Raw genomic sequence first — 57,671 nt, forward strand, 5'->3', positions numbered from 1 at the left:
AATTTATTGATTATTTTAAAGGTTTGAGTAATATTGTTGTTGATAAAAAAAGTTAGATCAGGGAAAGTTATTGGATTTATATAAAACATCTGAATTGATATTTTGTGATTTTGATAAAAATATTGTATAAAGGCAAATTATTCTTAGCGGACGCACATTAAACAATTGTGGTAGCAATGAGGGTTTCCAGTCAGAATTATTTTGGAGAAATTTTTATAATGTATATTAGGTTGACTTTTAATGTGTCTGGAGACTTTTTGGATGCTATTCAAGCTTTAAAAAATATTTCTAGTGATAAGATTTATTTTGCTTTTGATGAAGAATACCCCAATTATATTCAGTTTAACTCTAATAAAGATTTTTCTAATGAATATTATGATGAAGAATATGATTCTATATTTTATGAGTTCATTTCTAAAAATATTGAAAATTTTATAAAAATGGAGCTGATGGTTTTATTTTATTTATGGAGGTATATATTTCAGAAGATGAGCAATGTAATTTTGAGGTTTTAAATGCTGAATTCTTATCTTTAATCGGGAAATATAAAATTTCTATACCATTGAGTGTTTATAAAGTCACGGACTAAATGAGAGCGACGGAGGAAGCCGAGTTTTCCTGTATTGATACATAAGCATTTGACTTGTACAATTTAAAAGTTTGAGATAGTAGGTAAGATCTATAAAAATTTGTGTTTTATGGGAGGTTAAATGGTTGATGAATTAAAGAATATTATCAAAAATTTAAAAAAATATACTAATGAGGAAAGATGCTTTTGGTTGTTGAATAACTATCCTTTAAATAGTGAGGATTATTATTTGGCATTCCAATTAATCCCTCATTTTTCATGGGGAAAAAAGGAAAGAAAATATTAATGAATTATTATTTACATAAGTTACCATTTTCATCAGAAAGGCCATATTTAGTATTTTTGAAGATTTCACCGTTGTCAGAGTTTATGAAAATTTTGGAAGAAATTGTAACTGATAAAAATAATGAAGATTTAACTCTATTGAGTTATCATCTGAATAGAATATTTCAATATGAAATAAAGAAAGATGTATATAATAAACATAAGGTTGATATAGAAAGGCTTTTAAATAAATTGAAGTAGAAATTCTACTATCACTAATTAATTTTCATCCCTTCCCAGAAAGCACCAATTTCAAATCAATAGCTATGGATAAAACATGAATTCAATAAATCGCAGTAGTAAGTTCTTTCTTGCAGTTTTTCTGATGATGAGTCTTTCAAATACATATGCAGCAAAGACACAGGTTGAAGAGGTTGATGCAATGGAAGCTGCTGGAGCAGAAGTGGCTGAAGCGGGTAGAGCGGATGTTAGTGGAATGAACGGTCAATGTCGTGCTGATGAAGCTTGTGATGCGGTAACTTCTGTAGCTCCCGTTTCTGATGATGAAAGGTACGGTGGTATTGAACAGGAATATGTTGTAAAAGGCTGTAAAGTAACGGTCTACAAGGATGGGCCAGTGAAAATGGTCGATGTAAAGACAGATCAACCATGTGATGCTCCACTTCCTAAAGGTCACAAATTCTCTAAAAAGAACCATTAATTATTTTGTGTAGCATCTTTAAATGGGTGCTATTAAAATGAATTTACCAAGCCTCAAGCCAACTGAGAGTAAAAAGCTTATTTTTCTCATCTATTCTGATTAGGTACTATAAGAATTAGCCCAATCTTTCTTATTGCCGAACTCAATTATTTAAAAAAATCTATAAAAATAACAACATCTGTTTTTTACCCGTAGATTTTGTAGTACATCTTAAAACCCACTGATTTATCAAATACTTTGTCTGTTTTATTTTAAAACTGTTGTCACTTTTTGTGCTTGACGATAAATAGAGTGACTATTATCCTTTGCGTGCTGGCCTACATTGCCAGTCGGTTTTAGCAGACCGCATCAAACGTACATTAAAAGTTTCATACTTTTAGTGTTGAGCCCTCGTGCCCCCTCTGCGGCGGAACGGGAGGGGGACACCTTCGGGTGTGCTGGCCACGTTTGACCAGTCTGCTAACCCCTTTTCGTTCTGCCACCATAATTTTAATGTCTGGCAGAACTCCCAATAAAAAGGAGTCGGCTTTGCACATCCATTATTTCTTGGCAGCTTTTGCCAAAAGCTATAACAACACAACTTAGTTTGTTAACAAGTTTGATCGCCATTAGGTTTATCAAGCTTTAAATCATCACGACCAAAAACTTAGCAACTATAAAACTCAAGACGTGCCAAGCACAGTCTTTATGGGTTTTGCTTTGCCTTTTTTTCTCCTAAAAAGGGCACAGACTTTTTTTAACTCATTTATATACAACAAAAATTTATTTTATAACGGTAAAACTATGCCAAATTTAATTCTCCCAACACGTGCTTTAGAAGTTGTAAAAAAAGGAATAAATCTGTTTCACCACGGTGGGTTTCACACTGTGGGCGTCGACAAAATTGTGAAAGAAACTGAAGTGAACAAAATGACGTTTTATAATTATTTTCACTCAAAAGAGCGCTTCATTGATATTTGTCTAGTCGTACAAAAAGAACGGCTCCAAGACCAAGTGGTTGCACTGGTGGAGTATGAGCATGATACAAATGCCATAGATAAACTCAAGAAACTGCATGTTCTACATACCGACTTAGAGGGACCATATTACTTATTATTTAAGGCTATTTTTGAAACTAAAAATAGCTATCCAAATGCTTACCAAACCGCAGTAAGGTACAGAACATGGCTGACCAATGAAATTTATAGCGTACTTAGAACACTTAAGGCCGATGCATCATTTAATGAAGCGAAACTCTTTTTATATATGATTGAGGGTGCAATTATTCAGTATTTAGATAAGAACGATGCGTATGAAGGAAATAAGGCATTAGATTACTTTTTATTAAGGGTAGGGCTGGTTTAGATAAATATCCCAAAGTACATTGCAAGGTACTTTGGGATATACAGGTTTTAAATTTTACTTATAGTAAGTTTGGATTTGGGCAACAAGAAAGTCATAACTCGCTTTATTGTATAAAGCGAACTCTCCTTTTGTTTGATAGTTAGTGGTCCACATAGTTGCTGGTTCACCGTATGTCTCAGATGTGACATTACCTTTAACTTGCCATTCGGCATCATAAATTTTGCCATTCATTTCAACGGCTGGGTCTTTTCCGCCAGAATAAATTTGGTTTCCTGCACTGTCTACAGAGTAAGTCACATTGTAGCCAGCCACAGTATCAAATTTATATTTAGCCTTTGGATAAAGGGCTTGTTGCCACTCAGCTACAGTTTTGAACTTAGTGCTATTGTTGTCAGAGAAATAAAACTCTGTATTGTTATAAATAACAGACTTCGGTACATAAATAAAAGAACCGCTTGGGAAAGTCGCATTACTATTCAATAAGCTCGTAAAAGCCGTTTGATTATTTTTAAGTATTAGAGTTAATCGATCACTCATATATAAGTAGTCTATATTTTCTGGTCGACTGGTTAAAATATTTGATGGGAAAATATCAGATATTTTTTTACCCGAAACATCTATTTTTTCGTAGTCGTAACTAATGTTATATGAATTTAAACTACAAGTATCATTAAATTGAGCAGTCGTAATTTGTGAGCCTTGGGATGCAACGACATAACCTAAAGGCCAACCATTATTTTGCTTTTGGTATGTCTTTTTAGTGAAAAGACCGAAAGAGTTAAGGTCATAACTTTGGACGATATCTTCAGCCAAACTACTCTCAATTTCATCAGCAGTTATATTGTAAAGTGCTTTTGGATAAGCATATAACATTTGATCATTTCTTTTAATTTCATATGCATAAAGTTGTGGAATTGAAGTTGGAGGATTTCCTGAAGAAATTTCCTTAAATCTATAATTTAAAGAATATAGCGTTTCATCAAAAATTGTATTTGTTGAAAGTGTAGAGTTTAAGAGAATACCTCTATCACACTTTAGACTATTTACATTTTGACTAGATTGTCCTTGAGCTTGCGATGATACATTTTCAGTATTATTAGAGCTTGAACTGCCTCCACCGCACCCCGTTAACATAATAAATGAAATAGAAACTGCTAAAGTTGAAATTTTTTTCATGAATAAACCTTAAGTATTTATGTTTACTTTGCGGGGTGATTATATATTTTTTATTTATTAAAAACAGACTGTTAAATAATATTTGTTAAGTATTAAATATATTTAAATATACTCGATAGTCATTTTTATCTAAAAAGCCACAATGAAGCCTAAATTTTGTAAATTTCTATTATGAAGTTTTTTTAAATAAAAGGACTTGTTATTTATAAATAATCTATATTCTTATATCTATATATAAATATTTTTAACTACTGCTGATTCTTTTCTCAAGCATCTCCATAAAGGTTTTTAAAATATTATTGTGGTTCTTACCCTTATGCGTAATTAAACATATAGGGGTGCTGTAATGCATCTTCTCTTTTAAAACAGGTTGCATCACACCATCTTCAACCCATTTTTTTGCATAGTGGTCGGGCAAAAAACCTAAAAATTTTCCGGTTAAAATCAGAAAGGCAATCCCTTCACGGTCACTTGCTGTCGCTTTACAGTCTAAAAGCTGATGTAACTTTGCGGCTTCTGAGGTAATGGCATAATTAGGAAGAATAGCTTGCCATTTTTTTAATTCATTTAAATTAATGTTGCTACATTGGTTAAATAAAGGATGGTTTTTGCCACAGTATAAAAATGAACTTTCGCTATATAAGTCGAAATAGTCTAAACCAGATAAAGGTGTAACAAGGGGTATAACACCTGCATGCAATCGGTTATCGAGTACACGACACTCAATATCTGAAAGGGTGCTCATACTAATATTAATAATAACCTCGGCATGTTCCTCGGCAAGTTGTGTCAAGGTGTTGGTGATATAACCTCTTGGCATAGTCACAAGGTTGTTAATAATGCCGATATTAAACTCCCCCTTAAGGCGGTTATGCATTTGGTTGACTTTAGAGCGGAAGTCTTCAATCGCTGCTGTGAGCACTTCAATATATTCTAAAATTTCCCGCCCTTCATCGGTGAGGGCAAATCCAGCACGGCCACGTTGGCATAGCCGAATGCCTAAACGATTTTCTAAATCACTCATATGCAAACTAATTGCAGAGCGGCTAATACCTAAAATACTTTCGGCAGATGTAAAGCTGTGACAGTCGCAAACCGTTTTAAATATTTTGAGAAGTTTTATATCAAAATCAGTGACTTGATTTAATTTTTTAGGTTTCATTTAGTTTTGTTTTTTTAAATCTAAACTCAAGATAATTTGAATTTATCAAACTTATCTCGCTATGTACACTCAAACCATAATTTGAAAATAAACAGGAATGGTTATGTTTGATACGGATAAATTCAGCGACTCTGAGCATACTTTGGATGCGGTTCAAACTAATAATAATATGCACATAAACTATCAGGCACACTGGATGCCTTTTTCTGCAAATCGAAACTTTGCTAAAGATCCGCGCATGATTGTGGGTGCAAAAGGGTCGTACCTAATTGATGATTCTGGCCGTGAAATTTATGACTCACTTTCAGGCTTATGGACGTGTGGTGCAGGCCATACCTTACCTGAAATTCAACAAGCGGTAAGCGCCCAATTAGGTCAGCTCGACTACTCACCAGCTTTTCAGTTTGGTCATCCGCTTTCTTTTAAGCTGGCAGATAAAATTGTTCAGCATATGCCTGAAAAATTACAACACGTTTTCTTTACCAACTCAGGTTCAGAGTCGGCAGATACGTCTATCAAAATGGCGCGTGCTTATTGGCGCATTAAAGGTAAATCAAGCAAAACCAAATTGATTGGTCGTGCCCGTGGCTACCATGGCGTAAACGTTGCGGGAACAAGTCTAGGTGGGATTGGCGGCAACCGTAAAATGTTTGGTCAGCTTATGGATGTAGACCATTTACCACATACTTTACAGCCGAATTTAACTTTTACCAAAGGCTGTGCAGAAACAGGCGGGGTAGAACTTGCCAATGAAATGCTTAAATTAATTGAGCTACATGATGCTTCAAATATTGCAGCCGTCATTGTGGAGCCTATTTCCGGTTCAGCAGGTTGTATTGTACCGCCAACAGGCTATTTACAACGTTTAAGAGAGATCTGTGATCAGCATGACATCTTGTTAATTTTTGATGAGGTGATTACAGGTTTTGGGCGTTTAGGAACATGGACTGCGGCGGAATATTTCGGAGTTACGCCAGATATTTTGAACTTTGCTAAACAAGTCACCAATGGTGCCATTCCTTTAGGTGGTGTGGTGGCAAGCCATGAAATTTACTCTGCGTTTATGCAGCAAGACTTACCAGAACACGCCATTGAATTTACCCACGGCTATACCTATTCGGCACATCCGGTTGCTTGCGCTGCCGCTTTAGCTGCACTTGAAGTTTTAGAAAAGAAAAACTTGTTAGCTCAATCAGCGGCGTTGGCACCAAGTTTTGAAAAAATGCTGCATGGTTTAAAAGGCGCACCGCACATTTTAGATATTCGCAACTGTGGCTTGATTGGTGCGTTGCAGTTAGCTCCGCGTGATGGCGATGCCACCATTCGAGGCTTTGAACTCGGTATGAAACTCTGGAAAGAAGGTTTCTATGTCCGCTTTGGAGGTGACACGCTTCAGTTCGGTCCAATGTTCAACAGTACGGAAGCAGATATTGACCGCTTATTGAATGCCGTGGGCGATGCACTTTATCAAGTGAAATAAGCCTTATAGATATTTATGAGCATCGGGGTTGTCTCTAGGTGCTCTTTAAAAACCAAATGAAAAAGCAGTTTGATCTGAAAACTAATTGTAGTAAGGAGTAACAACAATGACAAATGGCCTAGAAGATTTTAGCTATGACGAAGTTTCAACTGAAAATAGTACGCATAGTGAACAAGCCAAAAAAGTGCTAGGGCATTTCATTCAAGGACGAATTGTATCTAAAACGGCAAGAAAACAGCCAGTTTACAATCCTGCGACGGGTGAAATTAGTAAAGAAGTCGAAATTGCAGATGCTCAAACGGTAAATGAAGCAGTTCAGGCGGCCGAGCAAGCATTTCCTGCATGGCGTGATACACCAGTTATTAAACGTGCACGTGTCATGTTCAAGTTCAAACAATTATTAGAGCAAAATGCCGAAAAGATTTGCGCTTTGATTGGGCAAGAGCACGGCAAAATTTCTCATGATGCTCAAGGCGAATTGCAACGCGGTATTGAAAACGTTGAATATGCTTGCGGCGCACCAGAGCTTTTAAAAGGGGAGTTTTCAAAAAATGTCGGTCCAGATATCGACTCATGGAGCGAGTTCCAACCGCTAGGGGTTGTCGCTGGTATTACACCGTTTAACTTTCCGGCCATGGTCGCTTTATGGATGTTCCCAATGGCACTAGTCTGCGGTAACTGTTTTATTTTAAAACCTTCTGAAAAAGCACCTTCTGTGGTTTTATACCTTGCTGAACTTTTAAAACAGGCTGGTTTACCTGACGGCGTGTTTAATGTGGTGAATGGTGACAAAGAAGCGGTAGATGCCTTATTGCATCATCCACGTATTCAGGCAGTCAGCTTTGTGGGTTCGACGCCAATTGCTGAATATATTTACCGTACAGCGACTTCAACAGGTAAACGTTGCCAAGCATTAGGCGGTGCAAAAAATCATGCCATCATTATGCCGGATGCCGATATTGATAACGTGGTGACTTCATTATTAGGCGCTGCTTTTGGCTCTTCGGGCGAACGTTGTATGGCACTGTCGGTTGCGGTTGCTATTGGCGATGAAGTTGCCGATGTCGTGATTGATAAGCTCACTCAAGAAATGAAAAAATTGAAGTTCGGTAACTATGCAGATGCAAGTAACGACTTTGGGCCGCTTATTACCCAAGCGCATAAAGACAAAGTGCAGGCTTATATTCAAAGTGCAGAACAGCAAGGCGCAAAAATTGTGGTCGATGGCCGTGATGCAAAACCTGCAGGCTATGAAAAAGGTTTCTTTGTTGGACCAACTTTAATTGATCAAGTCACACCGAATATGACCAGCTACCAGCAAGAAATTTTTGGTCCTGTGTTGCAAGTTATGCGTGTGAATAGCATGCAAGAAGCGATGCAGCTCATTAATGACCATGAATATGGCAACGGTACTTGTATCTATACCCGTGATGGGGAAGCAGCACGCTATTTTAGCAGCCACATTCAAGTGGGTATGGTCGGTATTAACGTGCCTTTACCAGTACCTGTGGCTTACCACAGCTTTGGTGGCTGGAAACGTTCACTGTTTGGTGATTTACATGCGTATGGTCCAGATGGCGTCCGTTTTTACACACGCCGTAAAACCATTACACAGCGCTGGCCTTCGGCTCAAGTCCGTGAAGCAAAACAGTTCTCAATGCCAACTTTAAATTAATGTCTGCAACAAAGGGAAAACATCAGGTTTTCCCTTTTTCATTAGCAAAGGATTTTTAAACATGTAATAGATTGTTTTATGGATATATTTTTAAGGAATGAAATATGAATAATGATAGAACAAAAAAATTAGGCGAAGGACTTTCAAATCGCCATATCACAATGATTAGTATTGGCGGTGTTATTGGTGCAGGTTTATTTGTCGGTTCATCTTCTGCAATTGCCAAAGCAGGCCCAGCGGTCATTCTTGCATATCTCACTACCAGTATTATGGTCTTTCTGGTCATGCGAATGTTGGGTGAAATGGCTGTTTTAGAGCCGGACACCGGTTCATTTTCTACATATGCCCGTAAAGCGATTGGCCCGTGGGCAGGCTTCACTATTGGCTGGTTATATTGGTGGTTTTGGGTGCTTGCTATTCCAGTAGAAGCGATTGCTGGCGCAGAAATTTTACATTCGTGGTTTCCGAGCGTTTCGGTTTCTATCTATGCATTTTGCTTTATTGTGTTCTTAAGCCTGGCCAACTTTTTTAGTACCAAAAGTTTTGGTGAGTTTGAGTTCTGGTTTTCTTTAGTCAAAGTAGTCGCCATTATTGGATTTATCATAATTGGTATTTTGGCAATTTCGGGTATTTGGCCTTTAGCAAAAAATGTTAGCGGTGTTGCCAATTTATATAACAACGCTGGCTTTATGCCGCATGGTATGGGAGGTATTTTATCTGCCATTTTAATTACGGCGTTTTCATTTTTTGGGGTAGAAATTGTCTCGATTGCCGCGGCAGAGTCATCCAACCCTAAACAGAAAATTAGACGTGCTACCAATTTGGTGCTGTACCGTATTATTCTTTTCTTTGTGGTTTCAATGTTTATTGCTGTTTCGCTTGTCGATTGGCGTTCACCAGACTTACAAAAGTACGGGACATTCCAATACGTTTTAATGAGCTTAAATGTACCGGGTACTAAACTTATTATTGATACGGTTGTGTTTATCGCCGTGGCAAGCTGTATGAATGCCGCAATTTATACGTCTTCTCGTATGTTATTCCGCTTAGGAACACGCAATGAAGCACCGCAGGCAGTCACTAAAGTGAATTATGCGGGGGTACCGGCAATTGCGGTGTTTTCCTCAACTTTTATTGGTTTAGTGTGCTGTGTCATTAACTATGTATTCCCTGGGAAAGTGTTTGCCTTATTGCTTTCAAGCACAGGTTCGATTGCTTTGCTGGTGTATTTGGTTATTGCGTTTTCACAGTTACGATTAAGACATAAGTTAGAAGCAGCTGGAGCAGAAATTCCCTTTAAAATGTGGTTGTTTCCATGGCTGACTTGGTTTGTGATTATCATTATTTTAAGTGTATTGGCTTATATGTTCTTCTCACCAGCCTATAGTTATGAAACGACTCTATCTTTAGGGGTAACGTTAGGTGTGGTGGTGTGCGGTTTATTTGTAACCCGAAAGCGTAAAGCAACCCGTTCGGTTGCAATAAATCAGAGTAATTTATAAAAATATTGAATTAAAATTTTTATGATAGAAATAAAAAGCTCCTTAATAAAAAGGAGCTTTTTACTTTTTTAATTCTCGTTATTTTATTTTAATTGTTGTTTATATTTTTAAATAAGATGCACAGTTATAAACTAACTGTGCAAAGAAATTTAAATGGCTTGCCAATTTTCTTTAACTTCTTGAGAGTTTTTATTTAAGATGACTTGATCATCTTTTACTTCACCAATCCAAGAAGTAGGGATAAGGTGATGTTGATCATTTTCGTCTTTAGTAAGTTTTAACTGATTTTCACCTTCAAGGTGATCAACAGTTCCTACTTTGGTACCACAAGAAGCAATAACGTCTGCATGTTTTTTAATATCATTAATATTTAAAGTACTCATTTTTGACCTCTTCTTTGGAAATAGAAAAATCGTAGAAACTAAATTACTGGATAAAATCGGAGAAATCTTTCTTTTTTAATAAACCTTACATGATTATTTTATATTTTCACTTAAGCGATATAGTTAAATAACAATGAAATAAAACGAAATATTCATTTAATAAAGTTATAGAAAATATCTTTTTATTACATTTTATATCTTTAATTAAACAGAATTATTTCGATATGTTTAAGTTAATACTTTTGAATAATTATTTGTAATGAATATTAAAATATCTATAAATATGAAAATCTTGAGTATGTTGAATGAATTCGAACATGCTGAAGCTGAAAACAAAAGTCAGCTACGCCAAGACTTGCTTCAAGAATTAGTAAGTTTAGCTAAAAATTTACCCTATCCAGCATCAGGTCAAACCTACCAAAGGTGGCAAATGTTCGCTCAAATTGCAGGGAGTGACTTAAGTCTAGCTAAATTATTTGAGTCACATTGTGATGCTTTAAGTATTTTAAAAGAACTGGGTTATCAAGCTGAAATAGATGAGCAAACGTGGGCGGTATGGACAGCAGAGGGTGGGCCTGCACCTCTACAAGTCGAGAACAATCATTGTAGCGGTATCAAAACTTGGTGCTCTGGCGCTGAGTTTATTCACAAGGCTTTAATGAGCTATAAGGACAAGCAAGGCCAAGCACAGCTTTGTATTGTTGAATTAAGTGATCCTTCGGTTCATGTTGACCTAAATCATTGGCAAGCCGTTGGTATGCAAGGCACTCAAACAGCCCAAGTACATTTTGACAATACTCCCGTTACGGTTATAGGTCAGCCAAATCGCTATTTAGAGCGTCCCGGATTTTGGCATGGTGCGGCTGGTGTTGCCGCTTGTTGGTATGGTGCAGCGGTACGTTTAGTTAGCTTCCTACATGAAAGTTGCAAACTCAGCCCAAACGCATTTAAAAAAATGTATTTAGGGGAATTAGCTCAACAGCTTTCTGTAACAAAACAGTATTTTCAATATACTGCCAAGCTTATTGATGAAGAACCTATGCTCAGTCATGAGCGAGAAATCCGTATATTGCGTGCTCAAACAGAACAATGCTGCCAGAGTGTTATTCAACTTGTTGGTAAAGCTTTAGGCGCGCGTCCTTATTGTGAAGAAGCTATATTTTCACAGCTCATTGCTGATTTGCCTGTCTTTATTCGTCAGAGCCATGCGGCTTTTGATTATGAGTCTATTGCAGAGCTCTGTTTGCCGGAGAAAAGCTTATGGGAACTTTAACTCATCCCTTAGTCGAAGATCGCGTAATTTCAGGTGAAGGAACACCGAAGTTTAAGTGGCTAGAGGCATTTAAAACGCATCCTTTAGATGGGCTGAATTTACAATTGTTTCGTTCGAAAAGAGTGGTGATTGTCGCTCCGCATCCTGATGACGAAGTGCTTGGCTGTGGTGGTTTAATGCAGCAGCTAGTCAAAGAAAATTGTCATCTTGTTATTGTGGCGGTCAGTAATGGCACGCAAAGCCATCCCCATTCAACAAAATACAGCCCAGACCAATTAAACGAATTACGTCCGCAAGAGACTTTTGCTGCTTTGAATAGTTTAGGTGTCTCAGATCATTCTGAACGAATTGCTTTAAACCTTACGGATGGTCAGATTCACTCACAGGCTCATCTATTAAATCAAGCGCTCAGCCAAATCGTTCAACCTGAAGATATTTTAATTTGTAGTTATGCATTTGATGGGCATCCAGATCATGAGGCCGTCGGGAAAACAGTGCAGGCCTTTGCAACAGTGCATCAATTAGTATGTGTGCATGTACTGATTTGGGCATGGCATTGGGCAGAGCCTTTAGACCCACGTATTGATTGGTCCAAAGCACAAGCTTATGCCTTAACTGAAAACCAATTAAATAAAAAAGTTCAAGCAGTTATGCAATTTAAAACACAAATTGAAGCCGATGAAAGTACAGGCAATTCCGCCGTTTTGTCTTCTAGTGCCATTAGCCGTCTTTTAATGCCTTATGAGGTATATCTGAGTGACTCATTCTCGTATGTATTTTGAGGAGTTGTATCGTAGTAATAATGATCCATGGGGCTATGATTATCACTGGTACGAAGCCCGTAAAAGACAAATCTGCCTTGCATTATTAACACGACCTCATTATGAAAAAGTTTTAGAAATTGGCTGTTCAAATGGGCATTTAAGCGTTTATCTAGCTCAGCGTGCTGCGCGTCTATTGTGTATAGATGTCTCTGAGCAGGCCGTTCAACTCGCATCCCAAATGTTAGAAGCATTTGAACATGTGACTGTTGAAAATAGAAAAATACCTGAAGATTTTTATGAACAAAAATTTGACCTAATTGTGATTAGCGAAGTGGCGTATTACCTCACATGTGATGAGTTAGATGAGTTTATTGAAAAATTAAAGCAGGCTTTAAACCCGGAAGGGGAAATTTTGTGTTGCCATTGGCGACATGATATTCAGGATTTTGAATTGAATGCCAAGCAAGTACACCAAAGCTTTCAACAATATTTTCCATTTCATCACTATTTAAGTCTAAACGATCCGGACTTTATGGTTGATGTTTGGACTGTTAATTCTTCGTCAATAGCTCAGCGGGAACAATTACGATGAAAATAGGTGTTGTGATTCCAGCGCATAATGAAGAACAGCATTTGCCAGCCTGTTTGCAGTCAATTCAAGATGCGATAGAAAAAGTACCGGATGAACAGGTTGAGGTTATGGTTGTGCTCGATAGCTGTACAGACCAGTCGCGCTCAATTGTACAAAGTTATGGAGTAAGCTGGATTGAATGTAATTATGCGTGTGTTGGAAAGGCCCGAGACTTAGGTATTCGTCAAGTTATTCAAAATGGAGCAACTTGGCTTGCCTGTACCGATGCCGATAGTATCGTCAGTCCAGACTGGTTGCGTTGCCAAATTTTGCATCAGCCTACAGATGCAATTTGCGGTATTGTGACTTTAGATGACTTGAGCCGATTATCTGTTATAAAACAAAAAAAGTATTTGTCACATTATCAAGACTGTATGGATCATCATCATATTCATGGTGCAAATTTAAGTTTTAGTGCTGCTGTTTATATGCAAGTTGGTGGTTTTGAACCAGTTCCCTGTCATGAAGATGTTTCCCTCATTAATAAATTGATAAGACAGTGTTGTAATATTACATGGAGCAATTTAGTTCGAGTAACCACCAGTAGTCGATTAGAAGGAAGGGCACCAGAAGGTTTATCTAAATTTTTAGAAAATCTTTAATTAATATTTTTTTCTTAAGTTTATTTTAATAATTAATATCTATTCTAGACTTATATCCTCTGTTACACGCTATTTTTTTGGTTCAGTAAGCTACATCTTTTTGCCACATCACCCGATGTGGTTTTTTTTATTTTAATGATTAAAAAAAGAGCCAGTCTAAAAGCTTCTCCAACAATAATATTGTACATCTGACATGATGACACAAAAAATCACAAAAGCTAAAACTCACAGTTTTAAGAAATTGTTTAGATAACTATGAATAAAAGAATAGGAGAAATTTTAATGAAAAAAATAGTGTTAACCACAATTACCAGTCTGGTTTTATTCGGTAGCAGTGCAACCTTTGCAAGAACTGATCCGGCTATACTCAAACAAGCCGCAAAAAATGTAGTCACTGTTTCAAAAGCAAAAACATTAGCTGATGAAACAGGTGTAACCCTCACAGGAACTATCGTAAAGCATATTGCTGGCGACCATTATGAGCTTAAAGATAAAACGGGTTCCATCGTGATTGATGTTGATGATGACTTAGCAAACGGTTGGCAATTAAAAGTGGGAGATAAAGTACGTATTGTAGGTGAAGTTGACACACATCGTATTAAGCCCACCGAAATTGAAGTTTTACAAATTGAACGTGTTAAATAATGTAGTTATAAACGTCATGGCCCGAACTAGTTTCGGGCTTTTTTATTAAAATTAGGAAAGGTTACGATTTTTTTATAATAATGAAATGTAAAGTATTTCTGTTAAAGGTGTGTTAAGTTGAAAATTCCATTAATAATGAAATTTTATATTTCACGGAAGTCTTATGAACGTTCGACTGTGTTATGCCAGCCAACGAAATGAAAATAATGAAGATTTGCTACAAGATTTGCGTGATATCCTAACAGAAGCTCGTGATTTCAATGATTTGAACGAGATTTGTGGAGTACTTTATTATGCCGATAATGCATTTTTTCAATGTTTAGAAGGCGAAAAAGAGGTAGTAGAAAGATTATTTGAGAAAATTCAAAAAGATCAAAGGCACCACAATGTTAAATGGTTATGCACATATTCCATTGAAGAAAACTCTTTTCAACGTTGGTCAATGAAATATGTGCAACGCAATACAAATATCGAGGCTTTCTTTCTCAAGATGGGAGAAAGTACTTTTAACCCAATTTTGCTTAATCAGCAAAATCTCAAATTTTTCTTAAATGAACTATTAATTGCAGAGCAAACTAAAGTTGATACGGTTAGGAAAGTTGGAATGGTTAATCGGGGAGTAAATCCATTCTAACTATTTGACGTTATACCGATATGGATGTGCTTGAGTTTAGGTACAATTTTAGTCATCACTAAATATACAATCAGTGAAACCGAAAGCATCCATATCACTTCTAAACTTTGACTAATCACGAACATTGCCCAGTAAAAAAAACTAAATAGAGCAATACATAGTCCACTACCTTTATAGTACCACGTAATAAATATTCCAAAGAGTGCCGAAGAAATTAAGAGATTAGTCGTCTCATTCATTCCTAGGTAATTAAAAAAAATAATCATTAAGCATAGAGCTAACATTGATAGTAAATATACAAATATATTTTTTGCGATAAACATTTTCTATACCCTATCTGAAGATTATAAAAAGGTATCTTTCCTCTGTTTCCAGAGGAAAGATAGTACATATTAATTTTTTGAGATTCTTTTTCTATTATTAAGATTTTTTATATTAATAAAGATGACTTTATCATTTTCTCCAGATCTCTTTATTAATATTCAGCTTTCTATTTAATAGTAAAGAGTGCTTATATGTACTGAAATTAATTATAGAAAAAACAAACATTTGTGTTGTAAGCTTTAGCTTACATGATTGTGAGATATTGCCTACAATTGTTCAAATAATATACATATTTTACAATGAATAATAAATTAAAATTATTATGTTTCAAATATTTGAGTGAACCCCCTGTTGAGTTGAGCTTTACACAAATAACAAAAAGTAACATCGACTTTAGGTAGATAATCTTAAAAGTCAAAAATATTATTTAAATAAATTGGATGTGTTTTAAGAAAAATTTAACGTTTGATAAAATTTTTTATTTTAAAAATGGTTTTGTGATAAATAAAATTTATGTTTTTATGACTAAATTAATATATTGGTTAACTATAAAGTGGCAATTTTTTATTATCTTTGTGTTTTATAAAATCGTACTTATAACGTGTGATAAGCAATTACATGCATATGGATTAATCAAATAAAAAGCTTTTGCATAGTTTGAATTTTAAGCAGCGTAGAACTGGCTACGCTGGCTTTCGTGTTTTTAAAAGTATTAGTCTGAACGGGTCGCTAACCAATTACTTATTTCAGGCCAAACAAAACTAGGAGCTTGGCTACCTGAAACCACCCCCATATGGCCGCCTGGTACGGTTTTGAATGTTTTATCTTTACTATCAATTAAGGTCATAAGGGGTTTAACGGCATCGGCGGTCACAATAATGTCTGTATCGCCACCCACGGCTAACACTGAACAATCAATATCTTTTAGATGAGCTGTAAGTTCGCCAAACTTAACGACACCTGTTGATAGCTCATTATCAATCCAGAACCGTAAAATAATGTCACGCATAACGCCGCCTGGATAAGCCAGCATATTGTCTATAAATGAACTAGAGGTGGCGTGGTCAACAATAAATTCTCGGTTATCAAGATTTTTTAAAAGCTGCCAATAGGTTTTTAAATTGCCAATTGGGTCCGTTAATTTAAAACCGAGTGTGTTTTGCCAACCATGAATATGAAACACTTCACTTGGTACATGTTGGCGAATACGAAAAGGGGTGTGCTTACGAACCCACTGTGCAGGTTTGGTCAAGCTTCCATAAAGTTTACCCATATAACCCGCTTTATGGGTGTCGATAGGTGAAGCAAGAATAATCAAATTTTTAATATCTTTATCTTTAAATAACGCGGTATAGCAGAGTGAAAGAGCACCACCTAAACTCCAGCCATGTAAAGAGAGCTGTTGTTGACCACTATGTATACGAACCTGTTTTAACATTTCAGGCATAAAGACTTTAATGTAGGTGCCAAAATTGTATTTTGCCTGATGTCGAGTTGGCACGCCCCAGTCAATTAAATAGACATCAAACCCTTGTGCCAAAAAGAAGCGTACAAAACTGCGAGTAGGGAACAAATCGTAAATAAGCATGTTCACTGCCAATGGCGGAACAATCACTAACGGTACGCGGTGTTTATGTGTAGGAGCTTCAGTCTCATTTCTATAGTGACGTAAGCTCATAATCTCATGCTTATAAATCACATCAAAAGGCGTTTTTCCTGACAAGGCAATTTGAGGGCCTCTAAAAAACAGATCTGATGCATTGGTCAGCATGTGAGGTATTTTCTGACCAGCACGCTTTTTAAGTGACGTTTTAATCGACTTCACTTGTGGAACATTCTGTCGAACTTTAAGCAATAAACTCATTGAATATAAAACCTGTAAATATTTTGCCCAGAGCAAATAACGAGCTGGTCTTTTGCGGATATTAAATGGAATAAAAGGTGAGTTCAGTGACTTAAAAGACAGGATTTCGTTTTAAAAATACCAAAAGGAATTTCTTATAAACATGTTTGCGAACTAATTATCTTAATTTAATAAAATAGTTATTTAATATTAAAAATATAAAATTTTTAAAAAATAGATCTAAATTTGATTTTAAGTAAATTTAAAAAAAATAAAAAATATGTCGCTAAATGGTAATTTTTGTCGCCAAAAGAGGTTCTTCTATTAAGTGAAATTAAATAGTATTTCCTCTATCAATAACAAAAATAAGGAAACCTCAATGGTAACTTATGGCAATGATCAAAATGGTTTATGGCTAAAGTTCGATAATTTTACTTCAAATGATATTAGGCAAATTGAATACATAAATAGTGTTTTATACGTCACTAATTATTCAGGAACTTATTATTCACTAAATTTTAACTCTCTTGCTAAAGCCCGTATGATTTTTAGTGACGGGGTAGAAAAGCAGGTTTTATTTACCAGTGCTGGAAATGGTTTAAATATTTCTACGGCGAATAGTGAGTGGATTGTTGGTACAAACTCAGCTGATCAAATCAGTAGTGGTGCTGGGAATGACCGTCTCTTTGGTGGAGTAGGAGACGATATTTATCAATTCAGTAAAGGGGATGGTATAGACAAGGTCACGGACTATAGTGGAAATAACACGATCCAATTCACGACCAGTAATTTGGCCGATATTTCTATACAAGGCAGTGGAAGTAATTTACAGGTCAAATATTCGGATAGTGATGCTGTATTAATTGAAGGGAATGTAAGTAGCTTTAAATTTTTAGATGGTACAACTGCCACACTCGATCAATTACTCACAAATAAAACCATTACACTCACTGGCACCAAAGGCAATGAAACGGTTAATGGCTTTGCATCGAATGACATTATTAATGGACTTGAAGGTAATGATACCTTAAATGGTAATGCTGGGGATGATACGTTAAATGGTGGTGCAGGTGATGATAAGTTATATGGCGGAACAGGTAATGACTTGACCATAGGTGGTACTGGGAATGATTGGTTAGCCTCGGGTAGTGGGGACGATACTTATCAATTTAGTAAGGGAGATGGTAACGATACCATTAACGATTATTCGGGTAAAAACACCATCCAAATTACTGATGTTTCTTCAAAAGACATTACATTCACAACTAATGCTAATAATGAGTTAGTTATTAATTATTCAGCAACGGATAGCATCACTTTAAAAGCCTATATTAACAACTACATTCTTTCAGATGGTGTAGTCCAAACCTATCAACAGTTTCTAACAGGAAAAACTGCAACATGGAATGGGACAGATAATGCCGATAACTTTTCGGGTACTCTTCCAAATGATGTGATTACTGGAGGCAAAGGTAATGACACGTTAAATGGGCGCGAAGGTGACGATACTTATCGTTTTTCTTTAGGTGATGGAATAGACACAATTAATGGAGATTATTCCGGTAACAACACGATTGTGTTTACAGACGTTAAATCTACCGATGTTCAATACAGTTTTGATAAAACCACTTTGAATATTCAATACAGCGATAGTGATGTTGTTAAGCTAACTGGCTATCTCGCTAACAACAATAAAAACTTTAGTATTCAATTTGCCGATGGCGTCACGATTGACCGTGCTCAACTAGATACGACGGTTGGAGTAAATTACTGGGTACGTGCACTTGTTGCCACAACTAATAGTAATCCAGATTTTAAGTATATTTTCCCTTCTACTGCACCTGATTATCTACTCGATGCAAATGGTCAAGCACCTTCATGGTGGAGTCCTTTTAGTAAAGCCCAACAGGACTTTATGACTCAGGTCTACCAAAAAGCTTCTGACTTTTCAGCTTTAACTTTTACATTAACGGACAATGCATCACAGCTTAATACTATTGCTGCCTACCGGAACAGTACCGCAGCTACGGCTTATGCACAGTATCCAAGCGGAGCATTTGTTGGTTCAGACGTGGCTTTTGGACCAGCTTTTTGGTTTGATCCAGCAGGAACTTGGGTGACTGCAAGCTATCCGCATGAGTTGGGACATGCTCTGGGTTTACGTCATACCTTTGAAGGTTCCACCATTGATAGTTTCTCAAAAGAAGAAGACACACGGGCATGGTCAGTGATGTCATATGACCGTAGTGGTATGTCATATGACGGATCTTTTGCACCGTTTGATATTGCAGCTTTGCAAGCGATATATGGAGTCAATAGTTCAACCCGTGCAGGTAATGATAGCTATGTGTTTGATGGCACTAAAGGCGTTTTAATATGGGATGGTGCAGGCGTTGATACAATCAATGCGAGCAATGCTACACAAGCAGCTACCATCGATCTTAATCAGGGTGGTTGGAGCTATATTGGTGAAAAATCTTCTCATATATCGAGTGCAAACCAACTAAGCATCAACCTTGGAACCCAGATTGAAAATGCAATTGGTGGTGCTTACGATGATATTTTAGTTGGGAACAATTTATCTAACCGACTTGAAGGTGGTCTTGGTAACGACACTTTAAAAGGAAATTGGGGAGACGATGTGCTATTGGGCGGTGCCGGAAATGACATCCTTGATGGTGGAAAAGGTGCGGACAGCCTGATTGGTGGAACGGGTGACGATACTTATTATGTAGATAATTTAGGCGATAGCATTGTAGAGAATACTGCTGAAGGTAACGATAAAGTAATCTCGGATATAAATTATACCTTAGGAGATAATGTAGAATACCTCACTTTAAATGGCGCGGATAATTTAAACGGCAATGGAAATGCGCTGAGTAACGTACTCATTGGTAATGCTGGCAATAACATTTTAAATGGATATGCTGGAAATGACACATTGAATGGTGGAGCCGGAAACGACACCTTAGATGGTGGGGCGGGCAATGACACTTTAGATGGTGGAAGTGGAGCAGATACGCTGATTGGAGGTTTGGGTGATGACATCTATTATGTTGATAATGTAAATGATGTCATTATCGAGAAGATTAACGAAGGGTTTGAGACCGTCAACTCAACTGTGAGTTATGCGTTAGATAGCGGCAACGCGCTAAATAATTTGAATCTGTTAGGTACAGATAATATTGATGGAACGGGGAATGGAAATGGTAATACCATTGTTGGGAACAGTGGTAATAACATTTTAAGTGGCGGTACCAATAATGACGTTCTAAATGGTGGTGCGGGTAATGACATTTTAAATGGTGGAAAAGATAACGATACCTTGATTGGCGGCTTAGGCTCTGACACTGCTTTATATAAACTATTAAATACAAACGATGTAACGGGTGGTAACGGAGCTGACGTTTGGAAAGACTTTAAAGTCGGCAATACCTTAACCGACAGTGAAGCGGACAAAATTGATATTAGTGAACTGCTCATCAATTATGCCAATGGCAGCACTGTAAACTCTATTTTTTCTTATCTCTCATTAGCCCTCAATGGAAATAACAGTATTTTGAGTATTGACCGAGATGGTGCAGGAACTGCTTATCACAGTACCTCATTTTTAACCTTAAATAATGTCAACACTACTTTAAATACTCTATGGGACAACCATCAGATCCTTGTCTAAGTGAAGGAAGTACAAGTGGCTAACTGACTTTAAAAAGATGCTTAGGTGAGATGGCTTAAGCATCTTTTTTATAATTAAGAAATTAGATTTCTCCTAGAACATTTTCCGTAAAGCTTTGATGAGTGATTTATTTCATTAATAAAAATAAAAATAAAAAAATGTAATATTGTGGTAAGCTTTGTTCTGATGTTTAGAGTGCTCACAAATTTTAAATTTTTCGATCTGGAAATGAGATGACTACACAAAAAATTAATGCACGTACTTTAATCACAGATCTGTTACTGGCTTCAGAAGGTAAAATAATTTCAATTAAAGAAATGATCCTTGCTGCAAAGCTGTTTGGAATTAGTGAAAACGGAATAAGAGTTGCTGTCACTCGTTTAGCTAGTGAAGGGGTCATTGTTTCTGCTGAAAGAGGATTTTATCAGTTAAGTGAGCAATCTCTTGAATGGGCAGATGTAATGTTAAACCGAAGAGCAGGTTTAAAAGAAACAAAAGCTTGGAATCAAAAGTATTTATGTGTTCTTACAGGAACATTGGGGCGTGTTGACCGTACAGCTTTAAAAAGAAGAGAAAGAGCACTTAAAAAATACGGATTTCGTGAACTTGAACCAAGTGTATATATTCGACCAGATAACTTGGTTATTTCTTTGGAAGGCATGCTAGAGCATATGAAATCTATAGGCTTGGAGTCAGGAGCCAAGATGTGCCATATCAATTCCTTTGATCAGATTACGACAGGGATGATTAAAGATTTATGGCAAACCGAAAACTTAAATAAAAATTATGAAAAATATAGCCATATTATTCAGCATTGGCTCAGTCGAGTACCTGCTTTAGGCCTTGAGGATGCTGCAAGAGAATCGTTATTACTGGGCCGCCAGACAATTTCTTTATTAATGAATGATCCTTTACTCCCTGAACCTTTTGTAAATGTTGAGGCAAGGGAGCAATTTACTGCAGATGTTAAAAAGTTAGATGAAGTTGGGCAAAGATTATGGAAACAGTTACATGAACTAACTTTTGGTACAGCCGCAACGAGCTTATTAAATTTAGAATTACCCGCCGTTGCGGATGTAACTCCTAAAATTCTTAATTAATAGAAGAGCATGATTACAGGAGTATGGATATGCCTTTATATCAATCAGCTTTAGCAAAGGATATTTTTAAAGATCAGATAATTATAGTAACTGGAGGCGGTTCGGGTATTGGCCGGTGTACTGCTCATGAACTGGCTTCCTTAGGTGCGCAAGTCATTCTTACAGGTAGGACCGAAGAAAAACTACAACAAGTAAAACAAGAAATTATTGAAGATGGAGGTAAGGCATCTTATCGAGTATGTGATAATCGTGATGAAGAGAAAGTAAAACAAACAGTTAGTTCTATTGTTGAAGAGTTCGGCCAGATTAATGGACTAGTCAATAACGCAGGTGGTCAATTCCCTGCATTTCTTGAAACTATGTCTGCTAATGCTTTTGATAGTGTAATCCGCAATAACTTGCTGGGTACTTTTCTTATGATGAGAGAAGTTTTTAATCAAAGTATGGTGAAAACGGGCGGTAGTATTGTGAATATGACAATAGATATGTGGAGCGGTTTACCGAGTATGGGACACTCTGGAGCTGCTCGTGCTGGTATCGATAACCTTACTAAAACTTCAGCACTCGAATGGGCTAGAGCTGGGGTAAGAATTAATGCTGTTGCACCAGGATGGGTAATGGCCTCAGGTCTCGACTCTTATAAAGATGGCATGAAAGCCATGATCCCTACAGTGTCTTCAAAAATCCCTTTAAAACGAATGGCTACAGAATCAGAAGTCTCAGCTTTAATGTGTTTTTTACTGTCGCCAGCAGCTTCTTTTATAACAGGGATGAACGTCAGAATTGATGGGGGAGCATCTTTAGTTTCACCTTTCTTTCCATTGATTGATCATGAAAAATCAAAACCATTTGAAGCATTTCATAGAGATGGTATACCTAATGTTATTAAAGAAATGAACCAATCAAAATTATAAGAAATCTCTTTAATATTCTAATAAATTAGTTATTTAAGTCTGTTCAGTAAAGTTAGTTTTATTTGATTACAAATGAATAAGGATATGAAAAACATATCCTTAAGCTTTCTTTTTCTTTAATTTAAATATTACAAAAAATAAATTTTATAAAAATAATAGAAATATTTCATATTTTATAATAAAGTTTAATTTGTGAAATGAATTAAGTCTTCTCAATCCCGCTTAGGAGAAAAAAAAGATGAATACGCGTGTGAGTGTGACTGAGTTATTTAGTCGTGAAGAAATTAAAGAGCTTACTGAGCCGTCGGATATACATGGTTTGTGGGCAGTAGGTTCTACGTGGGCCGTTATTGGAGCAACTTTTGCAGGTGTTGGACTAACTTGGAGTTATTTACCTTGGTGGGGTAAATTGCTGATTTGTTTGGCAGCATTGGCTGTAATGGCGGGACGCCAATTAGCCTTGGCAATATTGATGCATGACGCGTCACACAATAGCTTGTTTAAAACAAAATGGATGAATGATTATCTGGTCGATTGGTTATGTGCACGCCCAATCTGGAATGACGTACATAAATATCGGGCTCACCACATACGTCATCATGCCAAAACATCAACACCAGAAGATCCTGACTTAACATTAGTCGCAGGCTTTCCAACCACGAAAACGTCTTTAACTCGTAAATTTTTACGTGATTTAGTTGGTATTACAGGTTTTAAATTTACAGTGGGCCGTATTTTGATGGATGCTGAAGTTTTGAAATGGACAGTTGCGAATGACTTAACTTGGTTACCGCGTGAAAACCGTCAGTGGTATGACTATCCAAAAGTATTTCTTAAAAATAGTAGTAAGGCAATTATTGCTAATGCTTCTATCTTTGGCATTTTATGGGCTTTTGGTCGTCCAGAATTATATTTACTTTGGCCTCTTGCTTATTTAACCCCATTTCCACTTTTTATTCGTATTCGGTCTATGGCTGAGCATGCTGGTACTCAAATAAGCAATAATGCTTTAACGAATACCCGAACCACAAAAGCAGGATGGTTGGCTCGGGCCTTTGTTGCTCCCATTCGAGTGAACTATCACATGGAACATCATTTAATGGCGGCAGTGCCTTTCTTTAAGTTGCCAAAAATGCATCAGATGTTACGAGAACGTGGCCATGTTCCAGAGCCGCCAACTTATGCGCAAGTTATTCATATGTTGTCTAATCGTCAAACCAATCAACACCCATTAAATAGTGTAGAGCAGGGCGAGTGATGATTACGGATAAACAAACTCGTATAAGCGACTTTCTTAGTCGAGAGGAGATTAGCCAATTTTCTCAGCGTTCAAATCTATGGGGATTATGGTGCATTTTCTCTGTATGGTTAATCATTGGCTTAGCATTTACAGTCATGGCTCTGGCAATTGACTACTTACCTTGGTATTTCGCAGTTCCTATTGTATGCATAGGAACAGTGGTTTTAGGGGGACGCCATTTGGCATTGGCGATTGTAATGCATGAGGCAGCACACTATACACTCTTTAAAAGCCGCTGGATGAATGACGTATTCGCTAATTGGGCATCGGCCAAATTTATTTGGAATGATGTACATAAATTTCGTGCCCACCATATGGTGCATCATGCGAATACAACAGCAAGTTTTGATCCTGATCGCCCAATATATGAAGCTTTACCTGTGACTAAAAAATCTTTAATTCGAAAATTTGGTCGTGATTTGGTTGGGTTAACAGGGATTAAATTCTTTATTGGCCGAATTTTGATGAGTGCTGGCGTACTGAAGTGGTCTGATGCAACAGGTGAGCGGGCAGATACGCGTGGTTGGCCATGGCATCGTTACGTTACCAACTTTATCAAGGACTTCTGGCCAACTTTTGTGACTAATCTTGCGTTATATCTCATCCTTGCTGTGACGGGGCATGCTTGGTTATTTCTGATTTGGATAATAGCTTATGCCATCCCTTTTACTGTATTTGTACGTATTCGTGCAATGGCAGAGCATGCGTGTTTAGAGCTTGTACCCGATACGCTTCGTAATACTCGTACTACTTCTGCTGGTTGGATTGCGCGTATGACTGTGGCACCTATACGTGTAAATTTTCATATGGAACATCATTTGATGGCTTCCGCTCCTTATTATCGCCTTCCCCAACTGCATAAGTTGTTATATAGCCGTGGCAAAGTGCCTAAACCGCCTAGCTATTTAGATGTCGTACATTTATGTAGCTCAAAACCGATAGAAAAATAAATCCATTGAATTGTATTCAATGAAAGAATGAAGGAATAAAAAATGGGAATTCTAGCTAAAGTCTTTGATCGCGGTGCTCACTTTCCTGTGCGCCATATGAGTTTTAATTTTAATCAGTCTGAACCTACTTTATTTAAGGATAACCCTTGGGGGGAGTACTGGCTGGCAACCTTGTCTGCCATGTTTCCTGCGGGTGAACGATTTTTTGTACATAGTGTAAGAAACTTACAAAATCAGGCTAAAACAGAAAGACTTCAAAAAGATATTGCAGCCTTTATTGGACAAGAGGCGATGCATGCCAAAGAACATGAACATCTGAACCAACTTATACAGTCATCTGGACTTGATACCGAGCCTGTTTCAGCCAATGTGGAATGGTTAATGGCTAGGCTGAAAAAATATTTCACACCAACCCAGCAATTAGCAATTACTTCGGCTGCTGAACATTTTACGGCCATTATTGCACGGCAGATTATGAGACGTTCCGATTTGCAGGAGCGTTTATCGAGTAATGAAACTTTAAAAAATATCTGGTTATGGCATGCGGTAGAAGAAAGCGAACATAAAAGTGTGGCCTTCGATTTATATCAAGATGTCTCTGGGGGCAATTTCATTCGGCTTCTTGTGATGCCATTTGTGACTTTATATATGGCAGGAATAATGGCAGCGGGTACGGTGTATTTGGGCATAACTCACTTTTCCGCATGGAAGTTACTCCACCTAAAAGAATTTAATGTATTAATTCTTGGAAAGAATGGTTTTTTAAGTACTTTATGGAAAGATTATTTGGACTATTACAAATTAGATTTTCATCCAGAACAACACGACTCAAAAGCTTTGGAAGAGCGCACTAAAGCACAGCTTGGGTTTTAATAGATTTATTTTAAATGTCCAATCGTAAGAGATTGGACATTTAAGCTGAAAAACTGATGAATTAGGTTCTTTCAGAATCTAGCATTTCATTGTTTTTAACAACATCTTGCGCTTTTTGATAGCTTTCAATGAGCAATTGGTACGGTGGGAAAATTGCACTATAAGCTGCTGCAAAGTCTGCTGCATCACTACGATGCCATGTTTTTTGTAGCTCCGAACAAACACCCGCTGTATCAATTGGCACTACACCAGCTTGTACAACTCGAGCTAATGTAATTTCTTGAGCCATTTATGAATATGTTCCAGATGCGTCAATGACTGCAAAGACTTGGAAACCTTCAGCAACTGCGCTGATACTTGGGAAAGCCATACATACGCTGGTAATAGTACCGGCAATAATCAGTTGTTTTTTACCTGTTGCTTTGACTGCCTCAACAAAGTCAGGGTTATCCCAAGCATTAATTTGACCTTTACGGGCAACATATTGTGCATGAGGAGCAAACTGGTGAATTTCTGGAATTAAAGGACCATTTGGACCTTGAGGAACAGAAGCAGTAGTAATGACAGGTACATTACATAGGGTTGCAACTTTAGCCAGAGTAACCACATTTGCACGTAACTCAGGAACAGTAAGATCTTTTACAGTTTGAAATAAGCCACTTTGATGATCGATTAGTAGCATTGCAACATTATTTGGGTCGATTACGGGTGCTTGACCGTTAAAATTTGCTGGTGTACTCATTTTATGCTCCACTTTATTTCGATAAATTTAAAGTCGGAAGGATGACTAAATAAAACAGGGGGATAGCTGTTTTTGTATAGTTATTCACTTCTTGTTTAATTAAGATATAACGAAAATATGAGCCTAGAAGCTGCCGAAATTTGATTTTAGTGTTCTATTATTTGAACAATAAGAGGTAGGAAATGCAGGATTTAAACGATCTATATTACTTTGCAAAAATTGTTGAATATGGTGGTTATTCTGCTGCCGCTAGAGCGCTCGATATTCCAAAATCTAAACTCAGCCGAAGAGTTGCATTTTTAGAAGAAAGACTCGGTGTACGTTTATTGCATCGTTCCACTAGACAATTTAGTGTGACTGAACTCGGCCAACAATATTATCAATACTGTCACGCGATTTTGATCGATGCTGAAAATGCCCAAGAATTTATTGATTTAAATCAGTCAGAGCCGCGTGGAACGATTCGGGTGTCTTGTCCGCCTGCGTTATTACATCATCATATGGGTGAGTTTCTCACTAAATTTATGCTGCAATTCCCAAAAATAAAAATCTATATTGATGTGACCAACCGGAATGTTGATGTCTTAAATGAAGGAATTGATATTGCTTTTCGTGTTCGCTATCCGCCACTCAAAGATAGTGGCTTGGTCATGAAAAAATTTGTGACCAGTGATCAGTGTTTAGTCGCGCACCCTCGGGTTTTGTCTAAGCAGCCGATACCTCAAACTTTAGATGAATTGCATCAGTTCAGAACTATTGGGCTTGGCAATGCAGAACAGCAAAGTGTGTGGGTACTTCATCATCAGGAGCATGGAACAACTCATTTCCAGCATGACCCTGATTTAATCGTGAATGACATGACCGGGGTATTACAGGCTGTTATTCATGGCTTAGGTATTGCTCCTTTACCGATTATGATGGCTCACGAATATATTTTGCGTAAAGAACTGATTGTGGTTTTACCTGAATGGAAACCTACAAGCGGTATAGTCCATGCGGCTTATGCCTCTAGAAAAGGATTATTACCTGCCATCAAAAGGTTATTGGATTTTTTAGAAGAGCAGTTTAATCAACTCGATCAAGACCTGTTAGGTTATCGATAACTAAATTAAAAGCAGTAAAAAACTTAAATTTTGATTATTTTTTATAGATTAACTTTATGAAAAATAAATAGAAATTAAAATGATTTTATATTGTCGTGAAATGGTCAGTTATGTCGTGAAATGAAGTTCTCCTCAAGAAGTTAAGTGGTTAATCTCTGGCTGATAAATCATCGCAGTCTTGTGAAATATTTATCAAAAAATAGTCATAGCAGCCTAAATACTTCTAAATATTTGAAGGAGACAAACATGTATAAAAAGAATATTGGGGGACTAATTAATGTTCTAGCATTAGTTATATACAGTTCTTCAGCCATGGCAGCAGATAACTCAAGTTCTTTTGTAAAACTAGAATTTACCGTCACCAAACCTTTCCTTTTTTTCTCACAGACATCAGGTAATACTTGTGGAGGAGTTTTAATTCGCAATGATGTAGTTTTAACGGCGGCACATTGTACGGCGGCAGTTTGGGGTGATAGTGCGAATCAAGGCTATGCACTTGGCGGAGCTGTGAAATATGGTTCGAGCTTTTTATCTCAAGCTCAAGCAGCATCTTTTAAAAAAGATGAGGGCTGGGTTGAGATTCCCGATGTAGATATCGCTTTAATACGTCTATCTCATCCTATTGATAATAATAGCGGTGCAACCATAGCCAAAATTCCAGCCGCATGTAGTCAAACTGAAGCAAGGCAAAATATTGGGCGTGGTGATGTAACGGCTTACTTAGGTCGTAGTATTACAGGCGCAGCCTTACCTGCAAATTTATATGGCACTTCGTATGTCAATATTCGAGATGTAGGCTCTTCACCATTAGCACGAGGGATTTACTACAAAGCAACTGCTTCTATGAATGCAGGGGACTCAGGTGGGCCTTGGCTGTCAGATGATAATACTTTAATTGGTATTAATAACGGTATTGCGGGTACTGATAAATACGGTGCTGTAATCTGTCAATATACTAATCAAATCAATGATGTATTGGTAAAATGGTCTGCTGCCGGAAACCAAACTGGAGCAGTAACACCACCAACTACACCGCCGTCAGTAGAGCCAACGACTCAACCGTCAGTAACTAATCCACCAACAACTTCACAGCCGACAACTGAACCTAAAACTACCAATAACGTTGTTTTTAGTTTCTTTAATTGGCTTGCTTCGTTGTTTGGTTTTTAATTGGTACTTATTAAAAGATCAAGATACTTCGGTATCTTGATCTTTTTTTACTTAGATTGAATGGGTTTATTAAGCGACTACTTTAATTACTTTGGTTGTGGCGTCGTAGTCTTTCAAATTGACGTGATGCAGTTTATGTTTAATCACAAAACCAAACTCGGGCCAAATAATATGGTTACGACCTGCATCATCTAGATAATAGCTTTTACAAACATCTGGTCTTACCGGCATTTTAGCCAATCGCTTATCTATACGGTCATTAAAACGTTTTTGAACATCTGCTTTGACTTCAATACGGTCCAGACGTTGCTGCTGTATTAATTTCACCATTTTTGCGATATAAACGGATTGCTGCTCAGCGGTCCACATCACTGAACCCACAGTGTTTTGAGAGTTTGGACCTAGCATCATAAACATGTTAGGGAAGCCGTGAATTGACATCCCCATATATGCACGCGGTTGACGCTGCCATACATCGCTTAAACTACGGCCTGCTGCACCTTTAATAATTTTATAAATCGCAGGTTCTGCGACCGCATAGCCAGTACCAAAAATAATGGTATCTACTTTAATTTCTTTCCCGTCTTCACCAACTACACCATTTTCAGTGATATGAGACAAGCCCTGAAAGAGGACAGTCACATTCGGTTTGGCTAAAGCTGTATACCAGTTATTAGAAAACATTGGGCGCTTACAACCTAAGGTATGCGTAGGTGTTAATGCCTTACGCATTTCTGGGTCTTTAATACTTAAAAAGATATTTAACTTTCCTAAGGCATGCAGTTTTCGCATGATGTTTTCATTCATGAAAATAGGAAGTGAAGGTTCTAGACTCCACAGCGCACTTTCACGAATAATTTTTTCTAAAATTGGCGCTTTTTTAAAGGTAACTTTTACAATATTGGGAACGGCAAAGTCCGGTTTTGGTAAAACCCATGAAGGCGTACGTTGGAAACTATAAAGATGGCCAACTTTAGGCTGAATGGCTGGTAAAAATTGAATAGCTGAAGCGCCGCTACCGATCACAGCTACTTTTTCACCTGTTAAATCATGCTCATGATTCCACTTACCTGAGTGAAACATAGTGCCTTTAAAATTTTCTTGACCCGGGAAGCTCGGCATTTTTGCTTCGCCAATAAAACCTGTCGCAGGTACAAAGATTTTTGCACTATATTTTTTACCATCACGTGTGCTAATGAGCCAGCGATTTAAGTCATTATTCCATTCGGCATGCGTGACTTCGGTGTTAAGTTTAATTTGGTTCACAATCTCAAACTTATGAGCCACATCTTCTAAATATTGTCGAATTTCGGCTTGAGGCGCATAGGTTCGCGACCAGTTTGGATTTGGAGCATAACCTAGAGAATACATTTCACTCGGTACGTCACAAAATAGGCCCGGGTAATCATTTAAAGCCCATGTGCCACCAATACGGCTAGCCATATCTAAAATGATGACGTTTTTAATTCCTTGCTCTTTTAACTTGATGCAAGTACTTAAACCTGAGGGACCAGCTCCAATAATAAGTACATCTACAAGTTGAGCCTGAGTAGAGGGTTTGACTAATTTATTCATAGAAAAATCCTGAAATAAAGTATAAATGACTTGGCTGATAGAGTTGCGTGCAGCCTTAAGTGGAGCGATCAGTCTTCTGAAAATGTTGAATTAAGTACTGAGCGATAATGTTGGGTTGTTCGGCTTGTAAAAAATGACCGCAGCCGGGAACGTAGACACTCTCAATTCCTTGCGGGAAATAAGATGTCTGAGCTAAAGCTTGATGTAACCGTATATTCATACAGCCATCGTCTAAACCCGCTAAAGCCAGTGTGGGTGTGGTGACTGGACTTAATAAATGCCGATTTGCTCTGAGATTGTCAGAATTTAAAACTGCAAATAAGTTGTGGTAATAGCGGGTAGCTGCCCAAGCAATATCTGGATTTTGAAAAGCCGCGCGAGTAGGTGAAAAATCCGACTCAGTAAATTTCCAAGTAGGTGACCATTTACGCCAAATTTTTTCTACAAAACTTGCGTTATTACGAGATAGCACCTGTTCAGCAAATCTTGATTGCATGAGCAACATATAAGAAGACATGTAGAGCTGACGCGGGAAATTAGGTATGGCTTTAACAATATCCTTAAGATTTGGAATAGGAGGAACGGCCAACAAAATCATGCTATGCAAAGCTTCGGATTGCCGACTTGCAAAGCTCATTGCAATCGCAGCTCCCCAGTCATGTCCAACGAGGTGAGCTTTATTTTTTAAGCGTCCTTTCGTTTTTAAAAGCTCTAACCAAGCTGCTAAATCTGCAAGAGCAGAGGCGAGACCGTAATGTGCCTGCCGATTTACAGAATCTTGGGTATAACCACGCAGCCAAGGGATAAAAACTTGATAGCCTGCTTTCACGAGTAAAGGATATACGTGGTCCCAGCTATGCGGTGTGTCTGGGAAACCATGTATAAGTACCACCAAAGGGACATCAGCTTCACCATATAGAGTCCCATGCAAAGTGAGTCCATCACGGCATAAGGTTAATTGCTCGACTTGAATCATGGCACTGCTCAGCTTTTCAATTTTGAAGAAAGTGCTTTGGCATATGCTTCTGCGGCTAATTGAGCGGCGGGCGATTGAGCTAAATAAGCTAAAGCTTTTTCGACATCACCATCATGTTCAGGGTGATAGCTCAATTTGCTCCATCCTTTTAAAGCAGTCAAAATCATGCCGAGATCAGGTAAGCTTTTCTTTTTCTTTGCAGTTTTTTGAAATAACCAAACTAAAGCCAATGGATTTTTTTTAGCAATTTTTTGGGCTTCTTTGGTTCCATCGAGATGACAAAGATAGACCGTTGAACCGAGCCAGAAACCAACCATTGCAGCAAAAGCAAACCCCATGCTGAGCTGTCTGCCTAAATAGCCTTTAACGCCGTCTCCAGCTAAAGCTCGATAAGCATCATAGCCAACTGTGCGATGCTCAACTTCTTCGGCACCGTGCCAGCGTACAATATCTAGCATGGCTGGATCTGCACCTTCTAGGCCTTCTGCATCTAAAGCCCATGTACCAAAGAAACAAAAATAGTGTTCAAGCCCTGCAATAATGCCCATACGAAAAGCGAGCCACTGTTTTGGATAGCGCTTAAAAGGACCATAAATTCCAAAAGGAGTATCGCCCATAAAGCCATCTTTAAAGAACCAGTTTAAAAAATCTTTAAAAGGTGTTGGATCTATGCCATGGGTCTGAAAATAAATCTCTGCACCTTTATGTGCATTGGCGTGGGCCGCTTCTTGGGCAATAAAACCACGGATATCTGCTTTCAGGTTTTTATCTTCAACATAGGGTAACGTTTTGTTTGCAAGGCGACAAAACCAGTGCTCAACAGCAGGTAAAAGAACATGCATGCTGTTCAGCACATGTGTCGTTAACACATCATTTGGAACCCAATGCCGAGGTGTTTGAGAAAAATCAAACTGTACTTTCCGTGCAACAATATGATGATCAATAAATGTGCTCATAGTAGAATCCTGCCTACTTAAATCAGATCGAAATTGACTCAATTTTTTTGATCAAGCTACGAGATTTGACGTAACCATTGGCTGCAAACCACTGCAATGCATCACGTACTGCAATTTCAACGGGCGTTTGTGGAAGTCCAAGCTCTTGAACGGCTTTTGTACAATTAAATGAGGTGCCGAGCTGACCGATTTTGGCTGCTGAAGGCGTCACAAGGGGAGCTTTATGAGTAATATGCTCTGTTACCCACAAAGCTGCATGGCCCGCAAGTTGAGATGAGACGCCTTCAACTACACTTGGAATGATCATTACTGGGCGCCAGATGCCCAAGAGTTGATGGACTGTTTTTGCCATCGCTACGCCGTCAAGATCTCGATTACCTAAAATATAGGTTTCACCACTTTTACCTTTTTGCGCAGCCAAGACATGGCCCTTTGCTACATCGCGTACATCAACCATGTTGTTAATTGCACCTGGTACAGCAAGGGCAGGCATGGTAGCGATGGTGAGTAAAAGTTTTCCTGTCGGGGTTGGGGCAATATCTTGAGGACCTATTGGACCTGTCGGGCAGACAATCACAATATCTAAACCGCCCGCGGCAAACTGTAAGGCAACCTGATGTGCTTCAAATTTTGTTAAAACGTATGCATCTCCAGTCGCGCCTAAAGCAAATGGACTGGTTTCGGTGGCCTGAATGCCTTTTGGTTGACCTGCAAAACATGCGCCTGTACTGGTGTAAACAACACGTTTAACACCAGCCTTTTTTGCAGCATTGAGTACGGTTCGTGTTCCTTCAACATTGACTTTACGCATAAGCTCAGGCTTTGGAAGCCATAAGGCATAAATTGCGGCAGTATGAAAAACCAAATCACAACCAGATACTGCTTCATCCATTTTTGCTGGGTCGGTAATGTCGCCTGCAATTAACTCAACATCTAACCCTTCTAAATTGGTTAATTTTTCTTGAGGTAAATGCAGTACACGTACTTCGTAATTTTCATTGAGTAAAGTACGTACAATGTGGGAACCTATAAAACCAGCACCACCAGTAACCAGAGCTTTCATATTTCACCAATCTTTATTAGATTTTTATCCTGTACAAAGTGGATAAAAATGCGGCAACTTAGTAAGAGCTACTATGCCGAATATGAAATATGTGTCATAGTTCTTGAAATGACAGTTTTGACCATTTCACGACATTTTATCGAGAAAAATAAAGAGAGCGTATTGTGAATCCGTCTTTACCAGGAACCTATGTCAGCCTTATGGCTGATGTCGTCCAAAAGCTAAATGTATCTCCTGAAGAACTCTTGGAAGGAAGTGGAGTTTCTGTTGAGCAACTGTTGGAACCCTTTTGGTATTTAGATTTCAATATTTTTAATGATCTACTGAATAGAGCAGTCGAACTGACCAATGAGCCTGCATTAGGTATCTATCTTGGCCTGCAAATGACCGTGTCTTGTCATGGTTCGGTTGGTCTTGCTGCAATGGTTTCACAAAATTTGGGTGAAGCTTTAAATGTCATGGAACAGTTCATTGGACTACGTTGTCCAGCGTTAAAACCTCGTCTTGAAATAGAAAACGATTTAGCTTTTTTATATTTAGATCAACCCATGACAAACTTTAAAATGGGTATTGTAGGAATGACATTTTTGATGGTGGGCTTTGCCCAAATGTCGAATGCCATTACGGGACAAAAACTAGAAATAAAAGCCGAATTAAATTACCCAGAACCCGCTTTCTTGGAACAAGTTCAAGAATTATTGCCATGTGAAATTCAATTTAATCAGCCATTCAATCGATTGGTTTTTTCTGAAGCATTTTTAGCTCTGCCATTAATTATGGCTGATCCATTGGCGGCACGTTTAGCTCGTGAACAGTGTAAGCATGATTTAAACAAATTAGCTGCTAAACGTGGTGAAAAACATCCACTTACGGCTTTAGTTCGTGAGTTACTTTTTGATGAAGTAGAAGGCTTCTTTAAAATGAAAGATGTTGCCGACAAGTTGCACTTAACTGAAAGAACATTACAACGCCAGTTAGCAAAAGAAGGAGTTACTTTCCAAATTTTGCTAGATCAGGTCCGAGAGCGTCATGCAAAAAAATTATTGAATCATCATGAATATAGTATTTCTTATATTTCAGAAAAATTGGGCTATTCAGAGGTCACTCATTTTACGCGGGCATTTAAGCGTTGGACCAATCAGACTCCGAAACAATATCGAAATTTAAGAGAGAGTACATCGTAATTTTTTACTAAATACTCAAAATAATATTTTGATTTATTTAGATATTCTTAAATAAATAGGGATTTTGTAAAGTTTGTTTGTGTTTTTTTTAAATATGCAAAAATAAAATATAATTATTTTACAATCGATTAGGAATGTAATCAGAAAGTAGTCTATGTAATATATATGGAATTTGTTTTTAATGGTTTTTATACGCTAATTTCGGCGGTCATTGTTTTATTGTTGGGCCGCTTTCTTGTCAATCGGATTGATTTTTTAAAACGTTATAATATCCCTGAACCTGTAGCGGGTGGTTTGGTTGCTGCTGTAGTTTCTTTACTTGTCCACACTTTGTGGGGGTACAGCATTGTTTTTAGTAGCGAATTACAAACCAGCTTTATGCTCGTGTTCTTTGCTTCAATTGGTTTAAGTGCCAATTTTATGAAGCTTAAAGAAGGTGGTACTGCTTTAGTCATCTTCTTAATTTGTGTGGCCTCATTTATTGTTGTGCAAAATGCTGTTGGTATGAGCCTTGCGACTTTATTGGGTTTAGACCCACTGATTGGTTTGATTGCAGGTTCAATCACTTTAACTGGTGGTCATGGTACAGCAGGTGCATGGGGTGAAATCTTAGAAAGTCAGCATGGCATTCAAGGTGCTTTAGCACTGGGTATGGCGAGTGCGACTTTTGGTTTGATTATTGGTGGTGTGATTGGTGGCCCGTTAGCGAAATTGCTCATCAATCGTTATAGCCTTGCTCAACCAAAAACCAATGCTGAAATCCAACATCGTGATACGCATGTTGAACAAAATTCGGATGACCTCGCGCCATTTGAAAACCCACATCAAGTTCGTTTAATTACTGCCGATAATGCAATTACCACGTTGGGTATGTTTGCAGCATGTTTGGCGTTTGCTGAATTTATGACTGGTTTTAGTAAGGGAACTTGGTTTGAGTTACCAACTTTCGTTTGGGCACTGGGTGGCGGTGTAATCTTAAGAAATATTTTAGAAAGCGTGTTGAAAATTGATATTTTTGACCGTGCGATTGATGTGTTTGGTAATGCGTCTTTGTCACTTTATTTAGCTATGGCATTGCTTTCATTAAAGCTTTGGCAACTTGCCGACCTAGCTGGTCCGCTTGTGGTTATTTTAGGTGCTCAAACCATTACGATGGCTTTATATGCAGCATTTGTGACGTTCCGTATTATGGGCAAAAATTACGATGCGGCAGTGCTAGCAGCAGGCCACTGTGGTTTTGGTATGGGTGCAACACCAACAGCGGTAGCAAATATGCAAGCGATTACCAACATGTATGGTCCATCGCATAAGGCATTTTTAATTGTTCCACTTTGTGGTGCATTCTTCGTCGATTTAATTAATGCGACTGTGATTCAGCTTATGTTGAAGTTCATCGTTTAATAAAATAAAAAAAGCCCGTCAGGGCTTTTTTTATGGGTGTTTGTCTATGAATATTTGATTCCTATTTATAGGCTCAATTTTTATTTTCGTATGACTCAAGCCATTTTATTTTTAGGATGCTTTTTCTCAAAACTAATAATCGCCCTTAAACCTCGTTTCACATAGAATAAATTGCAGATAAATAAAATGAGAAATGTATGAGCTCAGAAGCACATTCAATTAGCTTGGTTGCCCCCGTAGTTTTATTGGCAGCGGCTGTTATTGCAGTCCCTATTTTTAAACGTATTGGTTTAGGTTCAGTATTAGGTTATTTAATTGCAGGTCTGATTATTGGCCCATTTGGTTTTGCTTTTTTTCAAGATTCCACTGCAATTTTGCATATTGCCGAATTAGGAATTGTGATGTACCTATTTGTGATTGGTTTGGAAATGCAACCATCACATTTATGGAGTCTTAGACGCGAAATTTTTGGTCTTGGTACGCTACAGATTATCATTTGTGCGCTGGCTTTGACTGGCGTCGGGTTGTTGTTTGGTTTTACGTGGCAAGTCGCTTTTATTGGTGCGGCAGGGTTTGTATTAACCTCGACTGCCATTGTGATGCAGTTATTGGGCGATCGTGGTGATTTGACTCAACCTCGTGGGCAAAAAATTGTAGCCATCTTACTTTTTGAAGATTTATTGATTGTACCTTTGCTGGCCATTGTCGCTTTTATGGCACCAAATCATGTGGTCGAAAGCACAGTGGTACGTCTAGAAAGCATAGGAATTGGTTTACTCGCAATTGTAGGGCTTATTGCGGCAGGGTATTGGTTACTTAACCCATTATTTAGACTCTTGGCCGCTGCTAAAGCTCGAGAAGTTATGACTGCCGCGGCTTTATTAGTTGTATTAGGTGCGGCATTACTCATGCAAGTCAGTGGTTTGACTATGGCAATGGGTGCTTTCTTAGCGGGTGTGCTTTTATCTGAATCGACCTTTAGACATCAAATTGAAGCCGATATTGAACCGTTCCGAGGAATCTTACTGGGTCTCTTTTTCCTTGGTGTTGGCATGTCATTGGACTTATCGGTAGTTGCTCAAAACTGGCAGCTCATTGTGAGTGGTGTAATTGCGCTGATGCTTGCCAAAGCGCTCATGATTTATATAGTCGCTCGAGTAACGAAAAGCTCTCATACTGAAGCATTGGATCGCGCTTTACTTATGGCTCAAGGAGGTGAGTTTGCCTTTGTACTTTTCTCGGCTGCATTAAGCGCACAAGTTATTGATAGTACCGTTAAATCTAACTTAACCGCCATTGTTGTGCTTTCAATGGTGTTGACCCCAATTGTCGGTATTATTTTCAAACGTTTTACTCAAGCAAAAACGAAGGTTTCACTAGAAAATATCAATATTGCCGACGGGCTAAGTGGTAGTGTGTTAATGATCGGTTTTGGGCGCTTTGGACAGGTCACCAGTCAATTATTGTTAGCAAGAGGTGTTGATGTCACCATTATTGATAATAATACCGACATGATCCGAAACGCTGAAAAATTTGGTTTTAAAATTTATTATGGCGATGGTTGCCGTCTAGATATTTTACATGCTTCCGGTGCTGCAACAGCGCAAGCGATTGTGGTGTGTGTCGACAGCAAGGAAACGACCAATAGGATTGTAGAACTTGTGACTCATGAATTTCCTTTAGCAAAACTATTAGTCCGTTCATATGACCGCGAGCACTCACTGCATTTAGTCAAACAAAAAGTGGACTTTATGATTCGTGAAACATTTGAATCTGCAATCAAGTTTGGCGGCGTTATTTTACAAGAGCTTGGCGTAGATGAAGACGAAGTAGAAAGAATTACTGAGGAAATTCGAGATCTGGATAATGAGCGTTTTGAAACTGAAATTGCAGCAGATGACGTAAATGCAGGGGTAGGTATGCAATATACACATACTCATCATCCAAGACCGACAGCGCCATTGATTCGACCAAAACAAGAAGGGCGTATTCTAAATAAAGATAATGTCTCGGATAATGAGAACGTAGATTAATATAAGGCTCAGTAAAAGCACTTTTAGCAAACTTTTACTGAACAATTTTATGGCGAGAAAAGCTTAGATCGTTAAATCTGCTGCGCTCAGCATTTCTTGACCTACAATCATTTTAGCAAATTGATTGGCAATTCTTCCTGAACGGTTACCTTGCTGAGTTGCATATTGAATAGCTTTTAACTGAACCGTTTCCCAGCTTTCATGTTGCTGCCATTCATATTCATTTAGCCAGTATTGCACTGTTTTTAAATACTCCTGCTGGCTAAAACCATAGAAATTAATTTGTAGACCAAATCTGTCTGCCAAAGAAATCTTTTGTTCAATGCTATCCCCAGGGCGTAACTCGCCGTTTTCACCCACATTTAACTCAGTATTATCTTTATTGTACTCAGCCACCATATGCTTTCGGTTTGACGTTGCATAAATGAGGGTGTTGTCTGAGCTAGTGGCTAATGAACCGTCTAACACCGTTTTTAAGGTTGCATAACTTGTGTCGCCAGCTTCAAATGCCAAATCATCACAGAAAATAATAAAACGCTCTTCACGATCTTGCAGCAAGTTAATGATTTTAGGCAAATCTTCTAGATACTTCTTCTCAAGCTCAATCACTCGGAGACCCAAGTGGTGATATTCATTTAAACAGGCTTTTACAATAGAAGACTTACCTGTACCACGCGAGCCAGTCATCAACACATTATTTGCCAATAATCCTTTTGCAAAAGCTTCGGTGTTTAACTTCACTTTGGTGAGCTGGTTGTCGATATTGCACAGATGATTAAAAGAAATGAGTTGAGGCTTGCGTATAGCAATGAGGGAACCTTTGTTATTTTCTCTTTCCCATCTAAAGGCAATCGCTTCATCTAAGACATCCACAGAAACTTCTTGGATTTTAGAAATCTTTTCGACTGCTTGAGTAAGTTTTTGAATTTCAAAAATAAGATTTGAAATTGTCTGACTTAATTCCATGAGCTCAACCTTTAAAAATGCATGAAAGAGAATTTGAATAATTAAACATAGGATGATAGTATCACCGTATGTTTTAGCTTGCTAGTACCAATTTTAATGATTGAGCAAATCCAAAAAAGATCTCTCGTAGACGAAGTAATTCATGTCATACGCCAGAATATTAAAAATGACATGTGGAAAGTAGACGAGAAAATTCCAACTGAACCTGAGCTTGTGCAAGGTTTAGGTGTGGGCCGAAACACCATTCGTGAAGCAATTAAAATTTTAGAATATTTAGGTGTTTTAGAAGTTAAACAGGGGCTAGGTACTTTTGTACGAACTAAAAATGATTTTTCGATTGTGATTAATTCCATTCATCATTCTGATTTATATGAACACCTAGAAGTGAGATGTTTATTAGAAATTGAGATTGCGAAATTGGCTGCTCGGCACAGTACGCCTGAAGACATGCGTGAAGTTATGGAGTGCTTAGAAAATAGAGCTAGAACAAATGAAGAAGATGTTGCGAACTTCATGTTAAGTGATAAAAAACTGCATTTGGCAATTGCTAAGGCAACTCATAATAAAGCCTTGCAAGCAACCTATGATTATTTCTTAAACTCAAGCTATCAATACACTTTAGAGTTAGTCACCAATAAAAACTTACCTGATCCAAATCAGCAAATACATAGCGAACTCGTTCAAGCCATTTCCAATAAATCTGAGACAGAAGCTATGCGTATTGCTGAGTCCATGTTGGCTCCAATATTACGCGCGTTAGATGTAATCAAAGCTGACCCTACCCAAAAGAACTAGATAGATAGACCAAATACGATGAGTTTTATGATTGTTTCGAATAACTTCGATGTTCCTTACTATTTAAGTCTTAGGAAAGAGAAGGGTATGACGGCTTACTATTGGGCAACTCATCAATCTGATCTAGCTTTATTTGAAACTTATGAGTTGGCTTATCGGTTTTATTTTCCATCTCGACATATTCTGATTCGAAGTGAAATTAAAGCTTTTGCTCAACATGGTGAAAATAAAGTTTAAACCATGAAAGAGATGTGTACGGTCATTCAAAATGCTGATTTAAAATATCAAAATATATATGTAGTCGGCGATATACACGGCTGTTATTCACTTTTAATGGATGCGCTTGCAAACGTTAATTTTAACTTTGAGCAAGATTTATTAATTAGTGTCGGTGATATAGTCGATAAAGGGCCGCAGAGTTACCAGTGCCTTGAACTTATAGAAAAGAAGTGGTTTACGATGGTTCGGGGCAATCACGAAGAGCTATGTATTCAAGGCAACTATAATTCTTACTTTCGAAAAATCCATGAAAAATATGGCGGTGAATGGTTTTATACACTAGAGGATAAGACCCGAAGCCAGATTGTCGCTCAGCTAAAAAAACTACCGATTATGCTTGAGTTGCATACACGCCGAAAAAAGATTGGCGTCCTTCATGGAGATATGCGGCTCGATGATTGGGATGCTTTGAAAGCTCATGTTGAGATGAAGAACTCGGAAGTTTCTAATACGTTCTTATCTTATGCCGAAATTTTGTGGGGCAGGTCTCGCATAAAAAATAAAGAAGATTACGGCACTGTTCAAAATATTAACGAGATTTATTTAGGCCATACAGTCGTTGAAACTATGCTGAAGCTAAATAACTGCTTTTTTATCGATACGGGTGCCTATCAATCAAACCGTCTTACTTTAGTGAAGTTAGATGGTTAACCATATTAAACCAACCTAGAGATGCTCTAACGCCGTGCCTTTAACAGGGTTTCTGCGCCAGTAATAAGGCTGTAAAAATCTAAGAAAAAGCTTCCACGGTGTAATCCACGCGATGCGTCGGTTGGTTTTTGTGTTTTGAATAATTTGTTTTGCTAAATACGCACAAACAACTTCTGGTGGGTCAATTACAAAGAAAAATAAGCGCTTCATCTTTTTCCAGTTTTGAATATTTCCATTAGTCCAAGATGAAACTAACAAGTCGGTTGCTACCATACCCGGGCTGAGAGTACCGGTTAAGATAGGAGTCGACTTAGTCTCTTTATAAAGCGCTTTACTAAAATAACTTACCGCCCGTTTAGTTGTCGCGTAGGCAGTCATTCCAGCACTCCATTCGCCATTGCTTCCCCAACCTTCCATGTTAAAGATTTGGCCATACCCTTGTTTAAACATGCCTTTTAGAGCCACTTGCGAACCGAGCATTGTGCCTAAAATATTAGTCGATATGGTCGTTTGCAATTCATCGGGTTGAAGGTCAAGGAGCTCTTTTGTAGGGTGGCAACTACCTGCATTATTAATCCATACATTGACTTGCCCAAAATGCTGAATTGCTCGATCCCACAGTGTTTGTACATCAGCAATTTGTGTCACATTGCAGCATAAACCAATAAATTTCTCTTTATTGAAATGAGTTTCTAAATAGGATAGGGCATGGTTAAGATGCTCAACATTTCGTCCCGCTATTACAACTGAACAACCAAGATCTAAAAAAGCATGGGCAAGTGCTAAACCAATACCCTTTGTACTTCCAGTGATGACTACACAACCAGCTTCACAGTTAGATAAACTCATTGAAATCTCTATAAATTTTTAAAACTCAAAGCTATTGAGCAATTTTTCATAAATGAGCGGTTTGCTCTTTTAATAAAAGCAGATAAATAATCGATAAACTTATCATCGAAATATTCATTACGATAGGGTTATAAGGTGAAATAAGTGTAGAGGGTATTAAAAAACCAATTAACAGCAGTAAACCCAATAATCCTAAAATACTTAAATAATGAATATATTTGTGAGGAGAGAAAAGAAATAATAAACCAAAAATCACTTCAGCTATACCACTGCCACGACCTGCAAGTTTTGCATAATCAAAAGAAAGTCCTATCGTTTGCCAGACAAAAATTTCATCAGAGTTAATAAAAATGATTTTAGGAACGACGCCTTGATAAATCCATAAGAAAGCGAGTACAAAGTTTATAAATTTTAACGCTTTAGCATTACCCATTGAGACTCTCTAAAAGTTCAAAATTCTATTTTCATCATGGTAACTATTATGTTTTGATTTAAATTTTTCTTCAATAAAAATGAAATTTGGTTTGTTTTTAATCATTTTTTGATTGTTATTTTTTAAGAATATTATTGTATAGAATACGACTAATCTATTTGTATTTTTTTATTAAAACATAGGAGAAGTGCTCCTATGTTTCTAAATTTATGGTTCACTCACTAATCTTGATATATTTTTTAAAATTATATTTCTTAGAAATTCTTTATAACATTCATCTGTGTTTTTATTTGAATGTTGAACTAAATATCCATTAAGTTGGGTAATTATAATAATAGCTCTTTCTTTATATTCTTCTGAAGATATTTCACTATGAATGGGAAGTATAATTTTATATATCAGTTCGAAATTATACTTTTGTATCATTGACAAAAAATCGTAAACATAGGGGAGATGGTCTGAAATAGAAAACACCTCTTTAAATGTATGAGTAATGATCGGTTGTTCTATTTCATACATTATATTGGTGATAATATTCATAAACCGATGTAAAGGAGGTTCATTCACATTTAAATTAATTAAAATTTCAATCCGCTGTATGTAGTCACAAATTAATTTATTAAGTAAAGCTTTTAATAAAAGATCTTTGTTTTTAAAATAATGCTGTAGGGTACTTAAACTAATATTGGATTGTGTGGCAACTCCTCGCATACTAAAACCAGAATAACCTTTCGTAAGAAAAACTATTTCAGCATTTTTTAAGATTTGCTTTATTCTTTCTTGCCCTTTTAGTGTAGTAAAGGACTTCTTTATTTGCATAGTATCAAAGGTATCAATTTTGATCATTATCCAGCCTGTAAGTACTATTTAAAAAAGGCATTCTAAACCATGAAATTAAAAAAATATAAATAAAATATTTAAATTCTATTAAACTAAATATAGGTCATATGACCTATATTTTTATAATTTAGGTCAGGCGACCCAATCTAAAATTAAAAAATAGGTCGAGCGACTTAATTCCTTTTCTTTAGAAATAGTTTAAATAGGTCATTTGACCTATTTAAATAAGAATAAATATTGTTCAATTTTACACAGTCTATAAATGATTGTATTTGAATAAATATTGACTAATTTTTATTTAAAGAGTGATATTTGTTTTTTTTGATTTTTAGTCATTTTTATAAAGTATGGGTGGGTATTTAATCTTGTTTTTTAATGGTCTTTAGAAAAAGAATTTTAAATAAGTAAACATAGTCTTTTTGTAATGTATGTATACAAGTTAAATAATTGTTATTAAATTGTGAAAAGAATCACACAATAGTAAAAGATAGTTTGTTTTATATATAAAACAAATTAGCCGTATTTTATTTATCAAGTTTGATTCATTTTGTTCTACAAATCTAATCATTATATATGTAGGTTATGAATATGAAAACATTCAGAAATCACTTCTTGCAGCATTAATAGTTGCTGGTTATGCGGTAAATACTCAAGCAGCTGTTACTGGACAGGTTGACGTTAAATTAAATATCTCGACAGGCTGTACTGTAGGTGGTAGTCAAACTGAAGGAAATATGAACAAGTTTGGTACTTTAGATTTTGGTAAAACTTCCGGTACTTGGAACAACGTATTAACGGCTGAAGTTGCTTCAGCTGCAACAGGTGGCAATATTTCTGTAACTTGTGACGGCACAGATCCTGTTGATTTTACAGTCGCAATTGATGGTGGTGAACGTACAGACCGTACTTTAAAAAATACTGCTTCTGCTGATGTAGTTGCATATAACGTTTACCGTGATGCTGCACGTACAAACCTCTATGTTGTGAACCAACCACAACAGTTCACTACAGTGAGTGGACAAGCTACAGCGGTGCCAATTTTCGGTGCAATTGCACCAAATACAGGTACAGCAAAAGCACAAGGTGATTATAAAGATACTCTGTTAGTCACTGTAAATTTCTAAATATAAAAAGAAATAATTAATTGAGTGACAGGTTTACTCAGAGACGAGTGAACCTGTTTTAAATGGAGGGAAGATGATATTCAATCGCGGTTCAGTATTTATATTTTCATATTTTTTAATTACTTCATTAAATGCGGGTGAAATTGGAGCTAAATTAACGAGTCAAATTGAATTATTACCTTCTTGTTCTATCAATAATAAAGTTGTAGAAAATAATACAGCAAATTTAAATTTTGGATCTTTAGATTTTGGAGAAGCTACAACTACTTTTAATGGGGTGTTGGAAGCAAGTTTAATAAATAACGGAAATTCCGGCTTACAAATACAATGTGCTGGTATTTCAACTGTAAAAATAATATTTGGATCTGGAAATAATGATAGTAAAGTTCCTGTTTCATTCTCACAAAATTATTATCATGCATTAAGTAATGGTAGAGATTTTATCGTTTATAATTTGCTCTATGGTTTAAATAAACAAGTCATTAGAGCAAATGATGTTTTTATACTTAATGATATGAATACTAAAAAGAATATCGATATTTTTGGTCAAGCTGTACATGATGGTAGTGGTATATCTAAGGGTGAATATAAAGATATAGTACCAATTACAATTGAGTTTTAAGAAAATGAAATTTTTTTATTTTAAGGTAATGTTGTTGCTATCTATGAGTCAACTTATATATGCAGCTGATCCTCAATTAAATTCGAGTTTTAAAGTTCAAGCTAAAATTGAGAATGGTTGTTCGATAGATAATATCGAACAAAAGATGGATTTTGGTCAATACTCGGCTTTATCAAAAGATAAAGTGGTTGCTAGCATTATAAATAGTAAAAGTTCTTGGAATATACGCTGTACAGAAAGTTTACCTGTAAGTATTTCTATAGATGGTGGTGAAAATCTACAAAATAATATAAGGCGAATGAGAAATAGCACATCTTCTAATTATTTACCTTACAAATTATATAATTCGAGTAGTTTGGCTAGTGAATATGTAGTTGGTAATAAATATTTATTGCCTGCTACAAAACCTACAAACCGTCTAGCAAATTTTGAAATATATGGTGTCGTTGATTTAGAAAATAATAATGAATCACATGCGGCTGGAATTTATAAAGATACTGTTTCAATAATGATTACATGGTGATTTGTATGAACAATTCTGCATTTATTAAAAATGGCATTTTAAAATCTTTTTTATTTGCAAGTACATTATCACTTGTTACACCTGTGATGGCGCAAGCAACCTTCTTAATTTGGCCAATTTATCCAAAAATAGAAGCCAATGAAAAAGCAACCGCGGTTTGGCTCCAAAATACTGGCAAGACCGATGCGATGGTGCAAATTCGGGTGTTTAAATGGAGTCAAAATGGTTTAAAAGATGACTATAGCGAGCAATCAGAAATTATACCTAGCCCGCCTGTAGCTAAAATTAAAGCAGGCGAGAAGCATATGCTTCGTTTAACCAAAAGTGTCAATTTGCCAGATGGTAAAGAGCAGTCATATCGTTTGATTGTCGATGAGTTACCGATCCGCTTTTCTGATGGAAACGACCAAGACGCTTCTAAAGTGAGTTTCCAAATGCGTTACTCCATTCCGTTATTTGCCTATGGAAAAGGTATGGGTAGTGGTTTAACTGAAGAAAGCCAAAAAGCGAATGCAAAAAATCCTTTAGCCAAACCTGTTTTACAGTGGTCAGTCCGCAACAATGACCAAGGACAGTCTGAGCTATATTTAAAAAATAATGGACAGAAATTTGCGCGCCTTTCGGCACTTAAAACTTCAAAAACTGGCAATGATATTTCTTTAGGAAAAGCTGCTTTTGGCTATGTGTTATCGAATAGTACCGTGAAGTTTGCTATCGATAAATCGACCGCAAATGAGTTACTAAAAACTTCTAAAATTTATGGTGTGGATAGTTCTGGCATAAAACAAGAGTTAATCGAAATCACCAAAATGGAGGATCCAACATGATCCTTCGGCATAATAATTTATGCAAAAGTATTTTGCTAATTTTGTTGTCGGGTGGATGCTTAAATATTCCAAATGTTGCTCTTGCTGGCGATTTACCTCCACCACCAAAAGATATTAACGAAATTAATCAACTGATTAAGCTATACCTAGACTTGGTTGTAAACCAATATTCAGTGCAGCAGGTTGTACCTGTTATTGTTAAAAATGATGAGTACTTCATACAAAAAAACAAGCTGATTGATGAGTTGGAAATTCAAATTCCTCAAGAGTTATTGGCAAATAACCAGACTACTTTAACCAATCAAGATGTTTTAACTTTGGGATTTAGTGGCGATGCGAGTGACTGGATATCTTTAGATAAATTAAAAGATGTGAGCTATGAGTATCAATCATCAAATCAATATTTTAAGCTTAACTTTCCACCTGCTTGGATGCCGACTCAAGTTTTGGGTAAAGACTCATGGTATAAACCTGTCGTTGCTCAGTCGGGTATAGGACTGCTCAATAACTATGATTTTTATACTTATAGGCCACATCAGGGTGGTTCAACCAGCAGTTTATTTACAGAGCAGCGCTTTTTCTCACCGCTCGGTGTGATTAAAAACTCTGGGGTCTATGTTAAAAATCAATTTAAAAATGAAGGTAATTCCGAGTCTTTAGACAATGACGGCTATCGTCGTTATGACACCTCTTGGCAATTCGATAACCAAAAGAACGCTACATCTTTTGTGCTTGGTGACATTATTACGGGTAGTAAAACGACTTGGGGAAGTTCTGTTCGTCTGGGCGGTTTTCAGGTACAAAGAAACTATTCAACCCGACCAGATTTAATTACCTATCCATTGCCGCAGTTTATTGGGCAAGCCGCGTTACCCAGTACAGTCGATTTAATTATTAACGGGCAAAAGACCAGCTCAACAGAAGTACAGTCTGGTCCGTTTATTTTAAATAATGTTCCTTTTATTAACGGTAAAGGGGAAGCCGTAGTGGTCACGACCGATGCAGTCGGACGTCAGGTCACAACAGCAGTCCCGTTTTATATTTCTAATACTTTGCTAAAGCCTGGCTTATTTGACTACTCATTGTCTTTAGGGAAAATCCGTGAAGACTACGGACTTAAGAATTTTTCTTATGGGAAATTTGCAAGTGCAGCCGATGCCCGTTATGGGGTAAATGACTGGTTTACAGTAGAAGGGCGTACCGAGCTTTCTTCAGACTTACAGTTATTCGGTGCAGGGTCTGTACTCAAACTTGCAAACTTAGGTGTACTGAGTGCTTCTTTTAGCCAAAGTAAAGCCGATAAATCTATGTCTGAAGATCGGACGAAAGACTTGGAAGGGAAACAATATACGGTTGGGTACAGCTATAACCGCAATCGGTTTGGTTTTAGTATTAACCATAACCAGCGTGATGATGAATATACCGACCTTTCACGGCTGCAATATAGCAACTTAATTTCAGTGAATAGCAATAAAAGCCTAACCGCTAATACTTACTTTGCCACTAAAAACTCAGGCACCTTTGGTGTTGGTTATATCAATACTAAAGCAAATGACTTTAAAAACCGCTTCTTAAACTTGTCATGGGCGCCTGTTCTACCGACTTATATGAATGGCGTGACTGTTTCTTTAAGTGCCAACCGTGACTTTATTGAAAAAGAGTGGAGTGCTGCATTTCAACTTTCGATACCGCTGTTTCAACGAAACGCAACTGTAAACTCGGGTTATGCATTTAATAAACAAGGCGATACCGGCTACATTAACTTTAACCGTTCTGTGCCATCCGAAGGTGGTTTCGGTGTCGATTTAACCCGACGTTATAATGAAAATAGTGAAGATTTAAATCAGGCACGAGTCAATTACCGCAACGGTTATATCAATACCGACTTTGGGATATCTGGAAACCATGACTATAACTATTGGTTTGGTCTATCCGGATCTCTCATTTATATGGCAGGAGAAGTATTTGCTTCAAACCGTTTAGGTGATTCTTTTGCATTGATTGATACCAACCAAGTGCCGGATGTTTTGGTCAGATATGAAAACAGCCTAATTGGCCGTAGCAATAAAAAAGGCCATATTTTTGTGCCATCCGTTACGCCTTACTATTCGGGTAAATACAGCGTCGACCCAATCGACTTACCTTCAAACTTCACCATCACACAAGTTGAACAGCGTATTGCTGCCAAACGCGGTTCTGGCGTTGTGATTAAGTTCCCAGTTCATCAGTCTATTGCTGCTAACGTTTATTTAACTCAAGCAGACGGCAAACCGATGCCTGTAGGTTCTGTCGTGCATAGAGCTGACCAAGAGTCGTCTTATGTGGGAATGGATGGCATTGTCTATTTAGAAAATTTAAAACCGAACAATACCGTAACTGTTCAACGTTCGGATCAGAGTATTTGTAAGGCAGATTTTTCTGTAGATGTAGAGCAAGCCAAGCAACAAATTGTGGTGGTTAAGCCTGTTACGTGTCATGAGGTATCTTTACCATGAATATAAAAACAAAAAAATTACTTAGCCATTTATTTATATTTTCTGGACTAATGCTAGCTGGAAATTTGGCTCATGCTGCATGTAATGTGAGTGCTTCGGGTTCATCTTCTATTTCGGTTCCGTCTATCTATTTAACAGAAAACGGTGAAAACTCTTCACAGTTTAATTCAGGTTTGTCATGCACGGGTTTTAGCTTGGCTTTGGCGAACATGACCTACCTAAAATATCGGGTTGAGCAAATGTCGAATTCATTTACCAATGCTCAAACCGGAGAAAAGCTCAATGCTGTTATTTTAGACAGTAACAATGAAATCATAAGCTTAGGCCAAGAAAAAGACATGAGTAGCTTTACGCTGGTCAATCTTTTTAGCGGGCCTGATGGCAATTTACCTTTCTACATACGGCTTCCGGCTGGGCAAAGTGTATCACCTGGTGTTTATCAGGCTGATTCACCTTTAAAAGTAAAATGGTTTTATTCGGTACCGGGTGTTGCTATTGCTGGCATCGGGATCTTTTTTGAAAGCCCGGGGTTTAAACGTGGGGTATTAGGTATTGGTTTTAACTGGGGAACTGGCGCGGACTCCCTTGGTTCACTCTCAATTACCGTACTTCCAGACTGCCGAATTTTAGCTCAAGACGTAAACTTTGGTACGGCGGCGTTTGCTTCCAAGCTTGAACCTGTTCAGTCTTCTATGGGAATACGTTGCTCGGTAAATACACCATATTATGTCAGTTTAAATAATGGACTTTCCCCTCAAAACGGTAACCAGCGTGCCATGAAGTCACAAACGGGAAATACATTTTTAAAATACGATATTTTTAAAAATTCATCGAATGACCGATGGGGCAGTGGTAACGAACGTTGGTCGAGTTTAAACGCAACGGTTAATCCGGGCGTGCATAACGGAGTAACCCAGCAGAGTTATGTGTTTACCACAAAAATTGTCGATGAAAATGCAGACACTGTACCAGCGGGAACGTATCAGGATACGGTTACGGTACAAGTCGAGTTTTAAAAGTTGTGTTGTATGAAAGATAAAAGCTCAGTTCATGGGCTTTTTGTCTTTAAATGAAGTCATTAGTTTTAAAAAATTTACTCAAGCTCTAATTGGTCATCATCTTTAGTAATTTTAATCTTTATCTTTTTATATTTCCGTTTATTTGGATCGAGCGCCGAGTTCATTACTTCATCCGCAAAAGGCGGGCATTGCATCAGTTTGGCATAAGCTCTATAGCCGATGCGTATACGAGTAGGTGGGCAATCGGTTCTTTTTGAATAGTATTCAATGAGAGAGTTCAGTTCTTGTAATAAAGTTTGCTGGTCCATCATACATACTTAACAATTAGATAACTCAAGCATAATAGACTTAAGCGCTTAGTGGAATATGTATTTAAAATATCCAATTTGCTTAATTTGTGATCTAGTTCTCTAAAAATACTATTTTGTGTATCAAGTTTGTTTTTATATATAAGGTTGGTGTTTTTTTTAACCGAATTGTCATAATGAAAAGCTAAGTTAAGCCTATAACAAGAAAAGATGAAGATTGTTGCGAACAATAAAAGCAAGAAGCAATTTTCAAGTAAAGCTGGTCTGTTGTAATTAAGCTAATTCGAAAGAATTGGCTTTTTTGTTTTAATACATTCTATTTAAAGAGTTTTTTGGAAATATTATCGTTAATAAAATTGGTATTCATTTAAATCAAGATGTCCTTTATTAACATTCAATTGAAAATTATCAAGTTCTAATATGGAACTCTTTTTAATCAAATTAAAAATAAAGGATCTAAAAAGTGTTAATTTCAAGCCATAGATTACCAAAGAGTTTTAAGGATAAAGCCAACCAAAAAATTGCAAAAATTTCTGGCGCATTATTTGGAGCTGTTACACCAGAGCGTCAATCAACATTGCCAAAGGATTTTGAACTCAGTCCACATACTCTTTATAAACGCTTCGGTAGTACACATTACGGAATCATGATACCTGACCTACCTGAACCATTTCGATACTTATCTTGGGCTTCGGTATTGGGTTATGTGGGATTTACGATTACAGATACTAACTATCAAATGTCTAAGGATGGAAAAGGAGATACAGCTTCTTTAGTGCATGGAACAGCATTATCGACAACTTCTGAAGCTTACAGAACATTTTCAATTAAAGATGATATTAAATTTAACCAAGCGCCTTTTGCGATTAACTTTGACAATCAAACGGTCATGCATGAGGACGGTGAGGGATATATATTAATTACCAAAAGAGAAGACTTTGAGTTAGAACTTTATTTGAAGCCGACAAAAGCTATTTCATGGTTTGCCTATAGTGACTTTTATAAACACTTTAGTGTGCTAATGCACTATGAAGGTTATATTAAACAAAAGGGGAATAGTAAGACAGTTCAAGGGCTTTGTACTTTGGAGTCTTGGAAAGCTATAGCGACCTCAATGCTTAAGAACAAATGGTTAGTAGAAAATATACAAGTTCCCGTGAAAGTTTTTAGTTATCAAGTCATCAATATTGACCGTGAACAGCAGTTATTGCTGGCTTTTATTTGCTATGAAGACCAACCCATTTTGACTTCTGTTTACTATCGTCATATTGATGGAACATCAATTCAATACAACGGAGATATACTTTTTGAAGTAACCAGTCTTCAAGAAGAACCACAGATTACACCTGATGGTTTTCCAATGAATTTACCAAATACTTTTCGCTGGGCTGCTTATCACAATAATCAAAAAGTTTTAGATATTTCAGCTCATGTCGACACTCCATATTGTTTTGGATTGGCTGCTGGTTTTGTTTCTTCCTATGCGTGGCAAGGTGAATTCTATGATCAGCCATTAGTAGGAAGGGGCTATCTGGAATATATTGACCGAAGATAAAATTGTTTTAAAACTTAGTTGTTTATCTACAGCTTCAAGCGAACTAGAAAAAATCTGTTTTATAAACTCAATTTAACAATAAAATTTAATTGTTTATCCTTACTTTTTAAGATTTTATTGTTTTAGGTTAGGAACTTTTCTTTTTATTATTTAGTTTTGGTTTCTGAAATCTCTCTAAATTTTCTTGGGCTATAACCAAATGTTTGAATAAAAGATCTGGTGAAAGCTGCGGGTGAAGAATAACCAACTAAATCAGAAATTTGTGAAATACTTTTATTCGTTTCAATTAAATACTGATTAGCTAACTTCATTCGCCAATGCTTGAGATAATTAATCGGAGTAGTACCGACCAATTCTATGAAACTTTTTGAAAATTTTGATTTAGATTGATTAGTTTCTTTGGCAAGAGTTTCTACGGTCCACTCTTTAGCAGGGTTAGAATGCATTAAGAATAACGCCTTGCTAATAGTAGGATTCTGCAAAGCTGATATCCAACTTTTATGGTTGAGTGTTTCTTTGTTTAGCCAGAATCTTATTGACCATACCAACAGTAAATCGATAACACTTGAAAGCATAACTTGACTACCTAAAGATGGCTGATCAAGTTCTAATTTTATTGCAGCTACTGTCATGGGTATCCATTCTGCAACTTTACCATTTTGGTGTGAGGGAACTAATATGTAATTAGGCAATCCTTCAGCAATTGTTTGACCATATACGCCGTCTAATTGAAAAACACATGTAATAACAACGGGTTCTACAGCTTTATCTTCTATAATTTCGATAGAATGCTTAAACCTCGATGGAATAACAATAACATCTCCCTCATGTACGGTTTCATTTAGTTTTTGTTCGTTACTTTTTATTTTAAAGCTACCACCTTGAAATATATGAATATACGAATAATTATTATCCAGAAAAACAATATTTTTATTTTTATAATTTTCAACATGATAAATTTTTCCCGATATTTTTGCATTCTTATAAATATCAAAAAATATATCAGTTAATTTATTTATCTCATGCTCATTTTCCATCTCACTACATCTCATCAAAAAAAATGTTTCTGCAAAAAAATATGCTGTTTTGGTAATTGTGGAAAGTAGTTTTATAACAAATAATCATTTTACAAAGTTTTTTAGTTTGATATTTGATCAAATTATCAAACCATTATGTATGAATATTCTTAATTTAATTTATTAAATTCAATACTATAGTTTAAGGTGGAGTACGTTATGAGTAATAAACCAACAATTATATTAGTACATGGTTTTTGGGGAGGTGCAGCCCACTGGAGTAAAGTTATTATTGAACTTTCTCATAGAGGCTTTACCTCATTACAAGCAGTTGAATTGCCTTTAACCTCACTCGCTGATGATGTAGAACGGACTAAAAAAATGATAGCGCAGGTTGATGGAGATGTAATTTTAGTTGGACACTCTTATGGAGGTGCAGTTATTACTGAAGCTGATAATCTTCCAAACGTTATTGGTCTCGTCTATATTGCAGCATTTGCTCCTGATACAAATGAAAGCCCAGGTGAGATTACGCAAAAGCATCTGCCAGTAGCTGCGCCTAATTTATCGCCAGATAGTGATGGTTACCTATGGCTTAAAGCAGATAAATTTCATGAAAGTTTCTGCCAAGATTTAACAGAAGATGAAGGGTTAGTTATGGGTATAACCCAAAAGGCCCCGTTAGCAAGTACCTTTGGTGACACGATTTCATCACCCGCTTGGAAAACTAAACCTTCTTGGTATCAGATTTCTACCCAAGATCGAATGATTAGTCCAGAAAATCAAGCATTTATGTCTTCTAGATTAAATGCAAAAAAAGTCATTTCTTTAGATGCGAGTCATGCTTCTTTAGCTTCCAAGCCAGTTGAAGTTGCGGATTTAATAGAGGAAGCTGTTTCTTTCTTTAATTAAAGTTATTTAATGAGTTAAACAAACTAAGAAGTTAAGAAAATAATAATTTTTTTAACTTCTATTTCATTATAGGTCTGAATTCAACTTGTCTAGATGGCCTATGGCTGAATTGATGCCTTAACATAGATCAGTTTTCACAAATCATTTCATAAAAATCATCAATAGCAATGTGTCTTATTGCTAATGAAAATTTAATCATAATCTTTTTTGAATTCCCCCCTTATAAACACCACTTAACAATAACCAACTCATTATTTATCCTTACTTTTTAATGCTCTAAATTAAAACAAATGTCATTTTGTATGCTTGACTGCAATAGGGTTGAGCACTATCCTTTGCCTGCTGGCCTACATTGCCAGTCAGCTTTTGACAGAGCTGGTACAAAAGGCGCACAACAACGTTTTTATCGTTTTGTGCGTACTCCTAAGTCACGCCTTTATGGTGAGGCTAGGAGGGGCACGCTTGCGTGCGCTGGTTTCCTTTTGTACCAGTCTGTCAACCCTTCTAGTCTTGCCACCATTATTTGACAGTAATTGGTAAGACTCTTTTAAATCAAAAGGAGTCCGCACATGCGTACTAATTCTTCTTTATTGGCCTTCGCCAAATTCTCTCTGCCCATACCGCTTAAAAAGTCTATAAAACGGTTTAATCGACTCTAGGTTTTCTACGCCTTAAGAATCGTTACGACTAAAAATCATAGCAACAATAAACCCGAGATAGGCGAGCACACCGTTATTGTGCGGCTTTTGCATGCCTGTATTTAGTACTCAATTTAAGAGTGACGGCATTTCTATCTCTTTTATATACAACAAAAAATTATTTTAATTGGTAAAACTATGCCACGTTATTTAGAAGCGCCTTCCAAAAAATTACACATTATTCGAACGGCTATACGTCTATTTACAACCTATGGATTTCATACCGCAGGCGTAGACCTGATTGCCAAAGAGTCCAACATTCCGAAAGCTACGCTTTACAATTACTTTCGCTCAAAAGCAGGCCTCATTGAAATATGCCTTTTACTTCAAAAAGACACACTCATGGAAAAAGTAAGAGAGGTGATAGAAACAACCCAATATTCCACGTTAACCGATAAACTCAGACAAATTTATCTTTTACATGCCGACTTAAATAGCGCTTATTATCTATTGTTTAAAGCAATTTTTGAAACTAAATCACTTTATCCTTATGCTTACCAAAGTGCCGTGCGTTATAGGCGTTGGCTAAAAAATGAGGTTTTCTGCCTCATGGTAGAAACTAAGAAAATGACTTCTTATGCAGAAGCAGAGATTTTGGTATTTATGATAGATGGGGCAATTTTAGGGCTTTTGACCTCAGACAGAGTTGAAGAACAAACCAAGTTGTTAGATTACTTTTTGGTGAGAGTCGCCTAAAAACTCAGAGCAACCCAAGCTATTGGGCTTGGGCTGCTAAGCGCCTAATACGGTAATGCCGTCATATTCGTTTTCGGCTTTCTCAAGAAATTTTGTAATTTCTATGATCATGTTAAGTGCTTGTGGTTTGAAAAAGTTAAAGTGAGTTGCAAACCATTCTGTTTCTTCTTCGAAAATGAGCTTTAATGCCTTATCGTATTTATCTAACTGATTTATAAATGAATGAAGCCAATATAAATCTTTTATAATATCTCTTATTTTTTCTTGGTTAATAAAAGTAGCTCCCCAATGAAAAAACTTTTCTTTATCTCGGTTAAATACATTTTCAACGAGTGAAAAAGCAATTTCATCAACAACTATAGAGTCTATACAATCTTTATTTCTATTTAGATCCAAAGGTATAATTTGAATATTTAAAGAGCCTACTAAACCAGAAACGAATTTAACATCGAAATTAATTTTCATATTAAATGGATGAATAATTTAAGTTTTATTTTTCTAAGGTTAACTATTTATATTCAAAAATTCTAGTTGATTAGATAAATATATTGAATGTAAAGCTGCACTATAAATTTTTGAATTGAAAAACTGAAATAGTAAATTAAAGAACAGAAAGGAAAAAGTGAGGCTGCTAGAGCCTCACTGTATATAGGTGCTTATTTGCCTTTTTTAGTTTTTAAATATTCTGCATAAGCTTCATCTGCAAAGCGTCTTAGAGAATCACCAATTGCGGCATATTGGTATTCATTCAGGTTAGCTAAAGATGCACGAGCAGAAGGGTGCTGCACACCGAAGCCAGAACCCGGCAATAAAACCACACCTGTTTCATCTGCTACTCTAAATAATAGCTCGGTCGGATTTTTATTTTTCATAACCCAATCTGCAAACTCATCTCCATAGAGAGTCCGTGATGTGTTTTCAAGGTTGACTAGGGTGTAGTAGTCCACAGCATTTGGATCTGTTGGAACCTCGACACCAAGCTTTCTATAAAGTGCTGCATCGCGTTCACGAACAACAGATTTAACTGCTTTTTTATAGCTTTGGCGTGAGTCCATCATATTAAATAGTGCAAATAAAACCATTTGAACTTGTTGTGGGGTAGACAGACCAGCGGTATGGTTCAAAGCAACATTTCGGCTATCGGCAACTAAACGGTCAATAAACTTAATGCTTGCTGGGTCGGTAGTTAAAGATGAATAGCGCTCTTCAAGCTCTTTCTTCTCTTTTTTCGATAAGTTCGCAATTTGTTTATCAAGCACATTGTTATTTGAAAGTGCAATGACACCGAGTCGCCAACCAGTCGCACCAAAGTATTTAGAGAACGAATAAACCAAAATGGTGTTGTCAGGACAGATTGCAAAAAGTGATTTGAAGTTATCTGCAAACGTACCGTAAACGTCATCGGTCAAAATAATCAGATCAGGGCGTTTTTTGACGATATCGGCCAAAATCGCAAGTCCTTCATCACTCATTTTCACCGATGGTGGATTACTTGGGTTGACTAAAAAGAATGCTTTAATAGACGGATCTTCTAACTTTCTAAGCTCCGACTCTGGATATTGCCAACCGAGTTTAGGGTCGGCTTCAATCAATACTTCTTCAAGCTGGTAGTCATTGAGTTTTGGAATCTCAAGATATGGCGTGAAAATAGGGCTACCAATGGCAATACGGTCGCCATTTTTGATAATTTTATTTTCTTTTAATGAGTTAAAAATATAGGCCATTGCGGCTGTTCCGCCTTCGACCGCAAACAAATCTAAGTCTCTTTTTTGCATGCCTTGTACGCCCATTTCTCTTAAGACGTACTCTTTAATAATTGTTTCACTCACTCGAAGCATTCGGTCTGGCACTGGATAGTTACAGCCTAAAATCCCTTCAACCATTTCAAGTAAAAAAAGATCTGGGTCTAAGCCTAACTGGTCGCGCACATAAGACACGGCTTTGCCTAAAAAGACCACACCTGGTTTGTCACGGTTTTCCAAAATGAAGTTATCAAAACGTGACTGGAGTCCAACGGGGCGCGGGAAGCCACCTAAACCTTCCGGCATATAGGAAAATGAAAACTCGGATTCAGTCGCAGAAAACAAACCCAGTTGAAAGAATGCTCTACGTGGGATAGTGGCAAGAAAGTTCGGATTACCACGCCCAGCATTTAACATCATTCGGTCAGTTTTGCTTTGAGCTAATTCTATTAAATTATCTTTAAGTTCAAATGGGCTGAGTTTTGCGTATTTAGAATAATCGACTTTCCCCATGGGACGTCTCCTTAATTATAGTGAGATGAATAAAATTTCTAATTCAATGTATAAAATCAGGCCAAGCCTACGATCAGTGGTCCGAGTAAGGTTAAGAACACATTTGCTAGGGCATAGGTAATTGCAAATGGAACGGTCGGAATCGAGTTTCCTGCTTTGTCTAAAATTGCACCAAATGCAGGGTTTGCACTGCGTGAACCAGATAGTGCCCCTGCCATTACTGCAACGTTGTCATAACGCAGAACATAACGAGCAAAGAGCATGGAAAGTAGGAGAGGAACCAGTGTTACCACAACTCCAATCATAAAGAGTGAAAGACCACTTTCTTTAATGGTTTGAATTGCTTGTAAACCTGATTGTAAGCCGACGGCAGCAACGAAGCCTGCAAGACCCAAATCTTTAAGAAGCTGTGAAGCCGCTAAAGGCATATTGCCATGCACTTGATTTCGACTTCGAATCCAACCAAACAGAAGACCTGATAGTAAAGCACCGCCACCAGCACCAAGAGTTAATGGCACATCACCCAAACGAATCACAAAAAGACCAATCACTAAGCCAACCACAAGGCCTGCACCATGGAAAATCCAGTCCGTTTTTAAACTTTCAGGCAGGGCTTTACCAGCTTCTTTCACCAAGCGGTCGAGGTCACTTTTTGTTCCGTATACAGTGACCACATCACCTTGGCGTAAAACGGTGTCGTTACTTAAAGGTTGGGACTCATCGTTACGCTTAATCGCAAGTACATAAATACCGTGCTTTAAATACGCAGGCGTATTGGCC

56 protein-coding genes and 1 pseudogene (2 of these 57 only partly in view) are annotated in these 57,671 nt (G+C 37.1%); 38 read left to right on the top strand and 19 right to left on the bottom strand.

What is annotated here, in order from left to right:
* The 5 genes from J576_RS02090 to J576_RS02110 all read left to right on the top strand — a co-directional run.
* Positions 1–56: the 3' end of a hypothetical protein gene (locus J576_RS02090; RefSeq protein ID WP_002049102.1), read on the top strand. 289 nt of this gene lie to the left of the window's left edge; 56 of the gene's 345 nt are visible here — the last part of the coding sequence; its start codon lies off the left edge, out of view; its stop codon occupies positions 54–56.
* 201 nt (positions 57–257) lie between these two features.
* Positions 258–515: a hypothetical protein gene (locus tag J576_RS02095; RefSeq protein ID WP_002049367.1), complete on the top strand. Its 258-nt coding sequence runs from the start codon at positions 258–260 to the stop codon at positions 513–515.
* Between the two features lie 195 nt (positions 516–710).
* A complete protein-coding gene (locus J576_RS20375; RefSeq protein WP_227865527.1) occupies positions 711–875 on the top strand; it encodes a hypothetical protein in 165 nt (54 codons plus the stop codon).
* A gap of 420 nt (positions 876–1,295) precedes the next feature.
* Positions 1,296–1,574, top strand: a complete 279-nt coding sequence (locus J576_RS02105) for a hypothetical protein (RefSeq protein ID WP_406565898.1) — start codon at positions 1,296–1,298, stop codon at positions 1,572–1,574.
* Positions 1,575–2,357: 783 nt separating this feature from the next.
* Entirely contained in the window at positions 2,358–2,918 is a 561-nt protein-coding gene (locus J576_RS02110) for a TetR/AcrR family transcriptional regulator (protein WP_025467750.1), read from the top strand.
* 54 nt (positions 2,919–2,972) lie between these two features.
* On the opposite strand, the gene J576_RS02115 is transcribed toward J576_RS02110, so the two are convergent.
* Positions 2,973–4,094 carry a hypothetical protein gene (locus J576_RS02115; RefSeq protein WP_002049327.1) on the bottom strand — a complete coding sequence of 374 codons (1,122 nt, stop codon included), beginning with the start codon at positions 4,092–4,094 and terminating at the stop codon, positions 2,973–2,975.
* A 244-nt stretch (positions 4,095–4,338) separates the two neighbouring features.
* The gene (locus J576_RS02120; protein WP_002049219.1) at positions 4,339–5,256 is read right to left on the bottom strand and encodes a LysR family transcriptional regulator; all 918 of its coding nucleotides are present in this window, start codon (positions 5,254–5,256) and stop codon (positions 4,339–4,341) included.
* 97 nt (positions 5,257–5,353) lie between these two features.
* Here J576_RS02120 and aptA point away from each other — a divergent pair, with 97 nt between their 5' ends.
* The 3 genes from aptA to J576_RS02135 all read left to right on the top strand — a co-directional run bounded on the left by aptA (position 5,354) and on the right by J576_RS02135 (position 9,913).
* A complete protein-coding gene (gene aptA / locus J576_RS02125) occupies positions 5,354–6,736 on the top strand; it encodes an omega-aminotransferase AptA (RefSeq protein ID WP_081400903.1) in 1,383 nt (460 codons plus the stop codon).
* Positions 6,737–6,842: 106 nt separating this feature from the next.
* Positions 6,843–8,411, top strand: coding sequence for a CoA-acylating methylmalonate-semialdehyde dehydrogenase (locus tag J576_RS02130; RefSeq protein WP_002049254.1), 1,569 nt, complete (start codon positions 6,843–6,845; stop codon positions 8,409–8,411).
* Between the two features lie 104 nt (positions 8,412–8,515).
* Positions 8,516–9,913 (top strand): amino acid permease, encoded by a 1,398-nt coding sequence (locus tag J576_RS02135; protein ID WP_002049077.1) that lies wholly within the window; start codon positions 8,516–8,518, stop codon positions 9,911–9,913.
* A gap of 149 nt (positions 9,914–10,062) precedes the next feature.
* Here J576_RS02135 and J576_RS02140 read toward each other — a convergent pair whose 3' ends face one another.
* Positions 10,063–10,296, bottom strand: a complete 234-nt coding sequence (locus J576_RS02140) for a DUF2171 domain-containing protein (RefSeq protein ID WP_000105754.1) — start codon at positions 10,294–10,296, stop codon at positions 10,063–10,065.
* Positions 10,297–10,594: 298 nt separating this feature from the next.
* Between J576_RS02140 and J576_RS02145 the strand changes: the two genes are divergently transcribed.
* From J576_RS02145 to J576_RS02170, 6 genes are all read left to right on the top strand, one after another.
* Complete coding sequence (locus tag J576_RS02145; protein WP_002049202.1) at positions 10,595–11,569, top strand: acyl-CoA dehydrogenase family protein; 975 nt, start codon at positions 10,595–10,597, stop codon at positions 11,567–11,569.
* A complete protein-coding gene (locus J576_RS02150) occupies positions 11,557–12,351 on the top strand; it encodes a PIG-L deacetylase family protein (RefSeq protein ID WP_002049120.1) in 795 nt (264 codons plus the stop codon). Before J576_RS02145 ends, J576_RS02150 begins: the two co-directional genes overlap by 13 nt.
* Positions 12,326–12,925 (top strand): class I SAM-dependent methyltransferase, encoded by a 600-nt coding sequence (locus J576_RS02155; protein WP_081404057.1) that lies wholly within the window; start codon positions 12,326–12,328, stop codon positions 12,923–12,925. The genes J576_RS02150 and J576_RS02155 overlap by 26 nt, the downstream gene beginning before the upstream one ends.
* Positions 12,922–13,566 (top strand): glycosyltransferase family 2 protein, encoded by a 645-nt coding sequence (locus J576_RS02160; RefSeq protein ID WP_002049169.1) that lies wholly within the window; start codon positions 12,922–12,924, stop codon positions 13,564–13,566. The genes J576_RS02155 and J576_RS02160 overlap by 4 nt, the downstream gene beginning before the upstream one ends.
* Before the next feature lie 282 nt (positions 13,567–13,848).
* Complete coding sequence (locus tag J576_RS02165) at positions 13,849–14,211, top strand: NirD/YgiW/YdeI family stress tolerance protein (protein ID WP_002049108.1); 363 nt, start codon at positions 13,849–13,851, stop codon at positions 14,209–14,211.
* Between the two features lie 163 nt (positions 14,212–14,374).
* On the top strand, positions 14,375–14,845 hold the full coding sequence (locus J576_RS02170; protein WP_002049354.1) for an AnBLUF65 family BLUF photoreceptors: 471 nt from the start codon (positions 14,375–14,377) through the stop codon (positions 14,843–14,845).
* Here J576_RS02170 and J576_RS20005 read toward each other — a convergent pair.
* Positions 14,842–15,168: a hypothetical protein gene (locus J576_RS20005; RefSeq protein ID WP_004707954.1), complete on the bottom strand. Its 327-nt coding sequence runs from the start codon at positions 15,166–15,168 to the stop codon at positions 14,842–14,844. The two genes, J576_RS02170 and J576_RS20005, sit on opposite strands and share 4 nt — an antisense overlap.
* Before the next feature lie 713 nt (positions 15,169–15,881).
* Positions 15,882–17,033 (bottom strand): alpha/beta fold hydrolase, encoded by a 1,152-nt coding sequence (locus J576_RS02180; protein ID WP_002049361.1) that lies wholly within the window; start codon positions 17,031–17,033, stop codon positions 15,882–15,884.
* A 358-nt stretch (positions 17,034–17,391) separates the two neighbouring features.
* On the opposite strand from J576_RS02180, the gene J576_RS02185 reads away from it, so the two are divergent.
* The 6 genes from J576_RS02185 (at position 17,392) to J576_RS02210 (ending at position 25,825) form a co-directional block, all read left to right on the top strand.
* Positions 17,392–20,688, top strand: a complete 3,297-nt coding sequence (locus tag J576_RS02185; protein WP_002049064.1) for a M43 family zinc metalloprotease — start codon at positions 17,392–17,394, stop codon at positions 20,686–20,688.
* Between the two features lie 233 nt (positions 20,689–20,921).
* The gene (locus J576_RS02190; protein ID WP_002049138.1) at positions 20,922–21,788 is read left to right on the top strand and encodes a PaaX family transcriptional regulator C-terminal domain-containing protein; all 867 of its coding nucleotides are present in this window, start codon (positions 20,922–20,924) and stop codon (positions 21,786–21,788) included.
* A 29-nt stretch (positions 21,789–21,817) separates the two neighbouring features.
* Positions 21,818–22,702: an SDR family oxidoreductase gene (locus J576_RS02195; protein WP_033855474.1), complete on the top strand. Its 885-nt coding sequence runs from the start codon at positions 21,818–21,820 to the stop codon at positions 22,700–22,702.
* A gap of 238 nt (positions 22,703–22,940) precedes the next feature.
* Complete coding sequence (locus tag J576_RS02200; protein WP_002049345.1) at positions 22,941–23,960, top strand: fatty acid desaturase family protein; 1,020 nt, start codon at positions 22,941–22,943, stop codon at positions 23,958–23,960.
* Positions 23,960–24,952 (top strand): fatty acid desaturase family protein, encoded by a 993-nt coding sequence (locus J576_RS02205; RefSeq protein ID WP_002049167.1) that lies wholly within the window; start codon positions 23,960–23,962, stop codon positions 24,950–24,952. Before J576_RS02200 ends, J576_RS02205 begins: the two co-directional genes overlap by 1 nt.
* Positions 24,953–24,994: 42 nt before the next feature.
* Positions 24,995–25,825, top strand: a complete 831-nt coding sequence (locus J576_RS02210; protein WP_002049246.1) for a metal-dependent hydrolase — start codon at positions 24,995–24,997, stop codon at positions 25,823–25,825.
* 61 nt (positions 25,826–25,886) lie between these two features.
* On the opposite strand, the pseudogene J576_RS02215 reads toward J576_RS02210, so the two are convergent.
* A pseudogene (locus J576_RS02215) lies at positions 25,887–26,567 on the bottom strand (hydrolase).
* A 182-nt stretch (positions 26,568–26,749) separates the two neighbouring features.
* Between J576_RS02215 and J576_RS02220 the strand changes: the two are divergent.
* Both J576_RS02220 and J576_RS02225 read left to right on the top strand, forming a co-directional pair.
* Positions 26,750–27,670, top strand: a complete 921-nt coding sequence (locus J576_RS02220) for a LysR substrate-binding domain-containing protein (protein ID WP_033855475.1) — start codon at positions 26,750–26,752, stop codon at positions 27,668–27,670.
* Between the two features lie 246 nt (positions 27,671–27,916).
* The gene (locus J576_RS02225; RefSeq protein WP_002049142.1) at positions 27,917–28,840 is read left to right on the top strand and encodes a trypsin-like serine protease; all 924 of its coding nucleotides are present in this window, start codon (positions 27,917–27,919) and stop codon (positions 28,838–28,840) included.
* Positions 28,841–28,909: 69 nt separating this feature from the next.
* Here the strand turns inward: J576_RS02225 and J576_RS02230 are convergent, their stop codons facing one another.
* Genes J576_RS02230 through J576_RS02245 form a run of 4 tightly spaced genes read right to left on the bottom strand, consistent with a single transcriptional unit; the run spans position 28,910 to position 33,410 of the window.
* Positions 28,910–30,415: a flavin-containing monooxygenase gene (locus J576_RS02230; protein ID WP_002049184.1), complete on the bottom strand. Its 1,506-nt coding sequence runs from the start codon at positions 30,413–30,415 to the stop codon at positions 28,910–28,912.
* Positions 30,416–30,470: 55 nt separating this feature from the next.
* Positions 30,471–31,391 carry an alpha/beta fold hydrolase gene (locus J576_RS02235; protein ID WP_002049242.1) on the bottom strand — a complete coding sequence of 307 codons (921 nt, stop codon included), beginning with the start codon at positions 31,389–31,391 and terminating at the stop codon, positions 30,471–30,473.
* A gap of 8 nt (positions 31,392–31,399) precedes the next feature.
* Positions 31,400–32,347: a metal-dependent hydrolase gene (locus J576_RS02240; protein ID WP_002049195.1), complete on the bottom strand. Its 948-nt coding sequence runs from the start codon at positions 32,345–32,347 to the stop codon at positions 31,400–31,402.
* A gap of 22 nt (positions 32,348–32,369) precedes the next feature.
* Positions 32,370–33,410 (bottom strand): NAD-dependent epimerase/dehydratase family protein, encoded by a 1,041-nt coding sequence (locus tag J576_RS02245; protein ID WP_002049308.1) that lies wholly within the window; start codon positions 33,408–33,410, stop codon positions 32,370–32,372.
* Positions 33,411–33,574: 164 nt separating this feature from the next.
* Here J576_RS02245 and J576_RS02250 point away from each other — a divergent pair, with 164 nt between their 5' ends.
* The 3 genes from J576_RS02250 (at position 33,575) to J576_RS02260 (ending at position 38,028) form a co-directional block, all read left to right on the top strand.
* Complete coding sequence (locus tag J576_RS02250) at positions 33,575–34,594, top strand: AraC family transcriptional regulator (protein ID WP_002049216.1); 1,020 nt, start codon at positions 33,575–33,577, stop codon at positions 34,592–34,594.
* Positions 34,595–34,759: 165 nt separating this feature from the next.
* On the top strand, positions 34,760–35,995 hold the full coding sequence (gltS, locus tag J576_RS02255) for a sodium/glutamate symporter (RefSeq protein WP_002049330.1): 1,236 nt from the start codon (positions 34,760–34,762) through the stop codon (positions 35,993–35,995).
* Positions 35,996–36,192: 197 nt separating this feature from the next.
* Positions 36,193–38,028 (top strand): monovalent cation:proton antiporter-2 (CPA2) family protein, encoded by a 1,836-nt coding sequence (locus J576_RS02260; RefSeq protein ID WP_002049175.1) that lies wholly within the window; start codon positions 36,193–36,195, stop codon positions 38,026–38,028.
* A gap of 63 nt (positions 38,029–38,091) precedes the next feature.
* Here J576_RS02260 and J576_RS02265 read toward each other — a convergent pair whose 3' ends face one another.
* Positions 38,092–38,994, bottom strand: a complete 903-nt coding sequence (locus J576_RS02265) for an ATP-binding protein (RefSeq protein ID WP_002049356.1) — start codon at positions 38,992–38,994, stop codon at positions 38,092–38,094.
* 96 nt (positions 38,995–39,090) lie between these two features.
* Between J576_RS02265 and J576_RS02270 the strand changes: the two genes are divergently transcribed.
* From J576_RS02270 to J576_RS02275, 3 genes are read left to right on the top strand one after another with little or no spacing between them, the layout of a single operon-like run.
* Complete coding sequence (locus J576_RS02270; RefSeq protein ID WP_002049085.1) at positions 39,091–39,789, top strand: FadR/GntR family transcriptional regulator; 699 nt, start codon at positions 39,091–39,093, stop codon at positions 39,787–39,789.
* 27 nt (positions 39,790–39,816) lie between these two features.
* Complete coding sequence (locus tag J576_RS20010) at positions 39,817–40,026, top strand: hypothetical protein (RefSeq protein ID WP_050560288.1); 210 nt, start codon at positions 39,817–39,819, stop codon at positions 40,024–40,026.
* A 3-nt stretch (positions 40,027–40,029) separates the two neighbouring features.
* On the top strand, positions 40,030–40,719 hold the full coding sequence (locus tag J576_RS02275) for a metallophosphoesterase (RefSeq protein WP_002049289.1): 690 nt from the start codon (positions 40,030–40,032) through the stop codon (positions 40,717–40,719).
* Positions 40,720–40,734: 15 nt separating this feature from the next.
* Here J576_RS02275 and J576_RS02280 read toward each other — a convergent pair whose 3' ends face one another.
* The 3 genes from J576_RS02280 to J576_RS02290 all read right to left on the bottom strand — a co-directional run bounded on the left by J576_RS02280 (position 40,735) and on the right by J576_RS02290 (position 42,847).
* Positions 40,735–41,568 carry an SDR family NAD(P)-dependent oxidoreductase gene (locus J576_RS02280; protein ID WP_002049109.1) on the bottom strand — a complete coding sequence of 278 codons (834 nt, stop codon included), beginning with the start codon at positions 41,566–41,568 and terminating at the stop codon, positions 40,735–40,737.
* A gap of 46 nt (positions 41,569–41,614) precedes the next feature.
* Positions 41,615–42,001 (bottom strand): DoxX-like family protein, encoded by a 387-nt coding sequence (locus tag J576_RS02285; RefSeq protein ID WP_002049193.1) that lies wholly within the window; start codon positions 41,999–42,001, stop codon positions 41,615–41,617.
* Positions 42,002–42,208: 207 nt separating this feature from the next.
* Positions 42,209–42,847, bottom strand: a complete 639-nt coding sequence (locus J576_RS02290; RefSeq protein WP_002049333.1) for a TetR/AcrR family transcriptional regulator — start codon at positions 42,845–42,847, stop codon at positions 42,209–42,211.
* 563 nt (positions 42,848–43,410) lie between these two features.
* On the opposite strand from J576_RS02290, the gene csuAB reads away from it, so the two are divergent.
* The 6 genes from csuAB (at position 43,411) to csuE (ending at position 49,448) form a co-directional block, all read left to right on the top strand.
* Positions 43,411–43,965 carry a Csu fimbrial major subunit CsuAB gene (gene csuAB / locus J576_RS02295; RefSeq protein WP_033855477.1) on the top strand — a complete coding sequence of 185 codons (555 nt, stop codon included), beginning with the start codon at positions 43,411–43,413 and terminating at the stop codon, positions 43,963–43,965.
* A gap of 73 nt (positions 43,966–44,038) precedes the next feature.
* Entirely contained in the window at positions 44,039–44,587 is a 549-nt protein-coding gene (locus J576_RS02300; protein WP_033855480.1) for a spore coat protein U domain-containing protein, read from the top strand.
* A 4-nt stretch (positions 44,588–44,591) separates the two neighbouring features.
* Entirely contained in the window at positions 44,592–45,110 is a 519-nt protein-coding gene (locus J576_RS02305; RefSeq protein WP_002049104.1) for a Csu type fimbrial protein, read from the top strand.
* The gene (gene csuC / locus J576_RS02310; RefSeq protein ID WP_155758114.1) at positions 45,104–45,937 is read left to right on the top strand and encodes a Csu fimbrial biogenesis chaperone CsuC; all 834 of its coding nucleotides are present in this window, start codon (positions 45,104–45,106) and stop codon (positions 45,935–45,937) included. Before J576_RS02305 ends, csuC begins: the two co-directional genes overlap by 7 nt.
* Positions 45,934–48,432: a Csu fimbrial usher CsuD gene (gene csuD / locus J576_RS02315; protein ID WP_033855482.1), complete on the top strand. Its 2,499-nt coding sequence runs from the start codon at positions 45,934–45,936 to the stop codon at positions 48,430–48,432. Before csuC ends, csuD begins: the two co-directional genes overlap by 4 nt.
* The gene (csuE, locus tag J576_RS02320) at positions 48,429–49,448 is read left to right on the top strand and encodes a Csu fimbrial tip adhesin CsuE (RefSeq protein WP_002049187.1); all 1,020 of its coding nucleotides are present in this window, start codon (positions 48,429–48,431) and stop codon (positions 49,446–49,448) included. The genes csuD and csuE overlap by 4 nt, the downstream gene beginning before the upstream one ends.
* Positions 49,449–49,525: 77 nt before the next feature.
* Here csuE and J576_RS20300 read toward each other — a convergent pair whose 3' ends face one another.
* Positions 49,526–49,759: a hypothetical protein gene (locus J576_RS20300; RefSeq protein WP_002049282.1), complete on the bottom strand. Its 234-nt coding sequence runs from the start codon at positions 49,757–49,759 to the stop codon at positions 49,526–49,528.
* A gap of 463 nt (positions 49,760–50,222) precedes the next feature.
* On the opposite strand from J576_RS20300, the gene J576_RS02330 reads away from it, so the two are divergent.
* Positions 50,223–51,314, top strand: a complete 1,092-nt coding sequence (locus tag J576_RS02330; RefSeq protein WP_002049127.1) for a DUF6670 family protein — start codon at positions 50,223–50,225, stop codon at positions 51,312–51,314.
* Between the two features lie 146 nt (positions 51,315–51,460).
* Here J576_RS02330 and J576_RS02335 read toward each other — a convergent pair whose 3' ends face one another.
* Positions 51,461–52,351, bottom strand: a complete 891-nt coding sequence (locus J576_RS02335) for an AraC family transcriptional regulator (protein WP_002049162.1) — start codon at positions 52,349–52,351, stop codon at positions 51,461–51,463.
* Between the two features lie 198 nt (positions 52,352–52,549).
* Between J576_RS02335 and J576_RS02340 the strand changes: the two genes are divergently transcribed.
* The 3 genes from J576_RS02340 (at position 52,550) to J576_RS02345 (ending at position 54,636) form a co-directional block, all read left to right on the top strand.
* The gene (locus tag J576_RS02340) at positions 52,550–53,242 is read left to right on the top strand and encodes an alpha/beta hydrolase (RefSeq protein ID WP_033855484.1); all 693 of its coding nucleotides are present in this window, start codon (positions 52,550–52,552) and stop codon (positions 53,240–53,242) included.
* A 302-nt stretch (positions 53,243–53,544) separates the two neighbouring features.
* A complete protein-coding gene (locus J576_RS20380; protein WP_153310055.1) occupies positions 53,545–53,769 on the top strand; it encodes a hypothetical protein in 225 nt (74 codons plus the stop codon).
* A gap of 309 nt (positions 53,770–54,078) precedes the next feature.
* Complete coding sequence (locus tag J576_RS02345) at positions 54,079–54,636, top strand: TetR/AcrR family transcriptional regulator (RefSeq protein WP_002049267.1); 558 nt, start codon at positions 54,079–54,081, stop codon at positions 54,634–54,636.
* Between the two features lie 36 nt (positions 54,637–54,672).
* Here the strand turns inward: J576_RS02345 and J576_RS02350 are convergent, their stop codons facing one another.
* The 3 genes from J576_RS02350 to aspT form a co-directional block, all read right to left on the bottom strand.
* Positions 54,673–55,101 (bottom strand): hypothetical protein, encoded by a 429-nt coding sequence (locus J576_RS02350; RefSeq protein ID WP_002049078.1) that lies wholly within the window; start codon positions 55,099–55,101, stop codon positions 54,673–54,675.
* Between the two features lie 191 nt (positions 55,102–55,292).
* A complete protein-coding gene (locus J576_RS02355; RefSeq protein ID WP_002049264.1) occupies positions 55,293–56,891 on the bottom strand; it encodes a bifunctional aspartate transaminase/aspartate 4-decarboxylase in 1,599 nt (532 codons plus the stop codon).
* Between the two features lie 56 nt (positions 56,892–56,947).
* Positions 56,948–57,671: the end of an aspartate-alanine antiporter gene (aspT, locus tag J576_RS02360; protein ID WP_000574045.1), read on the bottom strand. 962 nt of this gene lie beyond the right edge of the window; the window shows 724 of its 1,686 coding nt (coding positions 963–1,686); its start codon lies off the right edge, out of view; it ends in the stop codon at positions 56,948–56,950.

The sequence above is a fragment of the Acinetobacter sp. 766875 genome, assembly GCF_000582055.1.
Lineage (GTDB): Bacteria > Pseudomonadota > Gammaproteobacteria > Pseudomonadales > Moraxellaceae > Acinetobacter > Acinetobacter nosocomialis.

What these genes read in the sequence shown, in the direction of transcription:
- J576_RS20375 (WP_227865527.1), top strand. Translation starts at nt 711, where the DNA reads ATGGTTGATGAATTAAAGAATATTATCAAAAATTTAAAAAAATATACT.
- J576_RS02105 (WP_406565898.1), top strand. Translation starts at nt 1,296, where the DNA reads ATGGAAGCTGCTGGAGCAGAAGTGGCTGAAGCGGGTAGAGCGGATGTT.
- J576_RS02110 (WP_025467750.1), top strand. Translation starts at nt 2,358, where the DNA reads ATGCCAAATTTAATTCTCCCAACACGTGCTTTAGAAGTTGTAAAAAAA.
- J576_RS02115 (WP_002049327.1), bottom strand. Translation starts at nt 4,094, where the DNA reads ATGAAAAAAATTTCAACTTTAGCAGTTTCTATTTCATTTATTATGTTA.
- J576_RS02120 (WP_002049219.1), bottom strand. Translation starts at nt 5,256, where the DNA reads ATGAAACCTAAAAAATTAAATCAAGTCACTGATTTTGATATAAAACTT.
- aptA (WP_081400903.1), top strand. Translation starts at nt 5,354, where the DNA reads ATGGTTATGTTTGATACGGATAAATTCAGCGACTCTGAGCATACTTTG.
- J576_RS02130 (WP_002049254.1), top strand. Translation starts at nt 6,843, where the DNA reads ATGACAAATGGCCTAGAAGATTTTAGCTATGACGAAGTTTCAACTGAA.
- J576_RS02135 (WP_002049077.1), top strand. Translation starts at nt 8,516, where the DNA reads ATGAATAATGATAGAACAAAAAAATTAGGCGAAGGACTTTCAAATCGC.
- J576_RS02140 (WP_000105754.1), bottom strand. Translation starts at nt 10,296, where the DNA reads ATGAGTACTTTAAATATTAATGATATTAAAAAACATGCAGACGTTATT.
- J576_RS02145 (WP_002049202.1), top strand. Translation starts at nt 10,595, where the DNA reads ATGTTGAATGAATTCGAACATGCTGAAGCTGAAAACAAAAGTCAGCTA.
- J576_RS02150 (WP_002049120.1), top strand. Translation starts at nt 11,557, where the DNA reads ATGGGAACTTTAACTCATCCCTTAGTCGAAGATCGCGTAATTTCAGGT.
- J576_RS02160 (WP_002049169.1), top strand. Translation starts at nt 12,922, where the DNA reads ATGAAAATAGGTGTTGTGATTCCAGCGCATAATGAAGAACAGCATTTG.
- J576_RS02165 (WP_002049108.1), top strand. Translation starts at nt 13,849, where the DNA reads ATGAAAAAAATAGTGTTAACCACAATTACCAGTCTGGTTTTATTCGGT.
- J576_RS02170 (WP_002049354.1), top strand. Translation starts at nt 14,375, where the DNA reads ATGAACGTTCGACTGTGTTATGCCAGCCAACGAAATGAAAATAATGAA.
- J576_RS20005 (WP_004707954.1), bottom strand. Translation starts at nt 15,168, where the DNA reads ATGTTTATCGCAAAAAATATATTTGTATATTTACTATCAATGTTAGCT.
- J576_RS02180 (WP_002049361.1), bottom strand. Translation starts at nt 17,033, where the DNA reads ATGAGTTTATTGCTTAAAGTTCGACAGAATGTTCCACAAGTGAAGTCG.
- J576_RS02185 (WP_002049064.1), top strand. Translation starts at nt 17,392, where the DNA reads ATGGTAACTTATGGCAATGATCAAAATGGTTTATGGCTAAAGTTCGAT.
- J576_RS02190 (WP_002049138.1), top strand. Translation starts at nt 20,922, where the DNA reads ATGACTACACAAAAAATTAATGCACGTACTTTAATCACAGATCTGTTA.
- J576_RS02195 (WP_033855474.1), top strand. Translation starts at nt 21,818, where the DNA reads ATGCCTTTATATCAATCAGCTTTAGCAAAGGATATTTTTAAAGATCAG.
- J576_RS02200 (WP_002049345.1), top strand. Translation starts at nt 22,941, where the DNA reads ATGAATACGCGTGTGAGTGTGACTGAGTTATTTAGTCGTGAAGAAATT.
- J576_RS02205 (WP_002049167.1), top strand. Translation starts at nt 23,960, where the DNA reads ATGATTACGGATAAACAAACTCGTATAAGCGACTTTCTTAGTCGAGAG.
- J576_RS02210 (WP_002049246.1), top strand. Translation starts at nt 24,995, where the DNA reads ATGGGAATTCTAGCTAAAGTCTTTGATCGCGGTGCTCACTTTCCTGTG.
- J576_RS02220 (WP_033855475.1), top strand. Translation starts at nt 26,750, where the DNA reads ATGCAGGATTTAAACGATCTATATTACTTTGCAAAAATTGTTGAATAT.
- J576_RS02225 (WP_002049142.1), top strand. Translation starts at nt 27,917, where the DNA reads ATGTATAAAAAGAATATTGGGGGACTAATTAATGTTCTAGCATTAGTT.
- J576_RS02230 (WP_002049184.1), bottom strand. Translation starts at nt 30,415, where the DNA reads ATGAATAAATTAGTCAAACCCTCTACTCAGGCTCAACTTGTAGATGTA.
- J576_RS02235 (WP_002049242.1), bottom strand. Translation starts at nt 31,391, where the DNA reads ATGATTCAAGTCGAGCAATTAACCTTATGCCGTGATGGACTCACTTTG.
- J576_RS02240 (WP_002049195.1), bottom strand. Translation starts at nt 32,347, where the DNA reads ATGAGCACATTTATTGATCATCATATTGTTGCACGGAAAGTACAGTTT.
- J576_RS02245 (WP_002049308.1), bottom strand. Translation starts at nt 33,410, where the DNA reads ATGAAAGCTCTGGTTACTGGTGGTGCTGGTTTTATAGGTTCCCACATT.
- gltS (WP_002049330.1), top strand. Translation starts at nt 34,760, where the DNA reads ATGGAATTTGTTTTTAATGGTTTTTATACGCTAATTTCGGCGGTCATT.
- J576_RS02260 (WP_002049175.1), top strand. Translation starts at nt 36,193, where the DNA reads ATGAGCTCAGAAGCACATTCAATTAGCTTGGTTGCCCCCGTAGTTTTA.
- J576_RS02265 (WP_002049356.1), bottom strand. Translation starts at nt 38,994, where the DNA reads ATGGAATTAAGTCAGACAATTTCAAATCTTATTTTTGAAATTCAAAAA.
- J576_RS02270 (WP_002049085.1), top strand. Translation starts at nt 39,091, where the DNA reads ATGATTGAGCAAATCCAAAAAAGATCTCTCGTAGACGAAGTAATTCAT.
- J576_RS20010 (WP_050560288.1), top strand. Translation starts at nt 39,817, where the DNA reads ATGATTGTTTCGAATAACTTCGATGTTCCTTACTATTTAAGTCTTAGG.
- J576_RS02275 (WP_002049289.1), top strand. Translation starts at nt 40,030, where the DNA reads ATGAAAGAGATGTGTACGGTCATTCAAAATGCTGATTTAAAATATCAA.
- J576_RS02280 (WP_002049109.1), bottom strand. Translation starts at nt 41,568, where the DNA reads ATGAGTTTATCTAACTGTGAAGCTGGTTGTGTAGTCATCACTGGAAGT.
- J576_RS02285 (WP_002049193.1), bottom strand. Translation starts at nt 42,001, where the DNA reads ATGGGTAATGCTAAAGCGTTAAAATTTATAAACTTTGTACTCGCTTTC.
- J576_RS02290 (WP_002049333.1), bottom strand. Translation starts at nt 42,847, where the DNA reads ATGATCAAAATTGATACCTTTGATACTATGCAAATAAAGAAGTCCTTT.
- J576_RS02300 (WP_033855480.1), top strand. Translation starts at nt 44,039, where the DNA reads ATGATATTCAATCGCGGTTCAGTATTTATATTTTCATATTTTTTAATT.
- J576_RS02305 (WP_002049104.1), top strand. Translation starts at nt 44,592, where the DNA reads ATGAAATTTTTTTATTTTAAGGTAATGTTGTTGCTATCTATGAGTCAA.
- csuC (WP_155758114.1), top strand. Translation starts at nt 45,104, where the DNA reads ATGGTGATTTGTATGAACAATTCTGCATTTATTAAAAATGGCATTTTA.
- csuD (WP_033855482.1), top strand. Translation starts at nt 45,934, where the DNA reads ATGATCCTTCGGCATAATAATTTATGCAAAAGTATTTTGCTAATTTTG.
- csuE (WP_002049187.1), top strand. Translation starts at nt 48,429, where the DNA reads ATGAATATAAAAACAAAAAAATTACTTAGCCATTTATTTATATTTTCT.
- J576_RS20300 (WP_002049282.1), bottom strand. Translation starts at nt 49,759, where the DNA reads ATGGACCAGCAAACTTTATTACAAGAACTGAACTCTCTCATTGAATAC.
- J576_RS02335 (WP_002049162.1), bottom strand. Translation starts at nt 52,351, where the DNA reads ATGGAAAATGAGCATGAGATAAATAAATTAACTGATATATTTTTTGAT.
- J576_RS02340 (WP_033855484.1), top strand. Translation starts at nt 52,550, where the DNA reads ATGAGTAATAAACCAACAATTATATTAGTACATGGTTTTTGGGGAGGT.
- J576_RS20380 (WP_153310055.1), top strand. Translation starts at nt 53,545, where the DNA reads ATGCTTGACTGCAATAGGGTTGAGCACTATCCTTTGCCTGCTGGCCTA.
- J576_RS02345 (WP_002049267.1), top strand. Translation starts at nt 54,079, where the DNA reads ATGCCACGTTATTTAGAAGCGCCTTCCAAAAAATTACACATTATTCGA.
- J576_RS02350 (WP_002049078.1), bottom strand. Translation starts at nt 55,101, where the DNA reads ATGAAAATTAATTTCGATGTTAAATTCGTTTCTGGTTTAGTAGGCTCT.
- J576_RS02355 (WP_002049264.1), bottom strand. Translation starts at nt 56,891, where the DNA reads ATGGGGAAAGTCGATTATTCTAAATACGCAAAACTCAGCCCATTTGAA.